The following is a 54,985-nucleotide window of genomic DNA, read 5'->3' as shown; positions in this document are numbered from 1 at the left end:
GCACCTCATCGCTCATTGTGGTCGAGTTCATCTTTGTATTCATTGAGCTGCTTGCCGACGCGGTGCCCGGGGTCCTGATGCGGCTCAGCCCGGAAATTCTCGACGGCGCCACGTCAGTTTTGGGCAATCAGCCAGGCTGGTTCCCCTCACCCTTGCGCGACCAGCAACTGGCGGGAGACCTGATGTGGTTCCTCGCAGAGATTGTGGATCTTCCCCTCATCATCCTGATGTTTGTCCGCTTCTCCCGGAGCGACAAACACGAGGCCAAGAGCTTCGACGACCTGAGCGACGAAGAAATCGAAGCCCTGAATCGGGCGCATCTGGGCCAAGGCGGACGCAGCCTGGATTGATCCGGTCCCGTCCTTAGGCCATCCCCCTGTGCCTCACGCCATTGCGGTGTGCGATGCGCTGTGCGAATCGATCGGCTTGGCGTAGCACTGCGAGTGGGTGACACCGATGTAGGGGCCGAAATTTGGCACCGCAGCGAACCCGGCGCTTTCGTAGAAGCTGCGGCCGTCCGATTGGGCCGAGCCCGCTTCCGCGGTGATCATGCTGAAACCGTGGGCATGTGCCTGCGCCTCCAACGCGGCAAGGATTGAACTGGCCACTCCTGAGCCCCTGGCGTACGGGACGACGTATAGCCGCTTGATTTCGGCCGTCTCGGCATCCAGGATCCTTAGCCCTCCGCAACCCAGGGGCTGGCCGGAACACTTTTCGTAGGCTACAACGAAGACGGCGGTATCTGCTTCCGACGGCGCGGGTCCGGGCTCGTGGTCCGAGTTGCCGAAACGTGCGTCCAGTTCCGCTTGCTGCGCTGCGCGGAGGTCCGCACCCACCGGGTTTGCCCAGGTGACCTGTCTGATGTTGAGCCGCGGATTTGTCTGCATCGGAACCTCTTTCGCCGAAGGGGGTTATGCCTATCAAGCCTAAGAAGCGGGGGTTACCGCGGTGTTTCCTCCGCGTAAGCGTCCGGAGAAATACCGGTGAGGCGGAACTGACCCCAACCAGCCCCTATTCGACGGCGTCGCCGGTGGGATCCTCGACCGTCCGGTCGGCCACGGCAAGACCGCCTACGGGGCTTTGGTCCCAGTGCAGCAGCCGCCACCCGGTCTCCGGATCGCCTTCGAGCACCACGATTCCGGTGTTCTGCAGTTGGTGGGTGGCGGCGAACTCACGGCCAACATCCACGGCACGGCGTCCTGCCCAACAGCGGATCGCGGCACCATGGCTGACCACGACGGCGGTTTCGTCGCCCGACGCTGCCACTTTGGCAATGGCAGCGTCGTAGCGGGCGAAGAACTCGTGTCCATCACCAGCTCCCGGCATGCGGACGTCGAGTTCCCCGTCGGTCCAGTCGAAAACGGTGCTCATGTACCGGTGGTGCGACTCGTGGTCGGTGAGTTTCTCCAGGGCCCCGGCCTCAATCTCCTGCAGGCCGTCCAATACAGTGGCCTCGAGCCCGAGGGCTTTTGCAAGCGGGGCGGCGGTCAGCTGGGTGCGGACCAGCGTGGATGCATAGATGGCCGTGATGTCTTCGTTGGCGAGGGACTCCGGGAGCGCAGCGGCCTGGCGTTCGCCAAGTTCAGTCAGTCCCGGACCGGGAAACGCCGTGTCCAACTGCCCCAAGACGTTTCCAGGGGTTTGCCCGTGGCGGATAAGCAAGAGCCTCATGCTGACACAATTCCTTACGTCGATTCGGAAACGCAGGGCCCATGTGGCCGCTACTTCAGGTGGTCCACCAACTGGTCCGCGATGCCCGTGTACTTGCCTGGAGTAAGCGCCAGGAGGCGTGCCTCGGCTTCGGGAGACAATCCCAGGCTCGAGACGAACTCCTGCATGCGGACGGCATCGACGCGCTGGCCGCGGGTGAGATCCTTGAGCCGCTCGTACGGGTTTTCCATTCCAGCGACCCCGGCGATGGCCTCGGCGCGCATGACCATCTGGATCGCTTCGCCCAGGACTTCCCAGTTGGTGTCGAGGTCGGCCGCCAGTACGTCCTCGGCAACGTCCAGGGCCTTCAGCCCCTTGGCGACATTCGAGATCGCAAGGAGCGAGTGTCCGAATGCGACGCCGATGTTGCGTTGCGAAGAAGAGTCGGTCAGGTCTCGCTGCCAGCGGGAGGTAACCAGCGTGGCGCCCAGGGTGTCCAACAGGCCGTTGGAAATCTCCAGGTTGGCCTCGGCATTTTCGAAGCGGATCGGGTTGACCTTGTGCGGCATGGTGGAGGAGCCGGTGGCGCCTGCTACCGGGATCTGGCGGAAGTAGCCAATCGAGATGTAGCTCCAGATATCCGTGCAGACGTTGTGCAGGATGCGGTTGAAGCGGGCGACGTCCGCGTAGAGCTCGGCCTGCCAGTCGTGGCTCTCGATCTGGGTGGTCAGCGGGTTCCACGTCAGCCCCAGTCCCTCAACGAAGGACTGCGCTACGGCCTGCCAATCGGCGCCGGGAACGGAAGCGACATGCGCAGCATACGTGCCGGTAGCGCCGTTGATCTTGCCCAGGTACTGGGTCTTGGAAACGCGGTCCAGCTGGCGGCTCAGGCGATGCGTGATGACGGCCAGTTCCTTGCCAAGGGTAGTGGGAGTGGCCGGCTGGCCATGGGTGCGGGAAAGCATCGGGACGGCGCGGTTCTCCTCGGCCATTGCCTCGATCTGCTTCACCAAGGCGCGGGCTGCAGGGAGCCAGACATCTTCCACGGCGCCCTTGACGCCCAGGGCGTAGGAAAGGTTGTTGATGTCTTCCGATGTGCAGCCGAAGTGCACCATCGCGGTCAGCTTCTCGATACCGATCGCCGGGAGGCGGCGGCCGATGTAGTACTCGACTGCCTTGACGTCGTGGACCGTGACGGCTTCGATTTCAGCGAGTTCCGTGACCGAAGCGGCGTCGAACTCGGTGACGATGGCGCGCAGCTTCTCCTGCTGCTCGGCGGTGAGGGGCCCGGCGCCGGGAAGTACGTTGTTGCTGGTCAGGTGGATGAGCCACTCGACCTCGACGGCAACGCGGTCGCGGTTCAGCGCGGCCTCGGACAAGTAGTCGACCAGGGGAGCGACGGCGGACTGGTACCGGCCGTCCAGCGGGCCCAGGGCGATCGGCTCCGGCGACGCGGCGAGGGCCAGGCGTCCAGAGGGCGTACGGGTAACAGCGGCGGCGACGGTTTCAGGCATGGGGCAATTCTTTCATGAACTCGGCTCGCGCCCTTAAGCCGGACTTCTCTATGTGAATAACGTCGCAGCTTCCCCTCCCCGACCACGTTTCCTACAGGTTATCCACATAGCCCATCACGGCGGTTCCGAGCCGTCGGGGCACAACGTAGCGTCGGTGCCACAACATCAATGGACACGGAGGAGGGCAACGTCTTGAGCGGCATTCTTATGGCGGCCGGAGGAACGGATCTGGATTCGCAGCAGTGTATTTCACGAGGCGCGGAGATCCAGAGGCTCGGATGGCGGATGAGGATCTGCGCCGACCAAGCCGATGCCGTTCTTGCAAGGCTTGCTCAGTTGCAACTCGAGCAATGGGAGTCGCCGGCCGGCCGTGCCTACCGGACCACGCTGGCTTTGCAGGCCGCCTCCCTTCGAAGGGGGCGTGATGCCTTGCATGAGGCAGCTGAAGCGACCCTTCGCCATGCCCAAAATGTGGCTACGAAACTCCAGCCTGGCTTCTGATGGCCGAGGTCGCTCCTATCGGCGCGGGCGGAACACCCCACCCCCGAGCACCCGAGCCGGATGGCACATTGCGGATACGCGGCGGAGTCGGGGGAATCCATTTCCAATTCGAAGAGCTGCTTGCTGGCGCCGCCGCGCTGGACGCACTGGTGCTCCAACTGCAGGCCATTGAAGTGGAGGCTGAAGCGGTGAGGGTGGCTCTCTTCCCGCACCAGGCCTCGTCCTACGCGAGCGGCAGCAACGCAATCATCGCGGTTGGTGAGAGCGGCCGGGACATTGGACGCGTCCGCGAACAGCTTCAGCGGATCGGCAACGGGGTCAGGGCGAGCCATCGTGAATACGAGTTTGCGGAATCACATGCGGCGATCAGGTTGCGGATGGGATTGGGAATGCCAGGTCCTGCGACTGGTCCTGCTCCCCTCGACATTGGCTTGAGGGGCGCCACCGAAGGAGCCGTGCGGGACCTGACCCGGATATTGGAGCTGCTGGTGGGGATACCGCCGGCCGCGGCCAACCTTGCAGGGGCAATCGTCGGGCCCACTGATGTCGGTGCAGTCCTGAGAGCGATCGTCGCGATTCCCGCATTGGCTTTCCTCAAGCCACGTCCCATTACGGTCAGCCGGGGAGAGGCAACCACCAAGAGCGTGGACCTGTCGGCAGCAGGAATGCTCAGGGAACTGGATCACGTCGGCGCCACGTCGGAGGGCGAAATTGAAGTGATGCAGGTAGATAAGGGCGGCGAACGGGCGTGGGTGGTGCTGATTCCGGGCACCCAGCCAGGCAACCCGCCGGGAGGGGGAAATCCATTGGACGAGGCCGGGATTGCCGAAGCGCTGGGTTACAACTCGATGGAAACCAGCAAGGCCATCCGTCAGGCGTTGCTCGAGGCTGGCGCCGCGGCCGGCGAAACGGTGGTGGCAGTCGGCCACAGCCAAGGCGGAATCCACGCCATGAACCTGAGCAAGGACAAAGCGTTCCTCGCCGAGTATGACCTCAAGTTTGTGGTGACAGCTGGATCACCCGTCGGCGGGATTACCCCGCAGGCCGGCATCGGGAGCCTGCACTTGGAGCACGAACAGGATTGGGTACCCGGCGCGGAAGGCAAAGCGAATCCGGACACCAAGGACAGAGTCACGGTCACCATGACCAGTCCGGTGATCCTGGAACCCGGTGAGGACCCAGGCATTGGGCCGGCACACAAGCTCTCACGCTATGAGGAAGGGGCGAAGCTGGTGCAGCTCAGTTCCGATCCTTCACTGGCCGCTTCCACGGCCGCTCTGGGCGGGATACTGGGCGCCGGAGGAGTGGCCAAGGTGAGCCGGTTCAAGCTGAACCGCGAAGCGCCCCCGGCCCCTCGGGGAGGGCGGTGAGGAAAGCCGAGGAACATGCTGGCGAAGGCCACTTACGGCCTCTCACGGCCTGTTACCGCCTACCGCCTGGAATCCAGCTGGCCACCATGGAGATCAGGCTGATGATGATCGCCGCGAGAACTGCGGTCCAGAAGAAACGGTCGATGGTGAGGTGTACCGGCGTGTAGCTACTGAGCCAGGCTGTCAGGGACAGCATGGCCGCGTTGATGACAATCGTGAACAAGCCGAGGGTGAGGATCGTGATCGGAAGGGAGAGTAGCTTGACCAGAGGCCGCACGAAGGCGTTGACGATGCCAAAAATGAGCCCTATGAAGAGATAGGCAAGAACCACGCCCAAAGTGTCGCCCCCTTGAGTGACCCCCGCGTTGCTTACCGCATTGGTAGTTGCCGACGTGGAAATATCCATCCCAGGCAGAATCCAACTGGCAACCCAGAGGGCCAGTCCGTTGATCAGGACACGCACAATGAATGAACCCATACGCCCATGCTTTCACACGCGCCGGTTTCACACGCGATCGTTTTCACATGCGCCGGTTTTCATGTGCACAGGCCAAGGGGCTTCGAGCATGGCCCGAAGCCCTGCAAGTAGGCTGGTGCCATGAATTCTTCTGACAACGCACCGGAGGGCGTGCGTCCCCGCCCGGTGGTGGACAGGCTCCCCAAATATGCCGCAGGCAAGCCGCCCGCCGCGATTGAGGGCCTGACCAGTTACAAACTGTCGTCCAATGAAAACCCGCTACCCCCGATCCCCGCCGTACTCGAGGCGATCGCTGATCAGTCGGACATCAACCGGTATCCGGACCCGCTGTCCACCAAGCTGCGCACGGCGCTCGCTGACTTCCTGGGAATTCCCGCTGACGACGTTGTCACCGGAGCCGGAAGCCTCGGGGCCCTCAACCAAATCTTGTCCACCTTTGCCGGACAGAACCACGACGGCAAGTCTGATGAGGTCATCTACGCCTGGCGTTCCTTCGAGGCCTACCCCATTTCCGTAGGACTGGCCGGTGCCGAGAGCGTCCAGATCCCGTTGCTTTCCGATGGGCGTCACGATCTCGAGGCCATGGCGGCCGCCGTGACCGTCCGCACCAAGGTGATCTTGCTTTGCACGCCGAACAATCCCACGGGTCCCATCCTCACGGCCGAGGAAACTGAACGGTTCATCCAGTCGGTTCCGGCGGGCGTCGTCGTGGTCATCGATGAGGCCTACCAGGAGTTCGTCAGGGACGAGAACGCCGTGGACGGTATCAAGTTGTACCGCAAGTACCCTAACGTCGTGGTCCTCCGTACCTTTTCTAAGGCTCACGGCCTTGCCGGGCTGCGCGTTGGATACAGCGTCTCCGGTCCGGATCTCACCCAGCACCTGCGCGTCGCTGCCACCCCATTTGCTGTCTCGCAGATTGCGGAACGCGCCGCCATTACTTCGTTGGAGAATTTCGACCAAGTTGTTGAAAGGGTACAAAGCCTGGTGGACGAGCGGGACCGGGTTACCGCGGGACTTCGCGAGCTCGGATGGTTCGTGCCCGAGGCCCAAGGCAACTTCGTATGGCTGAATCTTGGCGAGAATAGCGCCGAATTTGCCGGACTGGCAGGCGAGCGGGCCTTGTCCGTGCGGGCCTTCGGCAACGAAGGTGTCCGGGTCAGCATTGGAGAGGTCGAGGCCAATACTCGATTCCTGGAACTCTGTGCGTCCTATACAAAAGCGCCGCTGCCTTCCTAGCGGTTAACAAATGCCCCTGCGTCCCTTACTGCGGATAAAGTAAGGGACGAAAGCCAAGATATGCCGATTCCGGAATGCATTCCTGAATCGGCATATATCAGCGAATATTGCTCAGCATCGGCTGTGGCAGGCAAGGAGACGGAATGGGCGCAACTCAATTGCCCACCCCCGGGATCAACGGAACGGGACTGGATCAGCAGTCTCCTGCGGGAGGCGCTTCAAGCGATCCCGCTGCCGAGATGATCCAGCTGCTGGGGCCGGACGGCAAGCTAGGGACAGATCCAGTCTTCTCGGACTTCGCCAAGCGCCTTGATCCTGAGCAACTCCGGGGCTTCTATGCCGACATGGCCAAGGTCCGCCGCTTCGACCAGGAGGCCACTGCACTCCAGCGCCAAGGCGAGCTGGCACTTTGGGTTCCCCTCACCGGCCAGGAGGCCGCCCAGATCGGTTCCGGGCGGGCTACCCAACGGCAGGACTACATCTTCCCCACGTACCGGGAACACGGCGTCGCATTGACCCGCGATGTGGACCTGGCGGAACTCCTCAAGTTGTTCCGCGGAATTTCGAATGGTGGCTGGGATCCCACCGAGAACAACTTCCATCTCTATACCCTCGTCCTTGCGGCCCAGACGCTGCACTCCGTCGGTTACGCCATGGGAATCCAGCGCGACCAGAAGCTTGCGGAAGCCAATGGTTCCAACGACCCGAAGGCTGCCGTGGTGGCCTACTTCGGCGACGGTGCCAGCTCCGAAGGCGACGTCCACGAATCCATGGTCTTCGCGGCTTCCTACAATGCTCCCGTGGTGTTCTTCTGCCAGAACAACCACTGGGCCATCTCCGTCCCTACCGAGGTCCAGACCAAGGTTCCGCTGTTCAACCGGGCCAAGGGATACGGCTTCCCGGGCATCCGCGTTGACGGCAACGATGTCATCGCAGTCCATGCGGTCACCGAGTGGGCGCTTGAGCACGCACGGGAAGGCCGTGGTCCGGTGCTCATTGAGGCATACACGTATCGCGTTGGTGCCCACACGACGGCGGACGACCCCACCAAGTACCGCGAATCCGCCGAGGAGATTTCATGGCGGGGCAAGGATCCCTTGGATCGTCTTGAGAAGTACCTCCGCAACGAGGGCCTCGCCGACGAAGCTTTCTTTGAGCAAGTCAGGGTCGACGGCGACAAGCTCGCCGCTCACGTCCGCAGCACCACGCAAGGCCTGCAGGGTCCCAACTTCCGCGAGTCATTCGCGGGTGTCTATGCCGAGCCGCACCCCTTGGTGGCCGAGGAACTTGCTTGGTTCGAGGAATACTCCGCCGGATTCGAAGGCAACGAGGAAGAGGGGGCAGGCAACTGATGACCACTATGACCATTGCCAAGGCCATCAACGAAGGCCTGCGTGCCTCGCTCACCAATAACCCGAAGTCCTTGCTCATGGGCGAAGACATCGGCCCGCTGGGCGGCGTCTATCGCGTGACCGACGGACTCATCAGGGAGTTCGGCGCAGACCGGGTGGTGGATACCCCACTGGCTGAGTCCGGCATCGTCGGCACGGCTATTGGCCTCGCCTTGCGCGGCTACCGTCCCATCTGCGAAATCCAGTTCGACGGTTTTGTGTTCCCCGGGTTCAACCAGATCACCACCCAATTGGCCAAGATGCACTCCCGCAGCGGCGGCAAGTTGACTGTCCCCGTAGTCATCCGCATTCCTTACGGTGGCGGCATCGGCTCGATCGAACATCACTCGGAATCACCGGAAGCACTGTTCGCCCACACCGCCGGCTTGCGCATCATCACCCCGTCCAACGCCCACGACGCCTACTGGATGATCCAGCAGGCCGTTGACTGCACGGACCCGGTCATCTTCTTCGAGCCCAAGCGCCGCTACTGGCTCAAGGGCGAGGTGGATACCGAGAACGCCGGATTGGCTTCGGACCCCTTCCAAGCGCACGTCCTGCGCGAAGGTTCCGACGCCACCATCGTGGCGTACGGGCCGCTGGTACCGGTCGCGCTGGCCGCAGCAGCGGCCGCGGAAGAGGACGGGCACAGCATCGAAGTGATCGACCTGCGCTCGATTTCCCCCATCGACTTCGACGCCGTCACGGCTTCCGTCAAGAAGACCGGCCGCTTGATCGTTGCCCACGAGGCACCGACGTTCGGAGGGATCGGCGGCGAGATCGCTGCGCGGATCAGTGAGCGTGCCTTCCTGCACCTGGAGGCTCCGGTCATCCGCGTGGGCGGTTTCCACATGCCATATCCCGTGGCGAAGGTGGAAGAGGACTACTTGCCGGACATCGACAAGATCCTCGAAGCCCTGGACCGTTCCCTGGCCTACTAGCCGCCCCTGATTGCACCCGCCGCCATGCGGACGGGCCAGCCGAGATCGAGGACCTAAGTGACTGTTAAGAAATTCAACCTGCCGGATGTCGGCGAAGGCCTGACCGAGGCGGAAATCGTCTCCTGGAAGGTCAAGCCCGGCGATACCGTGGCCATCAACGACGTCATCTGCGAGATCGAGACCGCCAAGTCCCTCGTGGAATTGCCGTCCCCGTATGCCGGCACCGTGGCGGAATTGCTCGTTGCCGAAGGCATCACGGTTGAAGTAGGGACCGCGATTATCGGAATTTCGGACAATGCGCCCGCGTCAGCGCCCGCGTCAGCGCCCGCGTCGGCGCCCGCGTCGGCGCCCGCCGCGCCGCTCGCCGAGCAGCCTGCGGCTCCGACCGCCGCCGCGACGCCCGCCGCCGCGCCTGCAGCGGAACAGGTCTTCGAAGCCTCGATGTACGGCAAGTTGCCCGACGACGCCGGAACGTCCGACGGCGGTCCGGCCGGCGGCCCGCTGGTTGGCTCCGGTCCCAAGGCCGACGCCGTCAAGCGCCGCCCGCGCAAGCGCCCGGAAGGTGCTGCTTCGGTACCCGCCGCCGCGCCGAGCGCGGCACCCGCCGCCGTCGAGACCGCCGTCGAGCGGGTGGCAGAGCCCAGCGCTCCGGCCCTGCCGCCCGTTGCCGCACAACAGCCCGCAACCGCAAGCCAGACATCCGCAGGCCAGACATCCGCAAACCAGGCGCCGGGTCTCACCGGCATCGGTGCAACGGTCAGTGGCCTCGTCAACCGGGTGCTGGCCAAGCCGCCCGTGCGCAAGATCGCCCGTGAACTTGGGATTGACCTGGCCGACGTCGTTCCCACCGGAGCCCGCGGCGAAGTGACCCGTGAGGATCTGGTCAGCTACCAGTCGCAGCGCGATGCCGAGGTGGACCAAGCAGACAAGTTCTGGGGTGCGTCCAAGAAGCCGCAGGATCAGCGAGTGGAACGGATCCCGGTCAAGGGCGTCCGCAAGGCCACTGCCAAGGCCATGGTGGAGTCGGCGTTCACGGCGCCGCACGTGAGTATCTTCGTTGACGTGGATGCCAGCCGCACCATGGAATTCGTCAAGCGGCTCAAGGCCTCCAGGGACTTTGAGGGCATCAAAGTATCGCCGCTGCTGATCCTCTCGAAGGCTGTGATTTGGGCCGCGGCGCGCAATCCGAGCGTTAACGCGACCTGGGTGGAGAACGCCGATGGCAACGGAAACGCGGAGATCCACGTCAAGCACTACATGAACCTGGGCATTGCCGCGGCGACGCCGCGAGGGCTTATGGTTCCGAACATCAAGGATGCCCAGGATCTCTCCCTTAAGGAACTGGCCCTCGCCCTCAATGAGCTTGCCAGCACGGCACGCGCCGGCAAGACCCAGCCGTCGCAGATGCAGGGCGGCTCGCTGACCATCACGAACATCGGCGCCCTGGGCATCGACACCGGAACGCCTATTATCAACCCCGGTGAGGTGGCAATCGTCGCGTTCGGCACCATCAAGCAAAAGCCGTGGGTGCTCGACGGCGAGGTCATCCCCCGCTGGATCACAACGCTTGGCGGTTCGTTCGACCACCGCGTGGTGGACGGCGACCTCTCTGCCCGTTTCATGGCCGACGTAGCATCCATCCTCGAAGAACCTGCCCTGCTGCTTGACTGAGCATCGCGGCATCAAGGACGGGCGGCGCGGGCAGCGCGGCGTTAGGGGAGAGCGGCACCGCGTTGCCAGGGTCCTGACCGAAGTCTTCCAGCCGCCCGCCGTCGTATCCGTCCTGCTGCTCATGAGCCCTGCGGTGGAACCAGGCTTCCCGGGCACGATATGGTTCGGTGTCCTGGCGGCGCTCTTTGTCTGCGTGCTGCCGCTGGCCTACGTCCTGCTCATGGTGCGGCTCGGCAAACTCAGCGACCACCACGTCAGTGATCGCAAGGAGCGGGCGCCGTTGCTGATGCTTGCGCTCGTGTCCGTGGTCGTGGGGCTGGTGGTCCTCATTCTCATCCACGCCCCGACGAGCGTCTCAGCGATGATCCTTGCACTGATTGGCGGCATCACGGTGTTGGCCGCAGTCAGCCTCGTGTGGAAAATCAGCGGCCATGCCTCGGCAATTTCCGCGGGCTAGTAGGACGTGTAGCTGAGCGCGAGGTCGCGCAGTTGCTGATCGCTCATGCTGCCGATCATTCCGAATGACAGCACCATCGCCAGGGCTCCGACGGCGAGCATCGCGGAAGCAACCACAAGCAACAATTTCCAGTCGGAGCGAAGGATGCTGCGGAAGGTCTCCGGCATCTGGAGCAACGGGGAGATCATGTTCGGTGCGCTGTCTACCGAGCCGTCGTCTAGAAGTGCCACGATGCGGTCATTCGCCCGGTCGAAGCGCATGGAACTGATGTGGTTGCCATGGCGGGCGAGCAGAATGTCGTGTCCGACGCGTTGGCGCGGCTGCAGAGTAAGCAAAAGGGATCCCCTACGGGTTGATGTGATGGGCGGCTCGCGCCCTTGGGGGCCACTTCAATTTTATCGGCGGCATCCTAGCCGCACGGCCAAAATCGGGGTGAGACCGCCCACCACAACGCGTGATCCCCGTCAAAGTCCAGGGGTCGGCGTGTTCCCTACGGTTCGTCCGTCTTGGCAATGTAGACGTCGCACGGCGCGTTGTGCGCCACCGTGTTCGCAACGCTGCCGAGAACCCTGGCCAGTCCCTGCATACGGCGGTTACCGACCACGATCACTTGGGCACCCACTCGTTCGGCTTCCTTGACCAAGGCCTCTCCGGCTTTGCCGAAGACGGCCCCGTAGCTGGTGGTCAATTGCTCGGAGGCGAGTTCTGCGGCGACTTTGCTGGCGACCTTCTCCGCTGCGTCGGCGTCGGAGAGAATCCACTTGTCCCCTCCGCTTTCGACGACCTCCACGTGGGCGCCTTCAAAAGCGGTGATGACGCGGAGTTCCGCGCCCAGTGCGGTCGCCAAATTCTTTGCCGAATCGGCGGCCCTTCTCGCTGTTACGCTGCCGTCGACTCCGACGAGGACTATTCCGCTCATATATCTGCTCCTTTGCTGATGACATCAATGGCTTCTTGCAAAACCGGCGCCAATCGGCGGACACCTTCGGCGATGGACTCCGGTGGCACTGCGCTGAAAGCCAACCTCAGTTTGTTGGATGGTTCGTCCGAGTGCGTGAACGCCGCGCCGGGGATGAACACGACCCCCGCCGCGATTGCCCTCTTGAGCAGCGGATACGTGTCGACGCCGTCGGGCAAAGTGACCCAGACGAAGAAGCCGCCCTCGGGCCTGGTCCAGCTGAGCCCGGAAGGCATGTGCTCTTCCAGCGCCACCAGCAGGGCATTGCAGCGTTCCTCGTACAGGGCCCGGTAGGTGTCAATCTGCCCGCGCCAGTCGTAGTCCCGAAGATATGCGGAGATGATCATCTGGTTCAGGGTGGGAGGGCATAGGGTCACGGCTTCCGAAGCCAGGTAGAAGCGCCGCTGCAAGTGCTCGGGTACCAGTGCCCACCCGATGCGCAGTCCCGGGGCAAAGATCTTGGAGAACGAGCCCATGTAGATGACGTCGTGCTCATTCGCGGCACGCATTGGTTCCAACGGCTTGCCGTCGAAGCGCAAAAGACCGTAAGGGTTGTCTTCGAGCACCAGAATATTCGCATTGCGGCATATATCGACAATGTGCTGACGCCTCGCCGGAGCAAGCGTGATGCCGGAGGGGTTGTTGAAGTTGGGGATCGTGTAGAGGAACTTGATGGTCTTGCCCTCGGCCTGAAGCTCAGCGATCTTGGCTTCGAGGAGCTCCGGAACCAAGCCGTCGTCGTCCATGTCCACGGTCTCAACCTGGACCTGGTAGGCCTCGAAGGTGTTCAGGGCACCCACGTAGGTGGGGTTTTCCACGAGGACGACGTCGCCAGGATTGCAGAAGACTTTCGTGGCGACATCCTGGGCCGACTGGGAACCGGCGGTGATCACCACGTTCTCCGGGCGGGCGTCCATGATGCCCTCCGCGGCCATGATCTCGCAGATCTGGGTACGCAGTTCCTCGGTGCCCTGACCGCCGCCGTACTGCAGTGCCGTCATGCCTTCTTCCGCGATGATGCGGGCCGCGGTCTGGCCGAGCTTCTCGAGGGGCAGGGACTGCAGATAGGGGTTTCCGCCAGCGAGGGACACGAGTCCCGGCCGCATTGAAATGTCGAAGACGTCACGCACAGCGGACTGCTTGATGTTGGCGGCGCGCTCCGAGAAAAGTTCCTCGTGGCGGTGGGCGGCAGTTGCTGCTCGCTCTATTGCGTCGATTGCTTCCGCGGGCAATTCAGGCCCGGCGTCCAATGTTTCGTGGGTCACATGGAAAGGATACTCCCCGGAGTTGCCAATTGGGCAACGGATGTTTCATCCCATTTTTTGGATTCGCGGTGCGAAGCGCTTTACGTCCGGACAGAGGAAGGCTGGAATAGAGCAATGACGACGCACCCCGAACTCGAATCCAAGGCCCTCCGCTTCCACGAGCTCCATGCCGTGCCGCATGCGCCGTTGGTGCTGGTTAATGCGTGGGATGCCGCGTCTGCGCGGATGGTCGAGGAAGCGGGCGCGACGGCGGTGGCGACTTCCAGCTCGGCTGTCTCCTGGAGCCTGGGGTACCGGGACGGGGACCACCTTCCGCGGCACCTCGCAATGGAGGCGCTCGCCCGGATAGCGAAGGCCACCCGCTTGCCCGTGACCGCGGATATCGAGACCGGGTACGGACGCGCAGACGAAGAACTCCAGGCCACGGTTCGAGCGGTGCTGGACGCGGGCGCCGTCGGGATCAACATCGAGGACTCGGCGGACCAGCCGTTGAGCGAGATCACTGAACAGTCCAGGCGCATCGCGCTGATCAGGCAGACTGCCGAGGACGCGGGCGTCCGGCTGTTCATCAATGCGCGAACGGACACTTATTGGTCTGGAAAGTTCCCGGACACTGCATATGAGGAAACGCTGCGCCGGGCGGATGCCTATCAGCGGGCAGGGGCGGACGGAATATTCGTGCCCGGCTTGGCGGACCTCCATGTCCTGCACGAACTTTCCCGGCGGATCGGCGTACCGCTCAATGCGTTGGCCGGCTTGGGTTCGCCGTCGCCCGGAGAACTGCACGACGTCGGCGTGCGGCGGATCAGCATCGGCGGCAGTACTGCCAGGGCGGCCTACGCGAAGGTCTCCAGGCTGGCCATGGAAGTTCTTGGCGACGGGAACTGGTCGGGCCTCGCCGGAAGCCGGAGCTACGCAGATATGGATGCGCTCTTCGAGTGACTGGCCACCTCAGCGCAGACTCAGGACGTCCGCCAGGGCATTCCCGTCGATGTAGATCGCTGCCTGGGATGCTCCCGTAGCCGCCACCGCGGTTTGCGCCAGCTGAGTCTCGATCCGCGGGTTGTCGCACACGCCTCCAGGGCGAAGTGAACCGCTCAGGTTCACGACGGCGGTGGTGCCGTCGAGGTAGCCCGAAACGTAGCGCAGCGCGGAACCCGAGAGCGCGTTGTACAAACCTGCCCGGGACGCGGTGCCGTCGGGCGCCAGCAACTGCGCCATTGCCCCTGCCAAGCGGTCGCTGCCGGGAGGGGTGGTGACGTGGACGGCCACGAGGCTGTCGTCACAGCCGAACCGCACGCCGCGGCTGCCGCCGTCGCCGATTGCCACGAAATACACGAAAGTCCCAGTCGCTTCTCCGGCGGTCGGGAGGGGCGCGGGAACCGGCGCTGCTATGGGCGCCTGCGGGCTCGCAGCGGTCGGCCGCGGAGCCGCCGGCGGCGGGTTGATATACGGGGGAGGCGCCGGGAGGGGCATGGGAATCGGGCCAGCTACCGGCTCCTGCGTCACCTGGACGGAGCCCGGTGAGGCCGGTTGTGTGGAGAGTGAGCCGCCCGGATCGGTGCCGCCGGGGGAAGCGCAGCCAGCCAGGCAGGGCGCGAGGGATAGGCACAGCGCGGCGACCGCCGTCGTCGTGCATTTCACGCCGCGTCCGACCCGCATGAAAGCCCCCGCGCTTTGCCCTGATCACTCCTGGTGCCTGTAACTCAACGTTACGGCTGGCCGATCGGGTGTGGGCCGCTCCTTCCATGACGGTTCGGCCTCAGCTCAGTCACGGAATGGTAGCGGCGCGGCGACGCGCTTCCGTTCCGAAGCGAGGTCCGGCTAGTCCGTTCCCTTGATCTTCCGCCAACCGCCAGCACGGTTGTTCGCCGCGATCTGCCGCAGCATGGTGATGAGGGGCGCACGGGGAATCGGCCCGTGCTGGTGGAAGGTGATCATGCGGGCGGTCTTGTTGTCGTGACCCGATGTGATGATGTTGTCCGGGTCGGGAACAATCGCACCGTCGTAGAGGAACAGGTTGACGTGGTCCTTGGCTGCGAGCAACGCGCAAACGTTGCCCTCGAGGACGAAGTAGGGCCGGGTGCGGCGCTTGATCGTTTCGACGATTTCAGGCTCGGCTTCGTGGATGAGATCGCGTAGTTGCTCTCCGATGGCGCGCTGCCAGTCCGGGAGGGCCTCAAGGTAGGCATCGACGTCGGGATGGCGGTTGTAATCGGCCATGCCGCCATCGTATCGACAAAGAACGCCCCCGCCCACGCCTCAACGGCTGGACGGGGGCGTTCTCGCGGCGAGCGGGGGAACTAGGCTGCGACGTCTTCCTGGACGGCGGTCAACGGCTCGAAGATGCCCTTGATCTGCTCGACAACTTCGGCGTCGTCCTTCGGGTGCAGTTCAGCAAAGCGGATCATGGAGCCGGGAACGGCAAGCTTGACGTCCTCGAGGACCTTGGCGCCGGCGATGCCAGCGGCCTTGCGGGCCTCGTCCTGTGCCCAGACGCCGCCAAACTGGCCAAAGGCGGTACCGACGACGGCGGTCGGCTTGCCTGCCAGCGCGCCGGCGCCGAACGGGCGGGACAGCCAGTCGATGGCGTTCTTGAGCGACGCCGGCATGGTGCCGTTGTGCTCCGGTGTGACGAGCAGGATGGCGTCTGCTTCGGCGGCGGCAGCGCGGAGGGCTGCGGCTTCGGCCGGAACCTGGCCTTCGACGTCGATGTCTTCGTTGTAGAACGGGATGTTGCCGAGGGAGCCGTGGATCTGTACTTCGACGTTTTCCGGGGCGTTGAGCTGGATGGCTTCGGCGAGCTTGCGGTTGTGGGAATCGGCGCGGAGGCTGCCAACAAGGGCGAGAACGGTGTTCTTGGACATGGGAACTCCTTGGGTCTGGCCGCGGACGGTGCCGCAGGCGCTCGGTTTTGGAGGCTTTTGCTGCCTTCGTAGATTCTAAACGGACTGCGGTCCGCTTAATATTCCCAAGGCTAGAATGTTTCTGTGAGCCTCATCCCCATCCGGCCCGGTTCGCCTTTCGGGACGCCGCCGGAGCGCAGCGACGCCGCGCGTAACCGCGAACGGCTCCTTCAAGCTGCCAGGGATCTCGTGGCCGAACACGGAGTGGACGCCGTCACGATGGACATGCTCGCGTGCCGGGCCGACGTCGGGAAGGGAACGGTCTTCCGCCGTTTCGGCAGCAGGGCCGGACTCATGATGACCCTCCTGAGCGATGCTGAGGCGGAATTCCAGCGCGAGTTCATCTTCGGTCCGCCGCCCCTGGGCCCGGGAGCGCCCCCGCTCGAGCGCCTCATCGCCTTCGGCGAAGCGCGTATCAAATATGTCGAAGAGTACGGCGAGCTGGCCCGTGCCGCGGCGGAACATTCCCCGCAAAACCGGCACGACGCCCCGCCGGTGGTGTTGTGGCACCGGCACATCGAGATGCTGTTGCGGGAAGCGGGCCTGGACAGCGATCCTTGGCTTCTGGCTCTTTCCCTCGGCGCCACCCTGGATCCCGAGCGCATGCTCCATTCCCTCCGAGTTCACGGAGTTGCGCCGGAACGCCTGGCTGCGTCGTGGCGCGAGCTCGTCACTCGCCTACTGAAAGACTGCTGACATAACCTTCGCCGGGCCATCTTCGCCCGGTAGCGTAGCGGCATGACCCACACACCGATCCGTACCGCCGTCGTAGGCTTTGGCCTTTCCGGCAGCGTCTTTCACGCGCCGTTTATCGCAGCCAATCCCGCGTATTCCCTCGACGTCATCGCCACTTCGGACGCGGGCCGTAAGGCCAAAGCGCAGGAACGGTATCCCGGCACGAGGGTCGTGGACAGTCCGGAAGACGTCTTGGCGCTTGCCGGTGACCTCGACCTCGTGGTGCTCGGCACGCCGCCTGCGACCCATCACCCGCTCACGAAAGCCGCGCTGGTAGCCGGGCTCGACGTCGTCGTCGACAAGCCGTTCGCGGTGACCAGCGCGCAGGGGCAGGAGCTGATCGAGTTGGCCGCGAAGCTGGGCCGTGTGCTCACCGTCTACCAAAACCGCCGCTGGGACGGCGACGCCCTCACCGTGAAGAAGCTGCTCGACGCCGGGACGCTGGGCGTCGTGATGCGCTGCGAGGCGTCAATGGAACGGTGGGCGCCCGAAATCAGCAAGGCGTGGAAGGCCGGCGCCACGGCCGACGACGGCGGTGGGCTGCTCTTCGACCTGGGAACCCACCTGCTTGACCTTGCCCTCCAGATGTTCGGTCCCGCCGAAGTCATCCATGCCGAAATCCTTGCCCGAAGGCCCCGGGAGAAAGCCGACGACGACGTCTTCCTGGTCCTTCAACACGCTTCCGGAGTGCTCAGCCACGTCGCCATGAACGTCAACAGCCAGCTTCACGCACCGCGCTTCCGCATCCTGGGGAGCAAGGGTGGATTCGTGAAGTTCGGAATCGACCCCCAGGAACCGTTCATCGTGGCGGGCGGCCGGCCCACGGATGGCGCCTACGGCGTCGACGATCCGCACCACTACGGCACCCTGGAAATCGACGGCGTGCGGACCACGGTACCCACCGAGCGCGGCGCCTACCAGGAGTTCTACCGGATCCTTGCGGAGAAGATCGCCGACGGCGGTGCCGCCTCCGCTTTGCCGCTCCCCGTGGATCCGGCCGGGCCAGTCGAGGTACTCAAGCTGATTGAGCAGGCCCGGACACTCGCCTGAAAGTTTTTTTGGATCGGGCGTAACTTCGCCGGGACCGCCAGCGATGTAGGGGGAGTGTGGGCAACGTCCGCACTGATCATCCAGTAGCGACAAAGCCGCTGCCGGAGTAGTCCCAAAACGTTTGTCGGAGGGTTTCATGTCCTTGTTCACTGTCCTTGCCACTAGCAAAATCGCCGCCGGCGTCCTCGCTGCCGGAGCTGTAGCGGTTGGCGGAACCGGCGTCGCAGCCTTCAACGGAGAACTTCCCAACGATCTGCAGAAGAGCGCCCACGAGCTGCTCGGCGCCCCGGCTCCGGTAGCGTCCAAAGCAGCCGAGTCCGCGCTGTCCAAGACTGCCGACGCGTCCCAGACGGCAACGTCCAAGGCAACTGACGCCGCTGCCGATGCCAAGTCCAAGGCCACGGACGCCGTCGACGACGCAAAGTCCAAGGCCGCAGCGGCAGCCGCTTCAGCCAAAGCCACCTCGCCTGAGGCATTCGGCCTCTGCACCGCCCTCCTCAACGGCGGCCTGAAGGCTGACGCCAAGGTACCCGGTTACTCCTCACTGGTAGTCGCCGCTGGCGGCGAGGCCAACGTCAACGCACACTGCGCCACCGTCGTGAGCGAAGGCAAAGCCGCCGGCCTGAACGCTGACGGATCTGCTTCCGCCAAGGCCGACGCCGATGGAAACGCCGCAGTGCCGGCCGTACCGGCTGTTCCCGCCGTGCCGTCTGCACCGGCCGTTCCTGCTGTACCGGCCGTCCCGGCTGTGCCGACCGCACCGGTGCACGTGCCGTCCGATTCTGTCAGCCCGTAACACTGCGGCTACGCTTGAACGGCGGGGCTCCTTGGCTAAATGACAAGGAGCCCCGCGACGCAACAGACGGCGGCAGTGGTCATTTCCTAGGCCAGGGACGATGACCGTGCTGCGTGGGATGGAGGGGTCGCGGGTGCTTGACCCTTTGGCTGACGAATATTTGCAGGCGGACGAGGAAGATCCCGCCCTGCTCTTCACGGCTGCCTACAACGAATTTTCCGGACCGGTGTTTGGATACCTGCGAGCCCGCGGCGTAGACGATCCGGAAGCAGTTACCCAGGACGTGTTCCTGGCCCTCTATCCCAAACTGGATTCCCTCCGCGGAGGTCTCCAGGGAGCCAAGACCCTCCTCTTCTCCATAGCGCACGCGCGAATGGTGGATCACTACCGGAAGCGGGAACGCACCCCTGATTCCGCGCCCTATGAATCCGATCTGGATTCGCGGCGCGCGCCTTCGGCCGAGGACCAGGCATTCGGGCATGGCGCAGGCCTGGGTGTAACCGAGCTACTGGCGGACCTCAATCCCGACTACCGGGAGGTCCTGGCACTACGGGTCGTGGCGGACCTTTCGTTGGAAGAAACAGCGGACATCATGGGCAAGTCCCAAGGAGCCGTGAAGCAGTTGCAGCGCAGGGCATTGAGTGCACTGAGAGAACGTGCACTACTAAGGAATGGCACATCATGAGCGAAAAATCCGCATCCTTCGGCGAGCAAGGCGTTGACCGCCTGCTTGCTGAAGCCGGGCTCGACGAAGCGTACGAGATCCGGACCGAGCTGCTGGAACTGCGCGCCCTTGCGAGCACCCGGCCGCAGCCATCGGCGGCTGTGCAGGCTTTGATGGCACCTGCGGGCGTTGCGGCTGCTCCTGTCGCGGCCACAACCCCGCTAGCCCGCGCCGCGGCCACCCCTGTTGATGAACTGGCCGCTCGTCGCCGTCGTAAGCGCCGTGCCGGCATTGCGGCTCTTGCCGTTGCGGCTTCCCTTGCCGCCGGAGCTACCGCCGCGGCTGCGTCCGACGGCGGCATTCCGGGAACGATCGAACACTTGGGCGCCGTGGTGGGATCCGTTGTTTCGCAGCTCACCCCTGGATCGGGCGGCAACGCTCCACAACAGCACGGAACCCGCCAGGAGCCGGTCCCTATGCCCACCCGGGAAACAAACGTTCCCGGATCGCCCTCTCCGGAGTCCTCTGCGCCTGGGGCCCAAAACACCGCGCATCCTTCGCCGCACGCGACTCCCGGCACTACCGCTCCGGGGTCCGAGTCGGATCCGCGTAATGGATTGCACGACATCGCAAAGGGCCGCCCGGGGCCAATTACGATCCCGACGCCGGAGGTCCCAACGCCCACGCTGCCGTTGCCCCAACCGGTTCCGTCCGAGATTCTTCCGGGCAGCCCGGTCAAGCCGTAACTGGCGTCGTGGAGTGTCCGGCGTCGTGCTCGGACGAGCCGCTCAGGCGGCCGGGGGTACTCCATTAGACGCTCCTGCAGATCTGGCCTATTTTCACCCGACGCTCGCTCACCAATACGCCTGATACCTTCAACGCTCGCTCAGAAGATCTGAGCGAGCGTCGGGCCAAAATGCCCTAAAAGCGAGCGAGCGTCCCGCAAGAACCCCACATAAGTGAGCGAGCGTCGGTGGGGACCACGACGGCGGGGTGCCGCTTCCCGTGGAAGCCGCACCCCGCAGTCGTGATCGCTAAGCCGCCCCGGTGAGGGGCGGAGAGGAAACTATGCCGAGACCAGGTTGTGCCAGTCGGCGACGAGGGGCAGGTTGTGCGCCTCGGAAACCGAGCGGTGCGTGACCTTGCCTGCCGCGATGTTGAGTCCGGCCGCCAGTGCGGGGTCGCGGTCGAATGCGGCCCTGACGCCCAGGTTGGCCAGTGACACCGCGTAGCGCAGGGTGACGTTGGTCAGGGCGTAGGTGGAGGTGTTCGGAACGGCGCCCGGCATGTTGGCGACGCAGTAGAAGATCGTGTTGTGGACCTTGTACGTGGGTTCCTGGTGCGTGGTGGGGTGCGTGTCCTCGAAGCAGCCGCCCTGGTCCACTGCGATGTCCACCAGCACGGAGCCGGGCTTCATGCGGGAAACCAGCTCGTTGGTGACCAGCTTGGGGGCCTTGGCGCCCGGGATCAGCACGGAACCGATGACGAGGTCGGCGTCGACCACGGACTTCTCGATCTCGTATGCGTTGGAGGCGACCGTCTTCAGGCGGCCCTGGTAGAGGGCGTCCAGTTCGCGGAGGCGGTTGATGTTGATGTCCAGGATGGTGACGTCGGCGCCCAGGCCCAAGGCCATGGCGGCGGCGTTGGTACCGGCAACACCGGCGCCGAGGACAACAACCTTGGCCGGGCGGACGCCGGGTACGCCGCCCAGCAGCACACCCTTGCCACCGGCCGGAGCCATGAGGGAGGAAGCGCCGACGACGACCGACAGGCGGCCGGCAACCTCGGACATGGGTGCCAACAGAGGCAGCGCGCGGCCGTCCTGGACGGTTTCGTAGGCGATGGCCGTGACGCCGGAGTTGATGAGTTCCTGGGTCAGCTCGGCCTCGGCGGCCAAGTGCAGGTAGGTGAAGAGGATCAGGCCCTTGCGGAAGCGGTGGTACTCGGCCTTGATCGGTTCCTTGACCTTCATGACCATGTCAGCGCGTGCCCAGACGTCGTCGGCCTCCGCCACGATCTCAGCGCCGGCAACCGAGTATTCCTCGTCCGTGATACCGGAGCCCAGGCCTGCGCCCCGTTCCACCAGAACGGTGTGGCCGTGGGTGCGGAACTCGTGAACGCCCGCGGCCGTGATGGCAACGCGGAATTCGTTGTTCTTGATCTCTTTGGGGACACCGATGATCATTTTGGGCTCCATCTTCGAAAGGCTTCAACGGCCTTTTTCTCTGCGGGGGACTGTGCTTCCAGAATAAATCCGCTGTGAGCCAGCCGACAGGAAAGGCGATCGTCACGGTTGCCGACTTCCCCGGAATTCCGCGGTTTTTGCCGCCTTCGACTCGACATTTGTCGATATTGAGGGCGTCAGGTGTCGCCTGATGTTCGTGGGGCAAAGTAGTGTTTTCTCCATGCAGCAAGACGTGGAGAAAATCGTCGAGGACGTAGCACTCAAGTTGGGCCGCGGCCTCTCCTTGGAAGACCTCGACGGCGTGCTGCTCGCCTACAGCTCCAACCAGTCCCACGCCGACCGCGTGCGCGTGAATTTCCTCCTCAGCAAGCGTGTCCCGGTGGACGTCAGCGCCTGGCAGCTCTCGCACGGCATCGCAACCGCGGTGCGTCCCGTCGTCGTACCAGCCAATGAAGAACTCGGGATGGTCGGGCGGGTTTGCGTCCCGTTGCTGGTGCGCGGATTCCGTGTGGGATACCTCTGGGTCCAGCAGGACCTTGACGAGCAGACCGCGACGGCGATACTCGCCGAGCTGCCGGGGGTCCGGGACGAGTTGGACCTCCTCGCGGGGTTGCTGCTCGATTCCAACACGGCGGAATCGGAGTTCCGGCGCCGCCGTGAGCAGGAATTCCTCGCTGCATGCCAAGGCGAGTCCAACGCGGTGGCGGCCGTGGCGGGATGGAAGGAGATCCAAGGCAGGGGACCGTGGCAGCTGGTGACCGTGCTCGATGCTGCGGACAGTGGCGGCGTCTCTGATCCGATCGCGGCGACCCTGACGCACCGTTCCGTCGCACTGCAGGCCACTATCGGGGTCGATTCCGTGCTTTTCAGCGCCGGGACTGAGACGCACTCGGTCCTGTTGTTCCGCGAAACGGGCGGACGGGCAGAGCATGCCCAGGTCCTGGTCCACTATCAGCTGGAACTCGCCAAGCGTGCCGGCCGAAAAGTGGACCGCGTCATTCTTGGCATCAGCGAGCCGTTTTCGGCTATTCGCCAACTGGGCCGGGCGTACCGGCAGTCGAAGCTCGCGGCCCAGGCTGCCGCCGTCGATCCTCCGCTCGGCGAGCTCGTGGACAGCCGCTCGGCCGGGATCTACCAGTTGTTCGAACGGCTACAGGCGCCCGGGGGGTGGGACGATTCGGGTTCCGTGCAATTCCAGGAGATCGAGGACGCCGACCGCAACGGCGAGCTGCTGCCCGTGCTCGAACTCCTTTACGACAGCGACGGCTCCGTTCAGGATGTGGCCTCGAAGCTCCACCTGCACCGCAGCAGCATCTACAACCGACTGGCCAGGGTCCGCCAGCTTATCGGAGCGGATCCGCTGAATGGCGCCACCCGGCTCGAACTCCACGCAACGCTCAAGGCGCGCCGCTGGGCTGGCCGACCGCGGATTTGAAGCGCAGGTACCGGAAACCGCGCTGGCCTACTTGTTGAACTGCCTCAACTGAAGGCTGCAGCGCCAGCGGTCCGGGCGGTGCTGAATCATCTGCGTCCGGGTGTTCCGGCAGCATCGTCCGTGCCACTCGACGGCAAATGCTCGATGCCCTCCCATCCTCACTGCAGTGCCTTGGTTGCTGCGTCCAGAATCGACCCAAGATCGACGCCCGGTTGGGTAGGCGGTGGCGTCGGTGTGGGGCTGGCCGGGGTCAGCGGCTTCCAAGAACCTGTGGGTGCGGGAGTCGGAGACGCTGGATCCGTCGGATCCGGTGTCGGGGTTGGGCTAGCGGGTCCGGTCGGACCGGGGCTGGGAGCCGGCGCAGGCTGGGCCGGAACCGGGGTGGAAGGAACAGGCGCCGGGGTGAGGCTTGGGGGCAGCGCTGACGGGAGGGCCGGAACCTGAACGGAGATCGATGGTGCAGGGACGCTCGACGATTCGACAGCTGCCGGTCCTTGCGGCGAATGCTGCGCCGGGTCCCCGGCCTGGCCGGACTTGGCGCTCGGGGTAGCTGCCGAAGGTGATCCCGCAGCGCTGGGGGAGGTGCTTGGCGTCGTGGAAGGAGCGCTGGATTGCGTGGAGTCCTGGCTGTCTGCGCTGGCAGCGTCCTGGGCGCGGGATTCCTGGCCGAAGAAGGGCAACTCGAGGGCTTGTCCCAGGGAGCCGGCGGCCAACAAGATGCCTAGGGCACCTGTCACCACTGCCATTCGGTTGCTCATCGTCCGGACGGCGGCGGCCTTCTTGAGGACGGCGTGTGGTTCACGGCTGAAGGAGGAACCGGTAAGGGGCGCCGGACCGGCGCCGGCGCGGGTTGCCGCGGGAAGTGCCGTTGTGGCTGCGTTCTCGGTTTTGGCCGACTCTGCTGTCGCGCGAGCCAAGGTCGCAGCAGACACCGTCGGTATGGCCGCGGTGGCAGGTTCTGCCGCCGCAGCAGGCACTGTTTGTATGGCCGCAGTTTCGCTGGCTTCGGAGGCCCGCTTCCGTTCGGCCGCCCGGGCGGCCGCGCGCGTGGTGGGCGCCGCCGTCGTCGGTGTTGCCGTGGGGGTGGGCGCCGCCGTCGAACTCAAAGGTTCGGAAGCCGGCGCAGCGATGAACGGTTCGCTGTCTGTGGCCCGACGACGTCCGGTTGGTTTGGTGCTCTCGCCCGCCACTTGGGCACGGCGAGGCTGATCCATGGTTGGGGACATGGTGATTGCCTCTCAACGCCTTCGAGGTTAGCTGTCGGGTTCGGACGAGGCCGTCCGGCCGCGCGTGGCGGCTTCACCCCAAGGGCCTGAAGTGGGCCCGGAGACTCTGGGTCCCCCGTCTCTGCCGCGGGTCTGGCGGATTCCGGGTTGCGGCAGAGCTCGGCGTCAACCCGGAAGCGGCCCGGCTGGGGACTGGGTCGCCCCTCGACGTTACAACAGCCGGCATGCAAAGTCACATTTGAATAACGGGCGCGGTGACCCGTTTTTGCCCGGCCTGGCCGGCGATGAGTCCCGCGACGTGTTCGGCGTCGCGGCCGACCCCACCCACGAGGCCGGAGGTCAACCCGTATTGGAAGGGCATGCCCACAAAGAACAGTCCTGGGAGTTGTTCCACGGCGCCCCGGAGGGTGAGCGGCCAGCCGTCCCCATCCGTGGGAAGTCCTTGGATCCAGCCAAAGTCCGGTTGGTAACCAGTAGCCCAGATGACCGTGGACACCGGTATCGCGTGACCTTCATCGGTCAGGGGTTGGCCATCGCGCGTGCCCTTCAGGCGTGGTAGGCGGGTGACTCCCGCGGCGTCGAGCTCCCGCGTTGAGGTCCGGATCAGTGGCGCGCCGTGCTGGGTGAACCCGAGCGCGACCTTGCGGCCGATAGGGGTGGATCTGTTCAGCACCTTGTGGATGAAGAGCCACCAAAGCCCGCCGGCGTATCGCGTCACGGGGCCTGGAATGTGGAACGGAGGGTTTCCTGCGATGTAGGTGCGGTGCGTGAGTGCGAGCTCCAAGGCGATTTCGACGCCGGAGGTGCCGGAGCCGACCACCAGGACATCTCCGGGCGGAATTGAGTCCGGGTTGGAGTATTCCGCTCCGTGCAGTTGGTGGATGCCGGGATCGAGATCCCTGGCGAACGCCGGGACCCGTGGCTGTGTATTCGGGCCCGTGGCAACAACAACGTTTCTCGCCAGGATCGACCCGGTGCTCGACTGCACCCGGAACCGGCCGTCCTCCCGCTCGATGCCGACGACGCGGGCGCCATGGCGTACCGGGAGTTCCCAGTTCGTGGCGTAATTCTCGAGGTATTCGGCCATGGCGTCTTTGCCGGGAAAGGTCCCCCGGGCGGCTGGAAACGGCAGGCCGGGAAGGGAATCGTGCTGCGCCGGGGTGAAGAGACGCAAGGAATCCCATCGGCTCCGCCACACGTCGCCGACGCGGGCCTGCGAGTCCAGGATGAGGAAATCTTGCCGGTGCTTCTTCAGGTGGTATCCGGTGGCGAGGCCCGCCTGCCCGGCGCCCACAATTACCGTGTTCACTGCCTCATTGCTGTCCATCGCGAAGCCTCCTGAGGTGTCCGAGGTCACTAGAATAGCATTCCACTAACTGGAATGATATTCTTTTTTCGTGGAAATCCGGCACAATGACAGGCGCTTAGCTCAAGCTGTCGCAACCAAAGCTGCCGTGGTGGAGGCCGCCCGTCAGCTGTTTCTGAGCAAAGGGTATGTGGCCACCACTATCGGGGCCGTTGCCGAGCAAGCAGGTGTGGCCGTCCAGACCATCTACAACTCCGTGGGCAACAAGGCTGCGCTGCTCTCCGCCGTGGTCGACGCGACGGCTGCGGGTCCGGATGCTCCTCGCACCGTGCCGGAGACCATGCGCGAGCGGACTGCCGCAGCCGCCGACGCCGGAGCGGTCCTGGCGCTGTTGGCCGACTGGTTTGCCGAGGTGAATCCGCGGAGCACCCAATTGTTCACCGTCATGCGGCAGGCCTCCGCCGTCGACGCCGAAGCCGCAAAAGTGGAGCGGGACCGGGCCGAAACCCGGCTACGGAACTATGCGGAAGCTGCGGCCGCGCTCAGGCGGCGCGGGGCACTGAGCTCCGGCATGAGCGACGAGCAAGCCGCTGCCGTGATCTGGTCGGTGGGTCATCCGGACACCTACCGGTCACTCGTGCTGGACTTCGCCTGGGGATTGGACCGCTACCGGGATTGGGTCCACGCTGCGCTCAAGGCCGCCCTCGCGTAGCTTTTCTACTTGTTGCTTTCCTCTTCCGCCGCGGCCGTCTTCTTCTGGGTTTCCAGCCACGCCATGATGTCCGCGAGCCTGATGCGCCGATGCGTGCCGCGGTATTCCACCGGGATTTCGCCACGGTCAGTCATGTTCCGCAGGTAGGTGTGCGAGATTCCCGCGAGTTCGGCCGCTCTCGACGTCGTGAGCATTTCCTCGACGCTGCTCACGGTCACAGCTTCACCTCGGCCCAGCCTGCCAAGGAGGTCGACGACGGCGTCCCTCGCCTCATCCGGCAGCCGGTGGACCGTGCCATCCACGAAGACGGTGATGTCGTTGCTGTCCTGGAGTGAGCGCGCCAGGTTACGGGCGTCGTCCGCGGGCAAGCCAGGCGTCACGCGGGGAGCTATCAATGCCATGGCAGAAGCCTAGCCGCGCTCAAGGCTGTGCGGTTACGCCGCCGTGTTAGATTCACGCCTATGGTCAACTACCCCGCCAATCCGGATCCCGCGCTCGCCGTGGCCGCGGCAATCGATCTACTGGTGCGGCAAGGCTATGACGCGACCTCCGTGGACGATCTTGCCGATGCCGCAGGGATCAGCCGGAGCACGCTTTTCCGCAAGTTCGGCTCCAAAGAGGACATTGTTTTCGCTGATCACGACCGTATTCTGGCGCGGGTCCAGGACCTCCTTGCGCGGACGACGGCGGATCCGTTGCGTGCCGTCGTGGATGCCGCGCTCTTGGTTTTTGGCCACCATGTGGGCAACTGGAGAACCTCCCTCGCCCGCTACGAGCTTCTGCATCAAGTGCCGGCTCTTCGTGACCGTGAACTGGTCATGACGCATCGCTATCAACGGGCTTTCCGGAATCATCTTCTTTCCGCGCTGCCCGAGGGCGAAAGCCGCGAGGTCACGGCCGTGGCCTTTGCCGCGTCGGTGGTTGCTGTGCACAACAGCGTCCTGCGCCAATGGCTGCGGGCGGTTTCTGCTGGCGAACGCGAGGCGGATGCGGAGCGCAATGTGCGGGAAGCTGAAGCCGAAGAGCTGGCCGCGCGGCTCGGGCGTGAATTGGGCGCGTTGGCGGACACTTTCGCCCATGTTTCAACCGGCGAGGCGGGTAGCGACGCAGCCGGTGCCGCGTCCGCGCCAGGCGGCCGGCCCGCCGTCGTGGTTGCTGTCCTCGATCCGGCAGCGGGTACAGAACGGATCCTTCAAGCGGTTCGGGACGCCCTGGCTTAGTTCGATCCAGCAGAATCCATGGTGGAACTGAGTTCCTTGACATGAAACTGAGTGTCAGCGCATGCTGGGAGTCGTAGATCGCAACCCCGAGCGAGGATCCCCCATGACGACGATGTCCAACAGCGCTTCCGAGGAACTGGATGCCATATTCCCGGTCGGCGCAGCTTTTCCGGCCGGCACCATGGAGCCCGAGTATGTCCTGAACGAATCCCTGGACCCGGACCCGGCGTCCGTCTTCAAGGACGTTAGCCGCGAAGACCGCGCCTACTGGGACCGCGCTCGGACCTTTGTCCAGGACGACGTGCTCCCGGTCATCGCGGGGTACTGGGAGCGCGCGGAGTATCCGCTCCATCTGGTGAAGCGCCTGGGTGAACTTGATCTGCTGCGCGACGGAATCAACGTCGACGGGTTCCCGGCCATGAGCAAAACCGCCGCCGGACTGGTCACCATGGAACTGAGCCGCGGGGACGGCTCCATCGGCACGGTGGTCGCTGTCCAGGGCGGCTTGGCTTTGCGGTCCGTGGCGGAATGCGGTTCCCCAGAGCAGCAGGACCGTTGGCTTCCCGCGCTTTCCCGGGCCGAGGAATATGGCGCTTTCGCCTTGACCGAGCCCGCGCACGGTTCCGATTCGGTGGGACTCGAGACGACTGCGACCGCCGTCGATGGCGGCTATGTGCTCAACGGTGAAAAGAAATGGATCGGCAACGGCTCAATCGGCGGGCTGACCGTCGTCTGGGCCCGTGGCGACGACGGGCAGGTTCACGGATACCTCGTCCCCCAGGATTCCCCCGGGTACTCCGCCACGACCATTGACGGCAAGCTGTCACTCAGGGCAATCTGGCAGGCACACATCCGCCTTGAGGATGTCTTCGTCCCGGCGGAAAACGCGCTCCCGGGTGCCCGGAGTTTCAAGGACACAGCCCGGGTGCTCTTGGCGACCCGGCTGGGAGTGGCCTGGTCCGCCGTCGGGCACGCCACTGCCTGTTACGAAACCGCGGTGCAGTACGCGGCCCAACGCCGGCAGTTCGGCCGCCCACTGGCCGCTTCGCAGATTGTGCAGGAGCGACTTGCCCGGATGCATTCGGAGCTCGCCACCATGCAGCTCATGGTCATGCAGATGACCAAGCTGGACGAAGAGGGCGTGCTGACTCCCGCGCAGGCGGCGCTCGCGAAGTTCACCTGCACTCGCACTGCCCGCAGCATCGCCTCGAACGCCCGCGACCTGCTCGGTGGCAACGGGATCTTGTTGGCCAACCGCGTGGCCCGGCACTTCGCCGACATAGAGGGCATCCATACCTATGAAGGCACAGAGACTGTCCAAGCGTTGATCATCGGACGCTCGATCACGGGCATCTCCGCCTTCGCCTAAAACGGTATCCCCCGCCCCCGGCGCGGCCCCCCAGACGCTCGCTCAGATATGAGCCCAAAATCCCGGACGCTCGCTCGCCAATCAACGGTGAGCGAGCGTCTGGCGGGAAGCCACCGTATGTGAGCGAGCGTCTGGCGGGAGGCCACCATATGTGAGCGAGCGTCTGGCGGGAAGCCACCATATGTGAGCGAGCGTTTGAGGGGGAGGCGCCTACTCCGCGTCGAGGTCCGTTTCCAACAGTGTCACCAGGGAATCGAGGGCAGCGTCGGCGCCGTCGCCCTCGGCCCGAAGCACGACGACGTCGCCCTTCCCCGCGCCGAGCGTCATGAGCGAAAGGATACTGGCGGCGTCGAGCGCGTCATCGGCAGGCGAACCGGCCATCGCGATGGTCACTTCAACCGGGGATTCCCCCGCGGCTTCCGCAAAAATCGCCGCCGGACGGGCGTGCAGTCCGGAGCGGCTGGCGATGGTGGCGGTGCGTTCGGGCATGGTTTCTCCTTGTGTTCAGGTAGGGGGCAGTACGGCTGGGCTCAGAGCCCGAGTTCCTCGAGGATCGGCAGTTTGGCGCGGACCCAGGCCTTCGCGTCAAGCGCATCGGGTGCGCTGAGCGCCAGTCTGGCGAGCTCCTGTGCCTGTTCCAACGTCACCGTTTTGAGCACGGTTCCGACGGCGGCCAGCGAGCGGGCGGTCATGGACAGTGTGGACACGCCCAAGCCAACGAGTACGACGGCGAGGGCCGGGTCCGCGGCAGCTTCACCGCAGACGCCAACGGGTTTGCCGTTGCCTTCTTCCGCCGAGCCCGCCACTGTCAGCTGGACGAGGCGCAGGACGGCGGGCTGCCACGGGGTGTTGAGTTCGGCGAGGGGTCCGAGTTGCCGGTCGGCGGCCATGGCGTACTGGGTGAGGTCGTTGGTGCCGAGGGACGCGAAGCCCACGTGTCGGAGGACCGACGCCGAGGTCAATGCCGCGGAGGGAACTTCCACCATCACGCCGGGCGTCTTGATTCCCGCGGCATCGCACATCGACGCGAAATGGGCGGCCTCGGCGGCGGTCGAGATCATGGGTGCCATGACCCACACCTCGGCTTCTGTTTCGTCGGCAGCGATGGCGATGGCCTCGAGCTGGCGGTCCAAAACACCGGGCGTGGTGAAGTCGGTGCGGTAGCCGCGCACACCGAGGGCAGGGTTGGGCTCGGTGGCGTCGGTGAGGAAGGGAAGGGGCTTGTCGGCGCCGGCGTCGAGGGTGCGGAGTACAACCTTTTTGCCCGGGAAAGCGTCGAACACGCCCCTGTACGCGGCGGCCTGTTCCAGCACCGTCGGTTCGGTGTCGCGTTCCAGGAAGCAGAATTCGGTGCGGAAAAGGCCCACGCCCTGCGCGCCGAGCGCGGCGGCCGCGGCAGCGTCCTTGGCGCCGCCGACGTTGGCGAGGAGGGGCACCAAGTGGCCGTCCGCCGTCGTGCCGTTTCCGTCAAAGACCGCCAGAGTGGCGGCGTTTTCGACCCATGCGAGGGCGGCCGCGCGCTGTTCTTCGCTGGGTTCGAGGGAGAGTGAGCCGGCTGCGCCGTCCACAAAGACTTCTGCGCCGTCAGGAATTTCGTCCACACCGCGGGCCGCGACGACCGCGGGCAGGCCGAGCGAGCGCGCGATGATCGCCGTATGGGACTGCGGTCCGCCGCCCGAGGTGACCAGTGCTGTCACGACGGCGGGGTCCAGCGTTGCGGTGTCGGCGGGAGCGAGGTCTTCGGCCACGAGGATGAACGGAGTGTCCGACGCCGGGATCCCTGGGGCGGGGACTCCGCGAAGTTCGGCGACGATCCGCGCGCGGACGTCCAGGACGTCGGTGGCGCGCTCGGCCATGTATCCGCCCAGGTTGTGGAGCATTTCGGACACGGAGGCGCCGGCTTCCCAGATGGCGCGTTCGGCGGAGCTGCCGTTGTTGTTGATGAGCTTGGTGGCCGATTTCAGGAGCATGGTGTCCTTGGCCATGAGCGCGGTGGCTTCCAGCACGGCCTTGCCGTCGCCGCTGGCCTTGTCCGCGCGTGCTTTGAGTTCGTCGTGGACCGACTGTGCCGCCGCTTTGAGGCCCGCGACGGCGTCTTCCGCGGTGGTGGATGCCGCTAGCTTCTCGCCCGACGGCGGTTCGCTGACTGGTTTGGGCATCTGACGGATAGTGCCAATGACGCGGCCCGGGCTAACGCCTACTCCTTGGAAATTCTGCACTGAAATCCTCTGTTCCTGCTCTCGGATCGGACCCACCGGCTGCGGCGCCTCGAGGTCCGAAAAAATCTCCTGTGACTCACTTCATATAGCGTTGCTATAGGTGCTAGGGTAGCGGCTATGAGTTTCGATGACCAGCTTCCGCCCAAAACTCGGCTGCTCCGTGCAGCTGCCGAGTTGCTGGCGAATTCGGATGGGTCGCCGGTCTCTACGCGCCAAATCACCAAACTTGCCGGCGTCACGGCGCCCACGCTTTACCACCACTTCGGCGACAAGGAGGGGCTGTTCGACGCCGTCGTTGCAGCCGGCTTCGAGGAGTACGTGGCGGGAGAGCGGGACTTCGCACCCTCCGGGGTCCCCCTGGAGGATGTCCGCCGGATGTGGGACAACCACGTCCAGTTCGGACTTACCCAACCGCACCTTTACCTGGTGATGTTCGGCAACATCCGTCCGGAAAGCAGGCCGGCCATCGTGGCTGATGCCGAGTCGCTTCTGGAGGAGATGCTGAGCAAGGCGGCCATTGCCGGGCAGATCAACGTACCCCCGCGTGAGGCGGCCAGAAGCATCCTGGCGGCCAACGTTGGCGTCACGCTCATGCTCATCGCAGAGCCTTTGGAAGACCGGAACCTCGAACTCTCCACCATGACCCGGGATTCCATGATTTTCGCCGTGTCCACGGAAACAGCCCGTGGCGCCGCAGCAGACGACTCCGGCAAGTCGTCCGTTGTTGTTGCGGCAATCGCGCTGAATGCGGCACTCCAAGCCTCGCATTCAGACCAGCTATCCAGTTCGGAACTGAAGCTGTTCCTTGAATGGCTTCACCGAATCTCCAGCAGCTCCTAGAGCTGTCCTCCTTCGATAGATATCGACTGATTCCGCATTGATGCGGGACTCACGTTAGGAATTCACACAATGGCAACAGCGTCAGTTGCGAAACCGCGCACCAGCGTGCGCGTTGGTGTCCAAAAGTTCGGAACGTTCCTCTCGGGCATGATCATGCCCAACATCGGGGCCTTTATTGCATGGGGCATCATCACCGCCCTGTTCATCCCGGCAGGGTTCTTCCCCAATGCGGACCTGGCCAAACTCGTGGGCCCCATGATCACGTACCTGTTGCCGCTGCTGATCGGCTATACCGGCGGCCGGGCGGTCCATGGCATCCGCGGCGGCGTGGTTGGAGCCGCCGCCACCATGGGTGTGATTGTGGGTACGGATATTCCGATGTTCATCGGTGCCATGCTCATGGGCCCGCTCACGGCCTGGATCATGAAGAAGCTCGACAAAGTGTGGGAGGGCCGGGTCAAGCCGGGCTTCGAGATGCTGATCGACAACTTCTCCGCAGGCATCGTCGGTGCCGCACTGGCCATCTTCGGCATGTTGGTGATCGGTCCGGTTGTTAAGGCCTTCAGCGACGGCGCGAGCAACGTCGTCGAGTTCCTGGTCCACAACGGACTCCTGCCGCTGACCAGCATCTTCATCGAACCCGCCAAGGTCCTGTTCCTCAACAACGCGGTCAACCACGGCATCCTCACTCCGCTCGGTACGGAACAAGCGCTGCAAAACGGCAAGTCCATCTTGTTCCTGCTCGAGGCGAACCCCGGCCCGGGCGTCGGCGTCCTGCTCGCCTACATGTTCTTCGGCAAGGGCCTGGCACGGGCATCCGCTCCCGGCGCCGCGCTCATCCAGTTTGTCGGCGGTATCCACGAGATCTACTTCCCGTACATTCTCATGAAGCCGATCCTCATCCTCGCCACGATCGCGGGCGGCATGACCGGCATCTTCACCTTGGTGGTCACCGGCGCGGGCTTGCGTTCGCCGGCAGCCCCTGGCAGCATCATCGCCGTCTTTGCCGCGACAGCGAAAGACAGCTATTTCGGTGTCGCCCTGTCCGTGCTCCTCGCAGCCACAGTGTCCTTCCTGATCGCCTCCGTGATCCTGCGGACCAGCAAGACCACCGATGTGGACGCGCTGGGCCAGGCAACGTCCAGGATGGAAGAACTCAAGGGCAAAAAGAGCTCCGTTTCCTCCACCCTCCTGGGCGCCGGCGGCGGTACCGCCGTCCTGACCCGTCCTATCCAGAACATCGTGTTCGCGTGCGACGCCGGCATGGGCTCCAGCGCGATGGGTGCCTCGGTCCTGCGCAACAAGATCAAGGCAGCCGGTTTCCCGGACGTCAAGGTCACCAATTCGGCCATTGCCAACCTCAGCGACACTTACGATGTCGTGGTCACGCACCAGGACCTGACAGAACGCGCGCGTCCGGTCACCTCCAGCGCCGTGCACGTCTCCGTGGACAACTTCATGAATAGTCCCCGGTACGAGGAGATTGTGGAACTGGTCAAGAGCAGCAACGCCGGATCCGGCGCTGAGGGCTCGACGGCGGTTGCCGAACCGGCCGCCGGTGCCCACGCGGCCCAGCCAGCCGTCGTCGGGGGCAAGGATGTCCTGCTCCCCGAAAGCGTGATCCTCACCGGCACCGCGACGGATCGTGACTCGGCCATCGACGAAGCAGGCAAGCTCCTGCTGGACCGCGGCGCCGTGGACATGGGCTACATTCACGCCATGCATGAGCGCGAGGAATCGGTGTCCACGTACATGGGCAGCTTCCTGGCCATCCCGCACGGCACGAACGCTGCCAAGAACCACATCCTGCACTCCGGTGTGTCGATCGTCCGCTATCCCGAGGGCATCGACTGGGGCGGCAAGCAGGTCAAGTTCGTCGTCGGCGTCGCCGGCATCAACAACGAGCACCTCCACATCCTGTCCTCCATCGCCAAGATCTTCACGGACAAGGCGCAAGTGGCCCAGCTTGAACAGGCCACGTCGGTTCAGGAAGTGCTGGATCTGTTCGGGAAGGTCAACGCATAGTGAAGGCAGTCCATTTTGGGGCAGGGAACATCGGACGGGGATTCGTCGGCTTGCTGCTGCACGAGGCCGGATATGAGGTGGTCTTCGCCGATGTCGCGGATGCCTTGATCAGCCAACTCGCCTCCGCGTCCTCCTACGAGGTCCACGAGGTCGGAGAAAACGCGGCGGTCAAGACCGTGTCCGGTTTCCGGGCCCTGAATTCGGGCACCGAAGAGGTTGCCGTCGTCGCGGAAATCGCGACGGCGGACCTCGTCACCACGGCGGTCGGGCCGCACATCCTCAAGTTCGTGGCACCCGTGATCGCGCGCGGCATCGCCGGCCGCTCGCCGTCGTTGGCTCCGCTCCAGGTCATGGCCTGCGAGAACGCCATCAACGCCACGGACCTCCTGCATTCCGAAGTGGAAGCCGCTTGGGACGGTGCCGCCGGTGACCTGTCCTCCGCTGCTGTTTTTGCGAATACCGCGGTGGACAGAATTGTCCCCAACCAGGCGCCGGGCCAAGGCCTGGACGTCACTGTGGAGACCTTCTACGAGTGGGTCATCGACCGCACGCCGTTCGCGGGGGCGGCGCCAGTGATCCCCGGCGCGACCTTCGTGGACGAGCTCGGTCCGTATATCGAACGGAAGCTCTTCACGGTCAACACGGGACACGCCTCGGCAGCATACTTCGGCTACGGCGCCGGCTTGGAGAAGATCTCCGATGCGATGGCCGACGCCTCGGTGGCCGCCCGGGTGCGTGCCGTGCTGGAGGAGACCAAACAGCTTCTCGTGGCCAAGCACGGTTTCGTCGAAGCTGAGCAGGAAGCGTACGTGCAGAAGATCCTGTCCCGCTTCACCAACCCGTACCTGCCGGACACCGTGAACCGGGTTGGCCGTGCTCCGCTCCGGAAGTTGGGCCGGCACGAACGGTTCATCGGCCCGGCAGCGGAACTGGCCGAGCGCGGAATAACTCCCGTTGCCTTGCTCGACGCGATGTCCGCTGCCCTTCGTTTCGACGACGGAGCCGACGACGAAGCCGTGGAACTCGCCCGCATGCTTTCGGAGATGGACGCCGCCGAGGCGGTTGAGCGGATCACTGAACTGCCGCCGTCGCACCCGTTGTTCCCGCAAGTGCAGAAGCTGATCGAAGACCGCAAGGCCGAGGCCTAGGCTTTCCGGCGACGCCCGCTGGCGGTCCGGTGCGCCCGCGTGCCAGCCGGCCTGCGACGCCCGCTCAGATATGCGGGCCTTTTCCGGGACGCTCGCTCGGATATGCCGGCTTTTTCCTGAACGCTCGCTCACCCTCCTTTACCTGATGTGAAGGAGGGTGAGCGCTTTGGGCTCCAAAAGTGAGCGAGCGTCGATCAATTGCCGAGTTCTTCCGACGCCGTTCTTCCGGCGGCCTGGACGCGCCGCAGGAAGTCGGTAATGACTGCGATTTCAGCGTCGTCGTAGTCTGCGCAGATGGTGTCCATGAGGCTGTTCATTCCCGAGTAGAGGCGGAACATCTCGGCGTTTCTGTCGGGAAGAACCCGGATCACTACGGCGCGCCGGTCGGACGGATCGCGGTCCCGGACAATCCAGCCTCCGCGTTCAAGCCGGTCGAGGATGCCAGTCATGGTGGCTGGGTGCAGGCCGGCGTGTTTGGCCAACGTGCTCGGGCTGAGCGGCCCCCTGCTTGAGATCAGGTCAAGGCAGTCGAGGTCAACATCCTTCAGTTCGGCTTGGGTGCCGACCTGGTGATTGAGTACGGATAGTTGCACGCGCACGCCGCGAAGCTCGGCTTTGAGCTCAGCGACAGCACGCCGCCGACGGCGCGGAGTTGCCGCCTCTTGATTTGATATGGAACTCATATGATATCGTTTCTGTATTGTATGGTTTTCCTAGGACAAGAATACCGGAGGCCGCATCACATGAAGATTGCAGTATTCGGGGCGAACGGCCCCACCGGAAGGATTCTCACCGCACAAGCGCTCGACGCCGGACACGTCGTCACCGCTGTCACGCGCAGGCCGCACGAATTCCCGCTATCCGCTCCCGGCCTGAGTGTGGTCGGCGCCGATGTGTACAACTTCGAGGACGTGAGCGCCGTCGTCGAAGGAAGTGATGCCGTCCTCTCAACGCTCGGTGTTCCATACAGTCGCCGGCCGATCACGGTCTATTCAGTAGGCACGGGCAACATCATCCGGGCAATGGGCAACCATGGCGTCCGTCGATTGGTCTGCGTGAGTTCCAGCGCTACCGATACTATGGCCGGCCCGCATGGCGGATTCTTTTTCGAGAAGGTGCTACAGCCCCTCGTCACCAAGCTGCTGGGTAAGACGCTGTACGAGGACATGCGGCGGATGGAGGCCGCCGTCGTCGACAGCGGCCTGGACTGGACAATCATGCGGCCTTCCGGTCTTTTCGAAACCGATTCCGTGACCGAGTACAAGATGGCCGTTGACTACATAAATGGCACTTTCACGTCGCGGGCCGACCTTGCGGACTCAATGCTCAGGCAACTCACTTCGGACGAGTTCGTGCGCAAAAACGTAGCAGTCGCAACCTTTTCGCAGAAACCGAACCTCATTCAGCTACTTTTGCGTGAAGCCAGCAGCAAGAAGGCCGCGCCGGATAGCGTCCCCGAGGGAAAGTTGTCATGAGCCGTCTAGCCATCCAGTCAGTGGTCCGTATCGCTGGGCTTGTATTCGTCGGCCTGTTCGCGGGGTTCCTCACTGGGATACTCGTCTTGGAATTGTCCTTGCGGCAATTTAGCAGCACGGTTTACGCCCAGCTCCAGCAGGTGGCCCTCGTCGGGCTGCCTCTCCTGGCCTCAGTCCTCCTGTTTCCAGCGCTGATTGCCACGGCGGCCCTGGTATTGATGGAGCTCAAGACAAGGGATCGCGGTTTCTGGTTGGTGGCCGGCGCCCTCGCGCTGCTGCTCGCGGCCTTGATCACAACACTCGTAGTCAACGTTCCTATCAATCTGGCCGAAGCTGGATGGAACGTCAGCAACCCGCCAGGGGACTGGGCGGACATACGCGACCGTTGGCAGGTGGGCCACGCAGTACGAACCTTTGCTGCGTTCTTGGCCTTCGGAGCTTTGTCAGCCGCCGCGGCGCGACAACCGATCCGCCGTCGGAGTTTGCAGCCCGCGCCAGCATAAGTCCCGGCGCCCAACGCTCACCCGCCTTTGGCGGGACAGCCGAAACCCTCCTTCGCGTGATGACGTGAGGGAGGGTTTCGGGTTTTGCCCATATAGGTGAGCGCGCGTCCGAAGGATGGCCGCTATATGTGAGCGGGCGTTGCGTCGAAAAGGCTCGTAGGTGAGCGCGCGTCGGAAGGATGGCCGCTATAGGTGAGCGGGCGTCCTAGCGGGCGGCGGTTTCGACTGCGGCCGTCTCGGTTTCGGCCATGGCCTTCCACTCGGCGACGCGGGCTTGGTGCAATGGCGATTTCCGGACCAAGGCGTAGGCGACGGCGAGGATCGCGAACCAGATGGGCGTTACGAGCAAAGCTGTGAGGGTGTCCGGCTGCGTCGTCAGGGCCCAGACCAGGAAGCCGAAGAAGGCGAAGACCACCCACACCATCACGATCCCGCCGGGCATCTTGAACGTCGATGCCTCGTGCAGTTGGGGCCGGCGCTTTCGGAAGACGAGGTAGCTGGCCAGGATGATCGACCACACGAACATAAAGCAGACGGCGGACACCGTGGTGACCATGTCGAAAGCTGCTCCGATGTCCTTGCCCGCATAGAGCAGGGCGACGCCGCCAAGGAGAAGCACGCAGGACAGGAACAGGGCGTTCTGCGGAACCTTGCGGCTCGAAAGACGGCCGAACATCTTCGGGGCATCGCCGTCGTTCGCCAGGCCAAACACCATGCGCGACGTCGAGTAGATACCGGAGTTGGCCGAGGACATGGCGGAAGTCAGGACCACGAGGTTCACCACGGTGGCCGCGATGCCCAGTCCGGCCAGGGAGAACATGGCGATGAACGGGCTGTGGCCGGCTTTGAACTCGGTCCACGGGATGACGGACATCAGGATGATGAGCGCGCCGACGTAGAACAGCATGACCCGGACCGGGATGGCGTTGATGGCGCGGGGCAGGTTGTGCTCCGGGTTCTTGGTCTCGGCCGCGGCGGTGCCCACCAGTTCGATACCCACAAAGGCGAAGACGGCGATCTGGAAGCCGGCAACGAACCCCATGAATTCCTTGGGGAAGAAGCCGCCGTGGCTCCAGAGGTTGGTGAAGCTTGCGGCGCCGGCGTCGGACGTGAAGCCGGTGGAAATCATCACGATGCCCACGATGATCAACGCGGCAATGGCGATGATCTTGATGAGCGCGAACCAGAACTCAGTCTCGCCGAAGGCCTTCACTGTGGGGAGGTTCAGGAGGAGCAGGATGACGATGGTCGCGAGCCCTGGAATCCAGAGCGGCACGCCCGGCCAGAACTCATTGGCGTAACCCGCGATGGCGATGACATCGGCCACGCCAGTCACCACCCAGCAGAACCAATAGGTCCAGCCGGTGAAGAAGCCTGCCCAGGGACCGAGGAGGTCGCCGGCGAAGTCGCTGAAGGACTTGTAGTTCAGGTTGGACAGCAGGAGTTGGCCCATGGCGCGCATGACGAAGAACAGCATGAAGCCGATGATCATGTACACGAAGATCACGGACGGCCCGGCGACAGAGATGGTCTTTCCGGAGCCCATGAACAGGCCTGTTCCGATGGCGCCGCCGATGGCAAGCAACTGGATGTGGCGGTTGCTCAGTGAGCGTGCCAGATGCGGCTCGCTGTCTTTGCTGGAGGCAGTGCGTTGCCCCGTTGTTGTCTGGTCGGACATATCTGCATCCTTCGGGTGATTCGCCGCATGGTGACGTGGCTAACAATTCTGCTAGTCCAAACTAACTCGAACCATTCAAGAATTTGTGATTGATCGTTTCACCTAGAATTCATGAAGGCGCGTAAACCGAAGCCGCAAGCTTGTGTCAGGCTGGTGTTATGAGTCACGCAAATCCAGGAGTGAAGCCGCTATTGAGCATGGTTCTGGACGAAGGCGTCTTCACGCTCCGCCGGGCCCATTGGGAGGACCTCCCTGCCATTCTGAGACTGCTCGCCGCCGATCAATTGGGCAGTTCCCGTGAAAATGCCGAGGACGTCGGCCCCTATCTGCAGGCGTTTCAGCAGATCAACGAGGATCCGGCCCAACTGTTGGTGGTGGGCCACTTGAACGGCGCTTGCGTTGCAACTTTCCAGCTGAGTTTCATCCCGGGCTTGGCCCGGAAGGGCTCGCTGCGCTGCCAGATCGAGGCCGTGCGCGTCGCCGCCGAGTTGCGGGATCACGGCGTCGGTGCGGCCATGATGCAATGGGCCATCGAAGAGGCGCGGAACAGGGGCTGCACCCTGGTCCAGCTCACCAGCGACAAGTCCCGCAAGGACGCCCATCGCTTCTATGAGCGGCTTGGTTTCGTGGCAAGTCACGAGGGAATGAAGCTGGCGCTGTAGCGCGGGCGGCCTAGAGGCCGCGCCAAACCAAAGGCCCGGACCCCTTGATATTTAGGCAGCCTAACTGTTAGGATACCTAAATATGAATACCAATCACGTTGACGATGCGCTCCTTGCCCTCGCCCAATCATTCCGGGAAGCTTTGCGGCAGAGCGTCTACGTGATGCGCCGCCTCGATTCCGAGGAGCAACTCAGCTCTGCCCAGCTTGGCGTCCTCAAGATGGCGCTCGACGGCGGTGCCCGCGTCGGTGGGATCGCACGGAACCTTGGGGTCAAGGTTCCCAGTGCCACGGAGCAGATCATCAAGCTTGAGCGTGCGGGCCTGGTCAAACGCGAAGCGGACCCGGACGACTCCCGTGCCGTCCGCGTCGCCGCGACGGCGGCGGGGCGTGCCGCCGTCGAGAACGCAGACCGTCGCCGTAACGAATTCATCGCCGGGATCCTCGGAACGCTAAGCCAGGCAGAACGCGACGCCGTGGAAGCCGCCCTTCCGGTGTTCGACAAGATCAACCATTCAGTCCAGAACTGAACAAGCCAAGAAACTAGGAGAGCAGTCCATGAAAGGCCAGCTCGCAGATCAACTGCAGCCAGCGGAAGAAACCCTCGAGGCCGAGAAGGCTTCGTTCCTCAAGCAGCCCAAGGCTGTGTGGGCCACGGCGATTGCCGCCGTCTTCGCCTTCATGGGCATCGGTTTGGTGGACCCGATCCTGCCGGCCATCGCCAAGAACCTCCAGGCCAGCCCCAGCCAAGTGTCGTTGCTCTTCACGAGCTACTTCCTCGTGACTGCGGTCGCGATGCTCGTGACGGGGTTCGTCTCTTCGCGGATCGGCGGCAAGAAGACGCTCATGATCGGCCTTGCCCTGATTGTCGTGTTCGCCTCGCTCTCCGGCCTGTCCGGAAGCGTGGGTGAGCTGGTCGGATTCCGCGCGGGTTGGGGACTTGGCAACGCTCTCTTCGTGGCCACCGCGCTTGCCGTGATTGTCGGCGTCGCGAGCGGTGGAACCGGAACTGCGATCATCCTGTACGAAGCAGCCCTTGGCTTGGGCATTTCCCTCGGCCCGTTGCTCGGCGCGCTTCTGGGCGGCTGGCAGTGGCGCGCGCCGTTCTTCGGCACCGCCGTCCTCATGGCCGTTTCCTTCATCGCCTTGCTGGCCTTGTTACCCAAGACCCCGACGCCGGCAACGAAGGCCCGTTTGCGTGACCCTCTCCTTGCCCTGGGCCACAAGGGCCTCCGCACCACTGCGGCCAGTGCCCTGTTCTACAACTACGGCTTCTTCACGATCCTTGCCTTCACGCCCTTCATCCTTGGAATGGACGCCTACGGTATCGGTGCCGTGTTCTTCGGTTGGGGCGTAGCAGTGGCCGTGTTCTCGGTCTTCGTGGCTCCCCTGCTGCAGCGTCGATTCGGCACCACCAACGTCCTGATCGGCACCCTCGCCGCTCTTTTGCTGGACCTCGTCGGGCTGGGACTGGCCGCGGGGCACTCGGTGACTGCCGTCGTCGTGCTTGTCATTGTGGCGGGCGCCCTGCTGGGCATCAACAACACGCTCTACACCGAACTGGCCATGGAGGTCTCCGATTCGCCGCGTCCGGTAGCATCGGCCGGTTACAACTTTGTGCGCTGGATGGGCGGGGCGCTGGCTCCGTTTGTCGCGGCCCAGCTGGGTGAGCACTTCGGCCCGCAGGTGCCGTTCTTCGCCGCCGCCCTTGCCCTCGCGTTCGCGATCCTCGTGGCCGCTGGTGGTCGCCGCTTCCTGAAGTCCCACGAACCGCACCTCCTGTAGGAGGGCCCAACTAGCTCGCAGTTGTTGTCGTTTTGAGGCCTCATAACGACAACAACTGCGAGTCAGTTGGGTGGAGACTACTGGGGTGTGACCGCGAGCTCCGCAGGCTTGGAGCCCTTCGGGACGAACAAGGTGTCGGCCTGTTCGAGGGACATGCCGTTGGTTTCTGGCACCTTGAACATGACGAAGAAGAACGACGCCGCGGCGAACAGTGCGTACATGCCGTAAGTCAGCGGCAGCGAACCGGCCGCCATGATCGGGAAGCTCAAGGTGATGGCGAAGTTGGCGATCCACTGGGCTGCGGCGGCCAGGCCGAGCGCACGGGCCCGGATGCGGGACGGGAAGATCTCGCCCAGGAGCACCCACACCAACGGTCCCCACGAAGCGCCGAAGCTCACCACGAAGACGTTGGCGGCAACGAGGGCCACAGGACCCCAGGCGCCGCTCAAGGAAACCGAAGAGCCTGTCCCGGTGGCAGAAGAGAAGGCCAGCGCCATGGCACCCAGGGACACGGCCATGCCGATCGAGCCAGCCAGCAGGATGGGCCGGCGGCCGATGCGGTCCACGAGGGCGATGGCCACGAGCGTCACCAGGATGTTGGTGACGGACGTTGCCACCGAGATGGTCAGGGAGTCCTGCTCGTGGAAGCCGACTGCCTTCCACAGGGTGGTGGAGTAGTAGAAGATCACGTTGATGCCGACGAATTGCTGCAGCACGGACAGGATGATGCCGATCCACACAACTGGTTGCAGGCCGAAGGCCTTGCCACGCAGGGAGCCCTTCTTGGTGGAGAGCTCGTCCTGCTTGATGGAGTCGCGGATTTCGCGGATGTGGCGTTCGGTGTCATCGCCGGGCATCAGGGTGTCGAAGATTTTGCGTGCGGTGTCTTCCTTGCCGTTGAGGACCAGGAAATGCGGGGATTCGGGCAGCCGGAAAGCGATCAGGCCGTATATCGCGGCGGGCACGGCGCACGCGATGAACATCCAGCGCCAGGCCTCAATTCCCAGCCACAACGCGTGGTGGGCGCTTCCCGCGGACGTGGCCAGGACCGCGTCGGACAGCAGGGCCGCGAAAATGCCGGTGGTGATCGCGAGCTGCTGCAGCGACGCGAGCCGCCCACGGACCTGGCGCGGGGAGATTTCCGAGATGTAGGCCGGCGCGATCACCGACGCGAGGCCGATGCCCAGGCCGCCAACCAGCCGCCAGAAAACCAGGTCCCAGACGCTGAAGGCCAAGCCCGTCCCGATGGAACTGACCAGGAAGAGTGCGGCACCAAGCTTCATGGCCGGGATGCGGCCGTAGCGGTCGGCCACCTTCCCCGCGAGGTACGCCCCTGCTGCGCAGCCGAGCAGCGCGACCGCCACAGCGAAGCCGGTGACGGCTTCGCTCAGCATGAATTCGTCCTTCATCGCGTCGACGGCGCCGTTGACCACGGAGGAATCGAAGCCGAAGAGGAAACCGCCCACAGCTCCGGCAACGGCCAGGCCAATTACTTTGCGTGGGACGCCGGAACGGCTGTCGGAGCTGGATTTGGGCATGGCTCTCCCTTGAGGAAATGTGGTGGATTGTGCGGCGCGGTCGTCGTCGGCAGCTGGTTCCGACGGGGACGCCGGTGCACTCGCGCTACACAGTGTGGCACGCCGCCAGCGTGACTTCCAGTCAACCCCACCAGCCACACCGGACGTGTCACGCCACGCAAACTTTCGCGCCGCCGTCGGGCGCTCCACCGCGCAAACGCTGGAAACGACAACGGCAGGCAGCCCAAAAGACTGCCTGCCGTGACGCGATTCGAGATATTAGTGGGCCGAGACGGATTCCTTCGCTGCCGCCTTCGGATCCGTGAGTTTCTTGTTCGGCAAAGCGAAGGTGATGAGGAACGCGAGGCCGGTGAGCGCCGCGGCGGTCAGCATCACGGTGTCGATCGACTGCGCGAAGCCTTCAAGGATGGGCCGGGTGAGCGCCGGGTTGGCGTGGTGCAGCCAGCTGGTGTCGTTCAGCGAATCGTTCGTGGCGCCGTTCTTGAAGAAGTCGTACAGCTTGGCGTTGGCAGGATCCGCGGCTACCGCAGGATCCTTGAGCACCTTGAGGTAGTCCGCGCTGCCCATGGCGTCCTTCATGCCCGAGGCGATCTTGTCGGCGGCCAGGCTGAAGAGCATCGAGATGAACACGGCGGTACCCACGGCGCCGCCCATGGAACGGAAGAACGCTGCAGTGGACGTGCCCACGCCCATGTCCTTAGGCGGTACGGAGACCTGCATGGCCAGGGTGAGCGGCTGCATGCAGAAGCCCAGGCCCATGCCGAAGAAGACGGCGATCAGGCCGGGAACCCAGAGGCCGGTGTCCACGCCGAGGGACAGGCCCATGACGATTGCGGCGGCGGTCAGGATGCCGGTGCCGAGGATCGGGAAGATCCGGAAAACGCCCGACGCCGAGATGGTCCGTCCCGCTGTAATGGAACCGAAGAGGATGCCCACCGTGAAGGTGATCATCATGAGGCCGGCCTCGGTGGGGGTGAGGCCCTTGACCAGCTGCAGGTACATCGGGAGCATCGCGATGGCCCCGAACATACCGATGCCGATGATGAAGTTCAGCAGGGAAGACAAGCCGAAGGTGATGTTCCTGAAGAGCCGAAGGGGGATCAGCGCGTAGTCGCCGGCACGCCGCTCAACCAGCAGGAAGGCGATGATGCCGATGACGCCAAGCCCGTAGCAGATCCATGCGTTCCCGGAGGTCCAGCCCCAGCTGCGGCCTTGTTCGGCCACGAGCAGCAGCGGAACGATTGCCAGCGTGATGGCTGCCGCGCCCCAGTAGTCGATCTTCTGCTTGACGTGCTTCGCGGGCAGGTGCAGATAGAAGAACACCACAGCCAGTGCGGCCAGCCCGATGGGCAGGTTGATGAAGAAGACCCAGCGCCAGCCGTCGAAGCCAAGGATGTTGGCCGAGCCTGCAAAGGCACCGCCGACCACGGGCCCGAGCACCGAGGAAACGCCAAAGACGGACATGAAGTAGCCCTGGTACTTGGCACGATCCTTCAGGGCAACGATGTCGCCGATGATCGTCAAGGCGAGGGCCAGCAGACCGCCGGCGCCCATACCCTGGATGCCGCGGGCGATGGCGAGCTCGGTCATGGAATGCACGGAACCGGCGTACAGGGATCCGGCGAGGAAGATCAGGATCGCGGCGAGGTACAGCGGGCGGCGGCCGAAGATGTCGCTGAGCTTGCCGTACAACGGGGTGGTCACCGTGGATGTGATGAGGTAGGCCGTAGTGGCCCACGCCTGCAGGGACAGGCCGTCCAGGTCGTTGGCGATCGTGTAAATGGACGTGGACACAATGGTCTGGTCCAGGGAGGACAGGAACATGCCGAGCATGAGGCCCACCATGACGGTAAGCGTCTGACGGTGTGTCAAGACCTCTCCGGCGGCCCGCACAGGCGTGGCGTTGGACATTGCTTCTCCAAGGGTGGATGTAAGGGGACTAAGCAGGATAGTTGCTTTCAGTAACTATCCTAATGGCTCCTGTATTCCCTGTCTTACCCGATTGGCGAGAAAAATGTCACCGCTCCACCAGAATCCCGTCAGGATCGCAGTAGATCAGGTTGCCGGGTTCGATGTGCACTCCGTCAATCACCAAGGCGATGTCCACTTCGCCACGGCCCACTTTGGAGCTCTTCTTGGGGTTGCTACCAAGGGCTTTGACGCCCAGAGGCAGCTCCGCGATCGCCACGCGATCGCGGATGGCCCCATTAATCACGACGCCGGCCCAGCCGTTCGCGACGGCGCTTTCGGCAATCATGTCCCCCATGAGGGCGGTGCGCAGGGAGCCATAACCATCCACCACCAGCACGGCGCCCTCGCCCGGTGTTGCCAGAATGGTCTTCACCAACGCATTGTCCTCAAAGCATTTGATGGTGCGAACGGGGCCGTTGAAGTGGGACATGCCGCCGAGGTCCTGGAACTGCAGTGATATCGACTCGACTTCTTCGGCACGCTCGTCGTAGAGATCGGCGGTGTTGATGGGGTTCGCTGGGCTGTTCATCGTTGATCCTCCTCGGTCCGTTGGAGTTACCCTAACGCGTGCGGACGAGCCATAGCGGGTCCTGGGCTTGCCGGTTGTCCACATACGCGCCTTCATGACAGCCGGGCAGGCTCCCTCGGCGCTAGGCTGAATTCACACGTCCAGAGGCTAGGGGAGTACCGTCATGAGCCTGTCCGATCTGCCCGGTTCATTGCCTGAAAGACCGGTGGCGGATCCTGCCCTCGATCCTTCGCGAACGCAAGGCCCGACGACGGCGCTCGCCGAGCCCGTGGAGCGCGTCCGGTCGCTGTGGGTCACCGGAGTAGTGCTCGTCAATGTTGGCATCAACGCCGCCTTCTTCGGCCCGATCCAGGTTCTGCTTGGACAGCAGGCCATCCACTTTGACGAAGGCCAGAAGGAAGCCATCCTTGCGCTCGTTACGGGATGTGGTGCGGCGGTGTCTATGGTCGCGAATCCCCTGTTTGGAGCGTTCAGCGATCGCACCACGTCCCGCTTCGGACGGCGAGTCCCTTGGGTGCTTTTCGGGGCCATCCTGGGTACCGCCGCATTGCTTGCGCTAGCGGGAGCTCCCAACGTGGCGGTCATGACTATTCTGTGGTGCCTTGTCCAAGCCGGCTGTAACGGTGCCTATGCGGCGATCACGGCGGCTATTCCGGACCGCGTGCCTGTGCCCCAACGCGGCGCGGTCGGCGGCCTTGCGGCCATGGGCCAGACGGTGGGCATTCTCGTTGGCGCAGTCATCGCTTCCGTAGTTTCGGGGAACTTTGCCCTCGGCTACATCCTGTGCGCCGCTGCGCTGCTTGCCGGCGTCGTGCTCTATCTTTTCAAGAATGGCGACGTGCCTCTCGCTCCCGAGGCCAGGCCACCGTTCAAACTGTGGACATTCGTCAAGGGCTTTTGGATCTCGCCTGTCAAATACCCGGACTTCGCGTGGGCATGGTTGACGAGGTTCCTGGTCAATGTCGGCAACCACATGGTCACTTTGTACTTGCTCTTCTTCCTCAAGGATGCCGTGCATATCGAGGAAATGCAGGGGATCAAGCCGGAGTTTGGCGTCCTCATCCTGACAGGCCTTTATGCCGTCATGGTGATCATCACCAGCGTGGTGGGCGGTGCCATCAGCGACCGCATGGGCAAACGCAAACCGTTGGTCATTGCTTCCTCCGTCGTCATCTCGATAGCTGCGTTGATCCTCGCGTTCGAACCCACGTGGACGGGGGCCATTGCGGGTGCCGTGGTGCTCGGCGTGGGCTTCGGTGCGTATCTGGCGGTCGACTTCGCCCTCATTACCCAAGTGCTGCCTGCGGCCTTGGATCGGGGCAGGGACCTTGGGGTCATCAACATCGCCAACTCTTTGCCGCAGGTGATCGCGCCGGCGATTGCCTCGATTTTCGTTGTGTTCTGGGGTGGTTACGTCTCGCTGTATGTGGCCGCAGCGGTCATTGGCTTGCTGGGAGCGGTTTTCGTCGTGAAGATCAAGGGCGTCGCGTAGACCTGGGAATCCGTTCTCAGGGAACTGACAACTTGCTGCCGTATCATTGTCAGGACGCGCTCGGTCTATGGGGGGCCGCGCAATCTCCCCGAACGAAGCCCAAACCAACAGAACGCCGGAAATGTCCGAACCGAACTCCTTGGAACCGTATTCGCTGGATCTGGCCGCGGGGTTGCCCCAAATGGCGGCTGCTCCCACCACGCCGAGACAGCTATTGCGCTACGCCCGGATACTGAAGACTGCCGCGGGATTCGCCCAGCGGCAGTTCGATACTGTGAGCCTCTCGGATGTATCCACTCGGGCCCACGTTCCGCTGGGGACGCTCTACCGTTACTTTCCGTCCACCGTCCATCTGATGCTCGCCGTCTACCGGCAGCAGCTCCGCGAACTCAACGACGCCAAGCCGGCATCTTCGAGGTGCAGCCAGCAAGAGCTCACCGGTCTCGGGATGGAAATTTTCCACATGCGAGTCATGCAACCCGCTGTAGAACACTGCCTGTCCCGCACGTGGGACACCCGCGATGGTGACATCCCCGTACTCTTGCGCGATATCGAGGCGCTTTCGGCCGAGATGGTCGCGGCTGCGATCGGCGATGCCGGGAGGGCCAGGATTCTGCTCCACGTCATCAGTGGTCTGGTCCAGTCCGTCAACTGCCGCCGGATCTCACTTTTCGACGCAGAGAAGGACCTCAAGAACGCCTGCAAGTTGATTGCGGACGCGTAGCTTTTCGGGGAATCACCGTAATTGGTCTAGACCACTACGACCAAAAGTATGAGTTTATGACTGGATGTCTCTAGTCTTCCTATCAGGCCCCTGTCTACGAAGACAGGACCCAAGCGGCTAGCAGCCCATATCCGCAGGAGTTTCACCGCACGGACCAGCCACCCTTGGTCCGGCACCGAAGCCTCTATACCTGCCCGAATTGTGCCGTGGGTTCACGGCTAGCCTGAGGAGACAACGACGTGTCCGTCGAGACCATCACCCCTGAACAGAATCTGACTGCCCTGGCGCTGAGTGAAGAGGAAATCTTCACCGCCCACGAGGGCGGCAAGCTCTCCGTGTCCAGCACCGTGCCGCTTTTGAACAAGCGGGACCTTTCCATCGCCTACACGCCCGGCGTCGCCGAAGTGAGCCGCGCGATCCACGCGAACCCGGAGCTTGCACGCACGCACACCTGGGCAGAGCGGCTCGTTGTGGTCGTCAGCGATGGGACCGCTGTCCTGGGCCTGGGCGATATCGGACCCAGCGCCTCCCTCCCCGTCATGGAAGGAAAGTCCGCGCTCTTCAAGGCCTTCGGTGATCTTGACTCCATCCCCTTGGTCCTCAACACCACCAACGTGGACGAAATCATCGAGACGCTGGTCCGCCTGCGTCCTAGCTTCGGCGCCGTGAACCTCGAAGACATCTCAGCACCCCGCTGCTTCGAACTCGAAGAGCGCCTCATCGAAGCCCTCGACTGCCCCGTCATGCACGATGACCAACACGGCACCGCCGTCGTGGTTCTCGCGGCCTTGACGAACGCCGCCAAGGTGACCGGCCGTGAGCTTGAGGGACTGAAAGTTGTCGTTTCCGGCGCTGGCGCCGCGGGGATCGCGGTCTCCGAGATCCTGCTGACCGCAGGCGTCAAGGACGTTGTGCTCCTGGATTCCAAGGGCATCATCAACGCCGAGCGCGCCGACCTGGTGGCCGATTCGGGCAGCGTCAAGGCCCGCTTCGCCCAGCGCACCAACCCCCGCGCCCTTTCCGGCGGACCCGCGGAGGCCCTGCAGGGCGCCGACGTGTTCATCGGCGTTTCTTCGTCCAAGCTGGCCGAGGAACACTTGAAGCTCATGAACGAGAATTCGATCGTGTTCGCCCTGTCCAACCCGGACCCGGAAGTCCTGCCCGAGGTCGCCGTCAAGTACGCAGCCGTCGTGGCCACTGGCCGGAGCGACTTCCCGAACCAGATCAACAACGTCCTGGCCTTCCCCGGAATTTTCCGCGGAGCCTTGGACGCCGGCGCACGCCGCATCACTCCGGCCATGAAGATCGCCGCGGCCCGCGCCATCGCCGCGCTCGCCGAGGACGAACTCTCTGCCGAATACATCGTGCCCAGCCCGCTGGATCCCCGGGTTGCCCCTGCAGTCACCGCGGCGGTCGCCGCGGCGGCTGAATAGCCCGCGCGCTTAACCCTACGAGCCGACGACGGCGACCCTCCCGTGCTGGGGAGGGTCGCCGTCGTTCTTTTTGTTCCGCCGTTCGGGATAAGTGAGCGATGGTTTGGGATGTGGGCCGGATAGGTGCGCGAGCGTTTGGGATGTGGGCCCGATATGTGAGCGCGCGTTTGGGATTTTGGCCCGATATGTGAGCGGGGGTCTGGTTCGACAAACGCTCGCTCACTTATGCCGGCATTTTCCCAAACGCTCGCTCACTTATGCCGGCTTTTTGGTCGACGCTCGCTCACTTATGCCGGCATTTTCCCAAACGCTCGCTCACGTCTCGCGCTGGCTCCAAGGATGAATCCGCTGGCTTCCGGGTGGAGATCGAACGCCGGAGCGCGGAATCGGCGTTCCCCCGTGCTTGGCCGTGGATAGGGTGGCTGACATGGAACAGACACTGAAAGTTGTACGGCATTGGGGCGCCCCTGCGGCGGCCGTCATTTTCTTCACGCTGTGGTGCGTGGCGGAAGCGGGATTTATGGCGGCATGGCTTCCCCATTGGGCCGAATTGTGGAAGCTTATTCTGTCAAGATTTTCGATACTGATCTTGACCACTTTCGCCATTGCTGTCTCGGCATGGCGACCCGTGCTCTCTCTGGGATTCACGGCCGTCTTGCTAATGGGTCAGTTGGTGTACTTCATCCCGGAGCCTGATTCCAATGATTGGGCGATTTACTTGGGCTCATTCATTGCCTTGGGGTTTTCGATGTGGACGGCGAGGGGTCGTCTGCAATTTGTTGTCGCCGGGAGCAATGTGGCTTTCGCCGGTGTAATGGTTTTCATGATGTTGTCGTGGCGCTACGGGCAGGGCGTTGGCTGGTTCCGGCCGTTATTTATGGGCGACAGATTCGCCCTGGCCAACAACGGCTGGCAGGTGTTCTCGTTCCTTTTCCTCATCGCAGCTGGTTGCGGCGCAGCGGGCCTGGCCCTGCGCCTCTACGAAGAACGCGGGAGCCTTTTCAAAGCCCGGAATCTCGTCCAAGCAAACCTCAAGGAGACCGAGGTCGAGCTCGTCGTGGAACAGGAGCGCACGCGGATCGCCCGCGACCTTCACGACGTCTTGGCGCACTCGCTCGCTGTGATCGCCGCGCAGGCCGACGGCACCCGTTATCTCAGCCAGGACCAACCCAAAGCGGTGCTCGACGCCTTGGAGAATATCGCGGTGTCAGCCCGCCACGCACTCGTGGACGCCCAGCGCGTCATTGAGGGAGTGCGCGACGACGGTCTGGTGGCTCCGCAGCCCCGGCTCACCGACGTCGGGCCTCTTGTGGAGCGGATGCGCCAGGGGAGCCTCAAGGTCCAGCAGAGCGAAACCGGAACCCCGGTGGACCTTGGCGCGGGCCAGCAACTCGCGGTATTCCGGATTGTGCAGGAATGCCTGACGAACGCCCTCAAGCACGGCGGACGCGGCACCGCCGTGCGCCTTCATTTCGACTGGAGCGGCCCCGGGCTGACCATGCACGTCGCGTCGGAATTGCCGGCGTCCGTTTCGATTGGGGGGACGGACGACGGCGGTACCGCCGAGCGCGTGGGGCGCGGCATCCCCGGAATGCGCGAGCGTGCTCACCTAGCCGGCGGCTGGCTCAGTTCCGGGCCCGACGGCGAGCAGTTCCGCGTGACGGTGTTCATCCCCTATGGTTCGCGGCCGGCAGCGCTCCTTCCGGAAGGTGGAGCGGAAGAGGAGGGTGTTCCGTCCGTTGAGGGGCTGGAGCAGGAGCCGGCGCTGGCTCTCGAGGGCGCCTCGCCGTCGTCGGGCACTGAGCGGGAAAGCGTCGGACGTGGCTGAAACACCGATCACGGTGGCCTTGGTGGACGACCAACCGCTGTTCCGCTCCGGCATCCGCATGCTCGTCCAGAGCCAAGCGGACATGGACATGGCTTGGGAGGCCGACGACGGCGAACAAGCCGTGGCGCTCGCGGCCAGGCAGCGGCCGGACGTGATGCTGATGGACCTTCGGATGCCGGTGCTTGACGGAGTGGAGGCCACGCGCCGCATCACGGAGGAAGCCGATGCGGCCGGGGTGGACAAGCCAAAGATCATTGCCCTGACCACCTTCAACAGGGACCAAGCCGTGGTTGACGCCGTGCAGGCGGGCGCGAGCGGATACCTGCTCAAGAGCGCCGAACCGGAATTTCTGCTGGCTGCCATCCGGACCGTGTATTCGGGATACTCAGTGATCGCGCCCGGTTCGGTTCACGAACTCTTCCAGCACGCGGCCAGGACGGTGCCGGTCGCCGGGCCGGACCTCGCCGTGATGGACGAGTTGTCGCCGCGCGAGCGGGATGTGTTCCTCCTGGCGGCCAAAGGCTTGGGGAACGCCGAGATGGCGCAGAGCCTGTTTGTCTCCGAGGCGACAGTGAAATCCCACCTACGCAGTGTGCTCAGCAAGCTCGGGCTGCGTACCAGGCTTCAGCTAGTGGCCTTTGCCTACGAACATCGGCTTCTCGGGTAGGCACCCCGGACGCAAAGGCGGCGGCCGCCCGAAAGGGACGGTCGCCGTCGTGCAACTGCAGAGTGCTGCAGAGTGAGGGGGCGCTACATGGCGCGGCCCTTCGACTCCTCCCTTACATCGCGTCCAAGCCATAGCCCAACGGCAACCATGACAACACCGAGAACCAGGTGCAGCCAGTCGTCCGCAGCGTTCATGGGCACGAAGTCAGCGCTCATGTTCGACATGGTGATCAGGCCGTAGATCCACAAGACGAGGTAGATTGCGCCGCCACCGATGAGGTAACCGCGCGCCATCCTTCCAGTCCTTGCGAAGTACAGGCCTGCTGCGCCGAACAGCAAATGGACAATATTGTGCAGGACGGATACTTGGAAGACTCCAAGAAGCATGGCGCCCGAGTCATGTCCTGCGAAGGTCATGGCGCCGTAATTGCTGGTGATGCCCGGGATAAATCCCAAGACGCCAACAGCCAGGAAAACCCAGCCCAAAATCAGTGCTGAGTTGTGGAGCGTCAGCCCCATCGCGTGGTGCTGCGCGGGGTGTGAAGCAGTAGTCATAGCTCCTCCCGATCACGATTTCCATCGGCCCTTCAAATGGAGGGCCGTATCGCGGCAAGGAGTCGGAAACCCTGCCGACGAGGATATCTTACTCCCGAAAACCCCGGAAATAGAGGGGAGAGGCCGGGACAAGCGCAGCTAGCATGGTTCTGTGATGCCCGATTCTGCGACGCTTTATCCCGTGATGGCAGTGCAACCGTGAGTGAGCCATCGGTTCCCGGAGTGCGCGGAGCGATTTTCGGGGACACCCGGGACATCACGCCGTTCCGGAACGGACATGTCCGCACATCGGTAGGTGGACTGGCTGAGGGCTTGGGCGGTGCGATTTGGGGCGTCCTGAGAGGAAAAGCCGCAGGCCGGATCGACGTCGCCGGGGACGTCCCCAGGCTCAAACGGCTGGCTGGCAAGACCGCCAAATCGGTGTACGACGCGGTCTTCACCAGCACGGAACCGGATCGGCTCATCACCCTGGCGCGTACCTACCCGGGCTGGGCTGGCCTCTGCTACGTGATTGCCGGGCTGCTTGTGTACAAGCACGGAGGATATCTCCGGGCCTCGGAACTTCTGCAACGGGGCTTGTCCATCCGGATCGACGACGCCGCCAGCCAGTTCTCATCAAGCTACCTTCGCAGGGTGGTGACGCGGATCGAGGTGGCGGAGCGGATCGACGTTTCAGTGCTGTTCAGCGAGGAATCCGTGTTCCTCGCCCTCTCGCATTGCTTCAGGGAGACGGGCCAGACGGCGGAAGCGCTGGACTCCCTGGCCAGCTTGCCGCCGTCGTTGCCCTCCGCCTTGGCCCGCTGCACCGCGGCGGCGGCGCTCGAGCGGCACGCCGACGTCGTCGCCTGGACTGAGGGGCTCCGCAACACGGACGACCTCTCGGCGGCGCTGCTGCTGATTCGGGCACAGTCACTCAGGATGTTGGGGGAGCGGGAGGCGGCGCAGGCCGCGCTTGAGGAGGTACTCCGCAGGAAGAAGACCAGCCTCGCCTTGCGGAACGACGCCCTCACGGACCGGGCCCTCTCGAAGCTTGAGGTCAGGCGGAGGACGCCCAAGCCGAGGCCCTTTGTCGCTGAGCGGGTCCGGCGCGGCAAGACGGAGGACGCTGAGCTGGATGCGGTCGATGGGATTCGCAAGGACATCGAGATACGCCGAATGTGGAACAAGGACTTCGGCGAGCCGGGCGACTAAAGCAGGGGCCAACGCAGGGCGGCTACGCCCGACGCGTGCGAATGATTCCCCGAATGGAGACCCCCACGGCGCCGACAAGTGGGAGCAGCATTGCCCCCATCGCTGCCTCCGCCGAATCCAAAGGACACCAACGCTACCGGAATCAGTTCTTCTCCGGCGATCTGCAGGGGCGGGCCGTACGCCCTCGATACGCCGACCTTCTTGAAGGCCTCCACGAGAGCTGAAAAGTCATCGGACATGAAGCCGACCATAGGCTGCCTCGCCCAAGAACACCAGAGCGAGATAGCCCAGCGGCCGTGTCACCGGAGCATCGGAAGCAGCTGCTCGCCGAGCAGGACAGCCCCGAGGCCCATCATGATGATGCCGCTCGCAAGGGTCACCACACGCGCGGCCGAAGGCCGGGACTGCAGCAGCTTCCGCGAGCCGAGGGCCACCACCGTGTAAATGATGCCTGCGAATAGGACGAACGTGAGGCCCAGCACGCCTGACTGCACCGGCACCGGCAACGACGCCTCCGGGCTCACGAATTGCGGCACAAGCGCCAGGAAGAACAGCAGGCCCTTGGGGTTGATGCCGCTTGTGCCCATGCCTTGCAGGAAGGTGCGCAATTGGTTTCGGGACTGCCCGACGGCGTCATCCGCACTGAAGCTCGCGCCGCGCCACGAGCGCATGGTGCTCACGCCGAGCCAGAGCAAGTACGCGGCACCCGCGATCGTCAGCCAGCCAAGAAGCCCCGGAACGCCCGTCAAAACGGCGGCGAGTCCGGCCACCAGGAGGGCCGTGTGCAGCACGTAGCCGCTGCACAGGCCGGCCACAGCGGGGAGGAAACTGCGCTGCCGAAGGCCAGCGGCAATCGAATACGCCCAATCGACGCCCGGGGTGCACGCCAAGGTGACGGCGACAATGACGAAGGCGAGGAAAAGCTGGGGATTCATGGTGGCTCCTGGCTGGCGGTTACACCATGAACTTTATGGAAAATCGGCCCATAAGTGTTCCTATTTTTAGCCAGGCTTGCCGCGGTTTCGGTAAGATATTTGCGTGATTGATGGAATCGATAGAACTATTTTGCGCCACCTCAAAGAGGATGGCCGAATGACTGCCACCGCGCTCGCCGCAAAGGTGGGATTGACCGTGGCTCCGTGCCATCGCAGACTGCGGGATCTCGAAGCTTCCGGGGTCATCCGTGGGTACAGGGCAGACATCGATCCTGGGGCGATTGGCCTCGGATTCGAGGCGATAGTCTTTGTGACCCTGCGCCAGGCTGACCGCACCACGATGTCGGAGTTCGAAGACCGGGTGGCAGCCATTCCGAACATCGTCGAGGCCCAGAGACTCTTCGGCTCGCCGGACTACCTCCTCCGCGTGATCGCAGCCGATCTCCCGGCCTACCAGCGCTTCTACGACGACCAACTCTCGGCGCTTCCCGCCGTCGAGCGCCTCAACTCGACGTTGGTGATGAAGAACCTCAAGCCGAACGCGGGACCGCCGGTCTGAGTTCGGTTTCCACGACGGAACCGGTCGGGGCCTTGGGATTCGTTGCCGAGCCAACGTCGGTAGGTATCGGTGGCTTGGTTCCGGGGCCGGCCTAAAAATGGGCCGGCCTAAAAATGTCGTAGCCTCCTGGCAGAGTGTTTCCATGGAAGCGATCGGATGCGTCGACACCCGGCAGGGCCTTGGGGCCGGTG

Annotated in this window: 56 protein-coding genes and 1 riboswitch (1 of these 57 cut by a window edge); of the genes, 33 read left to right on the top strand and 23 right to left on the bottom strand. The window is 64.0% G+C overall.

The features are described from left to right. A protein-coding gene (locus tag AC3WJM_RS06765; protein WP_332602846.1) for a cytochrome c oxidase assembly protein crosses the window boundary here: on the top strand, window positions 1-350 show its 3' end. Its footprint begins 544 nt before the window's first position; only the last 350 of its 894 coding nucleotides appear in the window; its start codon lies off the left edge, out of view; its stop codon occupies window positions 348-350. 33 nt (window positions 351-383) lie between these two features. Here the strand turns inward: AC3WJM_RS06765 and AC3WJM_RS06760 are convergent, their stop codons facing one another. From AC3WJM_RS06760 to purB, 3 genes are all read right to left on the bottom strand, one after another. Continuing rightward, complete coding sequence (locus AC3WJM_RS06760; RefSeq protein ID WP_059388739.1) at window positions 384-887, bottom strand: GNAT family N-acetyltransferase; 504 nt, start codon at window positions 885-887, stop codon at window positions 384-386. A 124-nt stretch (window positions 888-1,011) separates the two neighbouring features. Beyond that, window positions 1,012-1,671: a histidine phosphatase family protein gene (locus AC3WJM_RS06755; protein ID WP_059388738.1), complete on the bottom strand. Its 660-nt coding sequence runs from the start codon at window positions 1,669-1,671 to the stop codon at window positions 1,012-1,014. A gap of 50 nt (window positions 1,672-1,721) precedes the next feature. Then, window positions 1,722-3,164, bottom strand: coding sequence for an adenylosuccinate lyase (gene purB / locus AC3WJM_RS06750; protein WP_284988944.1), 1,443 nt, complete (start codon window positions 3,162-3,164; stop codon window positions 1,722-1,724). A 500-nt stretch (window positions 3,165-3,664) separates the two neighbouring features. Between purB and AC3WJM_RS06745 the strand changes: the two genes are divergently transcribed. Continuing rightward, window positions 3,665-5,035: a hypothetical protein gene (locus AC3WJM_RS06745; protein WP_492271453.1), complete on the top strand. Its 1,371-nt coding sequence runs from the start codon at window positions 3,665-3,667 to the stop codon at window positions 5,033-5,035. A 52-nt stretch (window positions 5,036-5,087) separates the two neighbouring features. Here AC3WJM_RS06745 and AC3WJM_RS06740 read toward each other — a convergent pair whose 3' ends face one another. Continuing rightward, a complete protein-coding gene (locus AC3WJM_RS06740; RefSeq protein WP_059388735.1) occupies window positions 5,088-5,513 on the bottom strand; it encodes a phage holin family protein in 426 nt (141 codons plus the stop codon). Between the two features lie 120 nt (window positions 5,514-5,633). Between AC3WJM_RS06740 and AC3WJM_RS06735 the strand changes: the two genes are divergently transcribed. The 5 genes from AC3WJM_RS06735 (at window position 5,634) to AC3WJM_RS06715 (ending at window position 11,212) form a co-directional block, all read left to right on the top strand. After that, a complete protein-coding gene (locus tag AC3WJM_RS06735; RefSeq protein WP_306964621.1) occupies window positions 5,634-6,752 on the top strand; it encodes a histidinol-phosphate transaminase in 1,119 nt (372 codons plus the stop codon). Window positions 6,753-6,895: 143 nt separating this feature from the next. Further along, window positions 6,896-8,104, top strand: coding sequence for a pyruvate dehydrogenase (acetyl-transferring) E1 component subunit alpha (gene pdhA, locus AC3WJM_RS06730; RefSeq protein WP_492271452.1), 1,209 nt, complete (start codon window positions 6,896-6,898; stop codon window positions 8,102-8,104). Further along, window positions 8,104-9,084, top strand: coding sequence for an alpha-ketoacid dehydrogenase subunit beta (locus tag AC3WJM_RS06725; protein WP_306964625.1), 981 nt, complete (start codon window positions 8,104-8,106; stop codon window positions 9,082-9,084). Before pdhA ends, AC3WJM_RS06725 begins: the two co-directional genes overlap by 1 nt. A gap of 57 nt (window positions 9,085-9,141) precedes the next feature. Further along, the gene (locus AC3WJM_RS06720; RefSeq protein WP_492271451.1) at window positions 9,142-10,755 is read left to right on the top strand and encodes a dihydrolipoamide acetyltransferase family protein; all 1,614 of its coding nucleotides are present in this window, start codon (window positions 9,142-9,144) and stop codon (window positions 10,753-10,755) included. Continuing rightward, a complete protein-coding gene (locus tag AC3WJM_RS06715) occupies window positions 10,748-11,212 on the top strand; it encodes a phosphatase PAP2 family protein (RefSeq protein ID WP_492271450.1) in 465 nt (154 codons plus the stop codon). The genes AC3WJM_RS06720 and AC3WJM_RS06715 overlap by 8 nt, the downstream gene beginning before the upstream one ends. Here the strand turns inward: AC3WJM_RS06715 and AC3WJM_RS06710 are convergent. The 3 genes from AC3WJM_RS06710 to AC3WJM_RS06700 all read right to left on the bottom strand — a co-directional run bounded on the left by AC3WJM_RS06710 (window position 11,209) and on the right by AC3WJM_RS06700 (window position 13,435). Continuing rightward, entirely contained in the window at window positions 11,209-11,547 is a 339-nt protein-coding gene (locus tag AC3WJM_RS06710; RefSeq protein WP_113990649.1) for a hypothetical protein, read from the bottom strand. The genes AC3WJM_RS06715 and AC3WJM_RS06710 overlap by 4 nt on opposite strands. Before the next feature lie 155 nt (window positions 11,548-11,702). After that, window positions 11,703-12,131, bottom strand: coding sequence for a universal stress protein (locus tag AC3WJM_RS06705; RefSeq protein ID WP_059388730.1), 429 nt, complete (start codon window positions 12,129-12,131; stop codon window positions 11,703-11,705). Continuing rightward, window positions 12,128-13,435, bottom strand: coding sequence for an aminotransferase-like domain-containing protein (locus tag AC3WJM_RS06700; RefSeq protein WP_492271449.1), 1,308 nt, complete (start codon window positions 13,433-13,435; stop codon window positions 12,128-12,130). Before AC3WJM_RS06700 ends, AC3WJM_RS06705 begins: the two co-directional genes overlap by 4 nt. 114 nt (window positions 13,436-13,549) lie before the next feature. Here AC3WJM_RS06700 and AC3WJM_RS06695 point away from each other — a divergent pair, with 114 nt between their 5' ends. Beyond that, the gene (locus AC3WJM_RS06695; protein WP_284988951.1) at window positions 13,550-14,377 is read left to right on the top strand and encodes an isocitrate lyase/PEP mutase family protein; all 828 of its coding nucleotides are present in this window, start codon (window positions 13,550-13,552) and stop codon (window positions 14,375-14,377) included. A 9-nt stretch (window positions 14,378-14,386) separates the two neighbouring features. Here the strand turns inward: AC3WJM_RS06695 and AC3WJM_RS06690 are convergent, their stop codons facing one another. The 3 genes from AC3WJM_RS06690 to AC3WJM_RS06680 all read right to left on the bottom strand — a co-directional run bounded on the left by AC3WJM_RS06690 (window position 14,387) and on the right by AC3WJM_RS06680 (window position 16,302). Then, window positions 14,387-15,097: a GerMN domain-containing protein gene (locus AC3WJM_RS06690; RefSeq protein WP_492271448.1), complete on the bottom strand. Its 711-nt coding sequence runs from the start codon at window positions 15,095-15,097 to the stop codon at window positions 14,387-14,389. A gap of 162 nt (window positions 15,098-15,259) precedes the next feature. Next, window positions 15,260-15,658 (bottom strand): DUF1801 domain-containing protein, encoded by a 399-nt coding sequence (locus AC3WJM_RS06685; protein WP_306963626.1) that lies wholly within the window; start codon window positions 15,656-15,658, stop codon window positions 15,260-15,262. An 80-nt stretch (window positions 15,659-15,738) separates the two neighbouring features. Continuing rightward, on the bottom strand, window positions 15,739-16,302 hold the full coding sequence (locus AC3WJM_RS06680) for an NAD(P)H-dependent oxidoreductase (RefSeq protein ID WP_306963624.1): 564 nt from the start codon (window positions 16,300-16,302) through the stop codon (window positions 15,739-15,741). Window positions 16,303-16,425: 123 nt separating this feature from the next. Here AC3WJM_RS06680 and AC3WJM_RS06675 point away from each other — a divergent pair, with 123 nt between their 5' ends. The 5 genes from AC3WJM_RS06675 to AC3WJM_RS06655 all read left to right on the top strand — a co-directional run bounded on the left by AC3WJM_RS06675 (window position 16,426) and on the right by AC3WJM_RS06655 (window position 20,332). Further along, window positions 16,426-17,037 (top strand): TetR/AcrR family transcriptional regulator, encoded by a 612-nt coding sequence (locus tag AC3WJM_RS06675; RefSeq protein WP_059390272.1) that lies wholly within the window; start codon window positions 16,426-16,428, stop codon window positions 17,035-17,037. A gap of 42 nt (window positions 17,038-17,079) precedes the next feature. After that, window positions 17,080-18,126, top strand: coding sequence for a Gfo/Idh/MocA family protein (locus AC3WJM_RS06670; RefSeq protein ID WP_492271447.1), 1,047 nt, complete (start codon window positions 17,080-17,082; stop codon window positions 18,124-18,126). Window positions 18,127-18,262: 136 nt separating this feature from the next. After that, window positions 18,263-18,922 carry a hypothetical protein gene (locus tag AC3WJM_RS06665; protein WP_492271446.1) on the top strand — a complete coding sequence of 220 codons (660 nt, stop codon included), beginning with the start codon at window positions 18,263-18,265 and terminating at the stop codon, window positions 18,920-18,922. A gap of 133 nt (window positions 18,923-19,055) precedes the next feature. Beyond that, a complete protein-coding gene (locus AC3WJM_RS06660; RefSeq protein WP_059388725.1) occupies window positions 19,056-19,607 on the top strand; it encodes an RNA polymerase sigma factor in 552 nt (183 codons plus the stop codon). Beyond that, a complete protein-coding gene (locus AC3WJM_RS06655; RefSeq protein ID WP_492271445.1) occupies window positions 19,604-20,332 on the top strand; it encodes a hypothetical protein in 729 nt (242 codons plus the stop codon). The genes AC3WJM_RS06660 and AC3WJM_RS06655 overlap by 4 nt, the downstream gene beginning before the upstream one ends. Before the next feature lie 320 nt (window positions 20,333-20,652). Here the strand turns inward: AC3WJM_RS06655 and ald are convergent, their stop codons facing one another. Next, the gene (ald, locus tag AC3WJM_RS06650) at window positions 20,653-21,771 is read right to left on the bottom strand and encodes an alanine dehydrogenase (RefSeq protein WP_284988959.1); all 1,119 of its coding nucleotides are present in this window, start codon (window positions 21,769-21,771) and stop codon (window positions 20,653-20,655) included. Window positions 21,772-21,991: 220 nt separating this feature from the next. Here ald and AC3WJM_RS06645 point away from each other — a divergent pair, with 220 nt between their 5' ends. Further along, window positions 21,992-23,206: a PucR family transcriptional regulator gene (locus AC3WJM_RS06645; protein ID WP_492271444.1), complete on the top strand. Its 1,215-nt coding sequence runs from the start codon at window positions 21,992-21,994 to the stop codon at window positions 23,204-23,206. A gap of 158 nt (window positions 23,207-23,364) precedes the next feature. On the opposite strand, the gene AC3WJM_RS06640 is transcribed toward AC3WJM_RS06645, so the two are convergent. Together AC3WJM_RS06640 and AC3WJM_RS06635 are read right to left on the bottom strand one after the other, a co-directional pair. Continuing rightward, window positions 23,365-24,432, bottom strand: a complete 1,068-nt coding sequence (locus AC3WJM_RS06640; protein ID WP_492271443.1) for a hypothetical protein — start codon at window positions 24,430-24,432, stop codon at window positions 23,365-23,367. A gap of 2 nt (window positions 24,433-24,434) precedes the next feature. Continuing rightward, window positions 24,435-24,580, bottom strand: a riboswitch (cyclic di-AMP (ydaO/yuaA leader). 84 nt (window positions 24,581-24,664) lie between these two features. Then, window positions 24,665-25,759, bottom strand: coding sequence for a flavin-containing monooxygenase (locus AC3WJM_RS06635; protein WP_492271442.1), 1,095 nt, complete (start codon window positions 25,757-25,759; stop codon window positions 24,665-24,667). A 70-nt stretch (window positions 25,760-25,829) separates the two neighbouring features. Between AC3WJM_RS06635 and AC3WJM_RS06630 the strand changes: the two genes are divergently transcribed. Beyond that, window positions 25,830-26,450, top strand: a complete 621-nt coding sequence (locus tag AC3WJM_RS06630; protein ID WP_492271441.1) for a TetR/AcrR family transcriptional regulator — start codon at window positions 25,830-25,832, stop codon at window positions 26,448-26,450. A gap of 5 nt (window positions 26,451-26,455) precedes the next feature. On the opposite strand, the gene AC3WJM_RS06625 is transcribed toward AC3WJM_RS06630, so the two are convergent. Continuing rightward, complete coding sequence (locus AC3WJM_RS06625) at window positions 26,456-26,851, bottom strand: helix-turn-helix domain-containing protein (RefSeq protein WP_284988963.1); 396 nt, start codon at window positions 26,849-26,851, stop codon at window positions 26,456-26,458. Between the two features lie 60 nt (window positions 26,852-26,911). On the opposite strand from AC3WJM_RS06625, the gene AC3WJM_RS06620 reads away from it, so the two are divergent. Continuing rightward, window positions 26,912-27,670, top strand: a complete 759-nt coding sequence (locus AC3WJM_RS06620) for a TetR/AcrR family transcriptional regulator (RefSeq protein WP_492271440.1) — start codon at window positions 26,912-26,914, stop codon at window positions 27,668-27,670. A 112-nt stretch (window positions 27,671-27,782) separates the two neighbouring features. Then, window positions 27,783-29,039, top strand: coding sequence for an acyl-CoA dehydrogenase family protein (locus AC3WJM_RS06615; protein WP_492271490.1), 1,257 nt, complete (start codon window positions 27,783-27,785; stop codon window positions 29,037-29,039). Window positions 29,040-29,249: 210 nt separating this feature from the next. Here the strand turns inward: AC3WJM_RS06615 and AC3WJM_RS06610 are convergent, their stop codons facing one another. Together AC3WJM_RS06610 and ptsP are read right to left on the bottom strand one after the other, a co-directional pair. Further along, entirely contained in the window at window positions 29,250-29,528 is a 279-nt protein-coding gene (locus AC3WJM_RS06610) for an HPr family phosphocarrier protein (RefSeq protein WP_492271439.1), read from the bottom strand. Between the two features lie 41 nt (window positions 29,529-29,569). Continuing rightward, window positions 29,570-31,258 carry a phosphoenolpyruvate--protein phosphotransferase gene (ptsP, locus tag AC3WJM_RS06605; RefSeq protein ID WP_492271438.1) on the bottom strand — a complete coding sequence of 563 codons (1,689 nt, stop codon included), beginning with the start codon at window positions 31,256-31,258 and terminating at the stop codon, window positions 29,570-29,572. A 117-nt stretch (window positions 31,259-31,375) separates the two neighbouring features. On the opposite strand from ptsP, the gene AC3WJM_RS06600 reads away from it, so the two are divergent. The 3 genes from AC3WJM_RS06600 to AC3WJM_RS06590 all read left to right on the top strand — a co-directional run bounded on the left by AC3WJM_RS06600 (window position 31,376) and on the right by AC3WJM_RS06590 (window position 35,271). Further along, complete coding sequence (locus AC3WJM_RS06600; protein ID WP_059388720.1) at window positions 31,376-32,098, top strand: TetR/AcrR family transcriptional regulator; 723 nt, start codon at window positions 31,376-31,378, stop codon at window positions 32,096-32,098. 69 nt (window positions 32,099-32,167) lie between these two features. Then, window positions 32,168-34,123 carry a PTS mannitol transporter subunit IICBA gene (locus AC3WJM_RS06595; protein WP_441437722.1) on the top strand — a complete coding sequence of 652 codons (1,956 nt, stop codon included), beginning with the start codon at window positions 32,168-32,170 and terminating at the stop codon, window positions 34,121-34,123. Continuing rightward, window positions 34,123-35,271, top strand: coding sequence for a mannitol-1-phosphate 5-dehydrogenase (locus AC3WJM_RS06590; protein ID WP_306963602.1), 1,149 nt, complete (start codon window positions 34,123-34,125; stop codon window positions 35,269-35,271). The genes AC3WJM_RS06595 and AC3WJM_RS06590 overlap by 1 nt, the downstream gene beginning before the upstream one ends. Before the next feature lie 194 nt (window positions 35,272-35,465). Here AC3WJM_RS06590 and AC3WJM_RS06585 read toward each other — a convergent pair whose 3' ends face one another. Then, the gene (locus AC3WJM_RS06585) at window positions 35,466-35,954 is read right to left on the bottom strand and encodes a MarR family winged helix-turn-helix transcriptional regulator (RefSeq protein ID WP_492271437.1); all 489 of its coding nucleotides are present in this window, start codon (window positions 35,952-35,954) and stop codon (window positions 35,466-35,468) included. A gap of 60 nt (window positions 35,955-36,014) precedes the next feature. Between AC3WJM_RS06585 and AC3WJM_RS06580 the strand changes: the two genes are divergently transcribed. Together AC3WJM_RS06580 and AC3WJM_RS06575 are read left to right on the top strand one after the other, a co-directional pair. Continuing rightward, complete coding sequence (locus tag AC3WJM_RS06580; protein ID WP_492271436.1) at window positions 36,015-36,746, top strand: NAD(P)-dependent oxidoreductase; 732 nt, start codon at window positions 36,015-36,017, stop codon at window positions 36,744-36,746. Continuing rightward, on the top strand, window positions 36,743-37,249 hold the full coding sequence (locus tag AC3WJM_RS06575) for an anthrone oxygenase family protein (protein WP_492271435.1): 507 nt from the start codon (window positions 36,743-36,745) through the stop codon (window positions 37,247-37,249). Before AC3WJM_RS06580 ends, AC3WJM_RS06575 begins: the two co-directional genes overlap by 4 nt. Before the next feature lie 205 nt (window positions 37,250-37,454). Here AC3WJM_RS06575 and AC3WJM_RS06570 read toward each other — a convergent pair whose 3' ends face one another. After that, complete coding sequence (locus AC3WJM_RS06570) at window positions 37,455-38,927, bottom strand: amino acid permease (RefSeq protein ID WP_492271434.1); 1,473 nt, start codon at window positions 38,925-38,927, stop codon at window positions 37,455-37,457. Window positions 38,928-39,085: 158 nt separating this feature from the next. On the opposite strand from AC3WJM_RS06570, the gene AC3WJM_RS06565 reads away from it, so the two are divergent. The 3 genes from AC3WJM_RS06565 to AC3WJM_RS06555 all read left to right on the top strand — a co-directional run bounded on the left by AC3WJM_RS06565 (window position 39,086) and on the right by AC3WJM_RS06555 (window position 41,373). Then, entirely contained in the window at window positions 39,086-39,589 is a 504-nt protein-coding gene (locus tag AC3WJM_RS06565) for a GNAT family N-acetyltransferase (RefSeq protein WP_059388716.1), read from the top strand. Between the two features lie 82 nt (window positions 39,590-39,671). Beyond that, window positions 39,672-40,118, top strand: a complete 447-nt coding sequence (locus tag AC3WJM_RS06560) for a MarR family winged helix-turn-helix transcriptional regulator (protein WP_306963595.1) — start codon at window positions 39,672-39,674, stop codon at window positions 40,116-40,118. A 28-nt stretch (window positions 40,119-40,146) separates the two neighbouring features. Continuing rightward, a complete protein-coding gene (locus tag AC3WJM_RS06555) occupies window positions 40,147-41,373 on the top strand; it encodes an MFS transporter (protein ID WP_492271433.1) in 1,227 nt (408 codons plus the stop codon). A 77-nt stretch (window positions 41,374-41,450) separates the two neighbouring features. On the opposite strand, the gene AC3WJM_RS06550 is transcribed toward AC3WJM_RS06555, so the two are convergent. From AC3WJM_RS06550 to rraA, 3 genes are all read right to left on the bottom strand, one after another. Then, the gene (locus tag AC3WJM_RS06550) at window positions 41,451-42,911 is read right to left on the bottom strand and encodes a sugar porter family MFS transporter (protein ID WP_492271432.1); all 1,461 of its coding nucleotides are present in this window, start codon (window positions 42,909-42,911) and stop codon (window positions 41,451-41,453) included. Between the two features lie 258 nt (window positions 42,912-43,169). Beyond that, a complete protein-coding gene (locus AC3WJM_RS06545) occupies window positions 43,170-44,822 on the bottom strand; it encodes an MDR family MFS transporter (RefSeq protein WP_284988974.1) in 1,653 nt (550 codons plus the stop codon). 106 nt (window positions 44,823-44,928) lie between these two features. Next, window positions 44,929-45,411, bottom strand: a complete 483-nt coding sequence (rraA, locus tag AC3WJM_RS06540) for a ribonuclease E activity regulator RraA (protein WP_059388714.1) — start codon at window positions 45,409-45,411, stop codon at window positions 44,929-44,931. A 163-nt stretch (window positions 45,412-45,574) separates the two neighbouring features. Between rraA and AC3WJM_RS06535 the strand changes: the two genes are divergently transcribed. From AC3WJM_RS06535 to AC3WJM_RS06515, 5 genes are all read left to right on the top strand, one after another. After that, window positions 45,575-46,903 (top strand): MFS transporter, encoded by a 1,329-nt coding sequence (locus AC3WJM_RS06535; protein ID WP_306963590.1) that lies wholly within the window; start codon window positions 45,575-45,577, stop codon window positions 46,901-46,903. Window positions 46,904-47,024: 121 nt separating this feature from the next. Beyond that, window positions 47,025-47,627, top strand: a complete 603-nt coding sequence (locus AC3WJM_RS06530; RefSeq protein WP_059388712.1) for a TetR/AcrR family transcriptional regulator — start codon at window positions 47,025-47,027, stop codon at window positions 47,625-47,627. Window positions 47,628-47,866: 239 nt separating this feature from the next. Beyond that, a complete protein-coding gene (locus AC3WJM_RS06525) occupies window positions 47,867-49,060 on the top strand; it encodes an NAD(P)-dependent malic enzyme (protein ID WP_307053233.1) in 1,194 nt (397 codons plus the stop codon). Between the two features lie 877 nt (window positions 49,061-49,937). Beyond that, window positions 49,938-50,888, top strand: a complete 951-nt coding sequence (locus AC3WJM_RS06520) for a sensor histidine kinase (protein ID WP_492271431.1) — start codon at window positions 49,938-49,940, stop codon at window positions 50,886-50,888. Further along, window positions 50,881-51,555 carry a response regulator transcription factor gene (locus tag AC3WJM_RS06515; protein ID WP_332602874.1) on the top strand — a complete coding sequence of 225 codons (675 nt, stop codon included), beginning with the start codon at window positions 50,881-50,883 and terminating at the stop codon, window positions 51,553-51,555. Before AC3WJM_RS06520 ends, AC3WJM_RS06515 begins: the two co-directional genes overlap by 8 nt. 83 nt (window positions 51,556-51,638) lie before the next feature. Here the strand turns inward: AC3WJM_RS06515 and AC3WJM_RS06510 are convergent, their stop codons facing one another. After that, the gene (locus AC3WJM_RS06510) at window positions 51,639-52,109 is read right to left on the bottom strand and encodes a DUF4383 domain-containing protein (protein WP_059388710.1); all 471 of its coding nucleotides are present in this window, start codon (window positions 52,107-52,109) and stop codon (window positions 51,639-51,641) included. Window positions 52,110-52,307: 198 nt separating this feature from the next. On the opposite strand from AC3WJM_RS06510, the gene AC3WJM_RS06505 reads away from it, so the two are divergent. Then, window positions 52,308-53,300 carry a hypothetical protein gene (locus AC3WJM_RS06505; protein WP_492271430.1) on the top strand — a complete coding sequence of 331 codons (993 nt, stop codon included), beginning with the start codon at window positions 52,308-52,310 and terminating at the stop codon, window positions 53,298-53,300. A 53-nt stretch (window positions 53,301-53,353) separates the two neighbouring features. After that, window positions 53,354-53,524: a hypothetical protein gene (locus tag AC3WJM_RS06500; RefSeq protein ID WP_492259143.1), complete on the top strand. Its 171-nt coding sequence runs from the start codon at window positions 53,354-53,356 to the stop codon at window positions 53,522-53,524. Between the two features lie 75 nt (window positions 53,525-53,599). On the opposite strand, the gene AC3WJM_RS06495 is transcribed toward AC3WJM_RS06500, so the two are convergent. Next, window positions 53,600-54,235 carry a LysE family translocator gene (locus tag AC3WJM_RS06495; protein ID WP_492271429.1) on the bottom strand — a complete coding sequence of 212 codons (636 nt, stop codon included), beginning with the start codon at window positions 54,233-54,235 and terminating at the stop codon, window positions 53,600-53,602. A 103-nt stretch (window positions 54,236-54,338) separates the two neighbouring features. Between AC3WJM_RS06495 and AC3WJM_RS06490 the strand changes: the two genes are divergently transcribed. Beyond that, on the top strand, window positions 54,339-54,794 hold the full coding sequence (locus AC3WJM_RS06490; RefSeq protein ID WP_284989253.1) for an Lrp/AsnC family transcriptional regulator: 456 nt from the start codon (window positions 54,339-54,341) through the stop codon (window positions 54,792-54,794). Window positions 54,795-54,985 lie beyond the last annotated feature (191 nt).

It is taken from the genome of Arthrobacter sp. FW306-1B-G06A, assembly GCF_058781765.1.
This window is presented reverse-complemented; position numbering and strand designations above follow the sequence as displayed.

Bases quoted from the DNA above. Each gene is read 5' to 3' on its own strand.
- AC3WJM_RS06615 (WP_492271490.1), top strand. From the start codon at position 27,783: ATGTCCAACAGCGCTTCCGAGGAACTGGATGCCATATTCCCGGTCGGC.
- AC3WJM_RS06665 (WP_492271446.1), top strand. From the start codon at position 18,263: ATGTCCTTGTTCACTGTCCTTGCCACTAGCAAAATCGCCGCCGGCGTC.
- ald (WP_284988959.1), bottom strand. From the start codon at position 21,771: ATGATCATCGGTGTCCCCAAAGAGATCAAGAACAACGAATTCCGCGTT.
- AC3WJM_RS06645 (WP_492271444.1), top strand. From the start codon at position 21,992: ATGCAGCAAGACGTGGAGAAAATCGTCGAGGACGTAGCACTCAAGTTG.
- AC3WJM_RS06705 (WP_059388730.1), bottom strand. From the start codon at position 12,131: ATGAGCGGAATAGTCCTCGTCGGAGTCGACGGCAGCGTAACAGCGAGA.
- AC3WJM_RS06570 (WP_492271434.1), bottom strand. From the start codon at position 38,927: ATGTCCGACCAGACAACAACGGGGCAACGCACTGCCTCCAGCAAAGAC.
- rraA (WP_059388714.1), bottom strand. From the start codon at position 45,411: ATGAACAGCCCAGCGAACCCCATCAACACCGCCGATCTCTACGACGAG.
- purB (WP_284988944.1), bottom strand. From the start codon at position 3,164: ATGCCTGAAACCGTCGCCGCCGCTGTTACCCGTACGCCCTCTGGACGC.
- AC3WJM_RS06565 (WP_059388716.1), top strand. From the start codon at position 39,086: ATGAGTCACGCAAATCCAGGAGTGAAGCCGCTATTGAGCATGGTTCTG.
- AC3WJM_RS06550 (WP_492271432.1), bottom strand. From the start codon at position 42,911: ATGCCCAAATCCAGCTCCGACAGCCGTTCCGGCGTCCCACGCAAAGTA.
- AC3WJM_RS06655 (WP_492271445.1), top strand. From the start codon at position 19,604: ATGAGCGAAAAATCCGCATCCTTCGGCGAGCAAGGCGTTGACCGCCTG.
- AC3WJM_RS06725 (WP_306964625.1), top strand. From the start codon at position 8,104: ATGACCACTATGACCATTGCCAAGGCCATCAACGAAGGCCTGCGTGCC.
- AC3WJM_RS06740 (WP_059388735.1), bottom strand. From the start codon at position 5,513: ATGGGTTCATTCATTGTGCGTGTCCTGATCAACGGACTGGCCCTCTGG.
- AC3WJM_RS06680 (WP_306963624.1), bottom strand. From the start codon at position 16,302: ATGTCCAAGAACACCGTTCTCGCCCTTGTTGGCAGCCTCCGCGCCGAT.
- AC3WJM_RS06560 (WP_306963595.1), top strand. From the start codon at position 39,672: ATGAATACCAATCACGTTGACGATGCGCTCCTTGCCCTCGCCCAATCA.
- AC3WJM_RS06555 (WP_492271433.1), top strand. From the start codon at position 40,147: ATGAAAGGCCAGCTCGCAGATCAACTGCAGCCAGCGGAAGAAACCCTC.
- AC3WJM_RS06545 (WP_284988974.1), bottom strand. From the start codon at position 44,822: ATGTCCAACGCCACGCCTGTGCGGGCCGCCGGAGAGGTCTTGACACAC.
- AC3WJM_RS06635 (WP_492271442.1), bottom strand. From the start codon at position 25,759: ATGGACAGCAATGAGGCAGTGAACACGGTAATTGTGGGCGCCGGGCAG.
- AC3WJM_RS06580 (WP_492271436.1), top strand. From the start codon at position 36,015: ATGAAGATTGCAGTATTCGGGGCGAACGGCCCCACCGGAAGGATTCTC.
- AC3WJM_RS06495 (WP_492271429.1), bottom strand. From the start codon at position 54,235: ATGAATCCCCAGCTTTTCCTCGCCTTCGTCATTGTCGCCGTCACCTTG.
- AC3WJM_RS06755 (WP_059388738.1), bottom strand. From the start codon at position 1,671: ATGAGGCTCTTGCTTATCCGCCACGGGCAAACCCCTGGAAACGTCTTG.
- pdhA (WP_492271452.1), top strand. From the start codon at position 6,896: ATGGGCGCAACTCAATTGCCCACCCCCGGGATCAACGGAACGGGACTG.
- AC3WJM_RS06745 (WP_492271453.1), top strand. From the start codon at position 3,665: ATGGCCGAGGTCGCTCCTATCGGCGCGGGCGGAACACCCCACCCCCGA.
- AC3WJM_RS06735 (WP_306964621.1), top strand. From the start codon at position 5,634: ATGAATTCTTCTGACAACGCACCGGAGGGCGTGCGTCCCCGCCCGGTG.
- AC3WJM_RS06585 (WP_492271437.1), bottom strand. From the start codon at position 35,954: ATGAGTTCCATATCAAATCAAGAGGCGGCAACTCCGCGCCGTCGGCGG.
- AC3WJM_RS06510 (WP_059388710.1), bottom strand. From the start codon at position 52,109: ATGACTACTGCTTCACACCCCGCGCAGCACCACGCGATGGGGCTGACG.
- AC3WJM_RS06575 (WP_492271435.1), top strand. From the start codon at position 36,743: ATGAGCCGTCTAGCCATCCAGTCAGTGGTCCGTATCGCTGGGCTTGTA.
- AC3WJM_RS06640 (WP_492271443.1), bottom strand. From the start codon at position 24,432: ATGTCCCCAACCATGGATCAGCCTCGCCGTGCCCAAGTGGCGGGCGAG.
- AC3WJM_RS06620 (WP_492271440.1), top strand. From the start codon at position 26,912: ATGGTCAACTACCCCGCCAATCCGGATCCCGCGCTCGCCGTGGCCGCG.
- AC3WJM_RS06610 (WP_492271439.1), bottom strand. From the start codon at position 29,528: ATGCCCGAACGCACCGCCACCATCGCCAGCCGCTCCGGACTGCACGCC.
- AC3WJM_RS06670 (WP_492271447.1), top strand. From the start codon at position 17,080: ATGACCCACACACCGATCCGTACCGCCGTCGTAGGCTTTGGCCTTTCC.
- AC3WJM_RS06600 (WP_059388720.1), top strand. From the start codon at position 31,376: ATGAGTTTCGATGACCAGCTTCCGCCCAAAACTCGGCTGCTCCGTGCA.
- AC3WJM_RS06530 (WP_059388712.1), top strand. From the start codon at position 47,025: ATGTCCGAACCGAACTCCTTGGAACCGTATTCGCTGGATCTGGCCGCG.
- AC3WJM_RS06695 (WP_284988951.1), top strand. From the start codon at position 13,550: ATGACGACGCACCCCGAACTCGAATCCAAGGCCCTCCGCTTCCACGAG.
- AC3WJM_RS06520 (WP_492271431.1), top strand. From the start codon at position 49,938: ATGGGCGACAGATTCGCCCTGGCCAACAACGGCTGGCAGGTGTTCTCG.
- AC3WJM_RS06760 (WP_059388739.1), bottom strand. From the start codon at position 887: ATGCAGACAAATCCGCGGCTCAACATCAGACAGGTCACCTGGGCAAAC.
- AC3WJM_RS06625 (WP_284988963.1), bottom strand. From the start codon at position 26,851: ATGGCATTGATAGCTCCCCGCGTGACGCCTGGCTTGCCCGCGGACGAC.
- AC3WJM_RS06685 (WP_306963626.1), bottom strand. From the start codon at position 15,658: ATGGCCGATTACAACCGCCATCCCGACGTCGATGCCTACCTTGAGGCC.
- AC3WJM_RS06535 (WP_306963590.1), top strand. From the start codon at position 45,575: ATGAGCCTGTCCGATCTGCCCGGTTCATTGCCTGAAAGACCGGTGGCG.
- AC3WJM_RS06500 (WP_492259143.1), top strand. From the start codon at position 53,354: ATGGAGACCCCCACGGCGCCGACAAGTGGGAGCAGCATTGCCCCCATC.
- AC3WJM_RS06595 (WP_441437722.1), top strand. From the start codon at position 32,168: ATGGCAACAGCGTCAGTTGCGAAACCGCGCACCAGCGTGCGCGTTGGT.
- AC3WJM_RS06690 (WP_492271448.1), bottom strand. From the start codon at position 15,097: ATGCGGGTCGGACGCGGCGTGAAATGCACGACGACGGCGGTCGCCGCG.